General features: G+C 72.5%; 39 protein-coding genes (1 of these 39 running past the window's edge). 24 read left to right on the top strand and 15 right to left on the bottom strand.

Annotation, left to right across the window (positions count from 1 at the left end; translation table 11 throughout):
- From MNY60_RS05710 to MNY60_RS05690, 5 genes are all read left to right on the top strand, one after another.
- Positions 1-1709 carry the 3' portion of a cytochrome c3 family protein gene (locus tag MNY60_RS05710; protein ID WP_242360166.1) on the top strand. The gene continues 241 nt to the left of window position 1, outside the view, so only the last 1709 of its 1950 coding nucleotides appear in the window; the start codon falls outside the window, past its left edge; its stop codon occupies positions 1707-1709.
- Between the two features lie 9 nt (positions 1710-1718).
- Positions 1719-2987 carry a cytochrome c3 family protein gene (locus MNY60_RS05705; RefSeq protein WP_242360165.1) on the top strand — a complete coding sequence of 423 codons (1269 nt, stop codon included), beginning with the start codon at positions 1719-1721 and terminating at the stop codon, positions 2985-2987.
- Positions 2987-3901, top strand: a complete 915-nt coding sequence (locus MNY60_RS05700) for an NHL repeat-containing protein (protein ID WP_242360164.1) — start codon at positions 2987-2989, stop codon at positions 3899-3901. Before MNY60_RS05705 ends, MNY60_RS05700 begins: the two co-directional genes overlap by 1 nt.
- A gap of 285 nt (positions 3902-4186) precedes the next feature.
- Positions 4187-5956: a fibronectin type III domain-containing protein gene (locus MNY60_RS05695; RefSeq protein ID WP_242360163.1), complete on the top strand. Its 1770-nt coding sequence runs from the start codon at positions 4187-4189 to the stop codon at positions 5954-5956.
- 412 nt (positions 5957-6368) lie between these two features.
- Positions 6369-8327 (top strand): CxxxxCH/CxxCH domain-containing protein, encoded by a 1959-nt coding sequence (locus tag MNY60_RS05690; RefSeq protein WP_242360162.1) that lies wholly within the window; start codon positions 6369-6371, stop codon positions 8325-8327.
- An 893-nt stretch (positions 8328-9220) separates the two neighbouring features.
- On the opposite strand, the gene MNY60_RS05685 is transcribed toward MNY60_RS05690, so the two are convergent.
- On the bottom strand, positions 9221-12028 hold the full coding sequence (locus MNY60_RS05685) for a CxxxxCH/CxxCH domain-containing protein (protein WP_242360161.1): 2808 nt from the start codon (positions 12026-12028) through the stop codon (positions 9221-9223).
- 170 nt (positions 12029-12198) lie between these two features.
- Positions 12199-14121 carry a tetratricopeptide repeat protein gene (locus tag MNY60_RS05680; RefSeq protein ID WP_242360160.1) on the bottom strand — a complete coding sequence of 641 codons (1923 nt, stop codon included), beginning with the start codon at positions 14119-14121 and terminating at the stop codon, positions 12199-12201.
- A gap of 468 nt (positions 14122-14589) precedes the next feature.
- Between MNY60_RS05680 and MNY60_RS05675 the strand changes: the two genes are divergently transcribed.
- Positions 14590-15408: an FkbM family methyltransferase gene (locus tag MNY60_RS05675; RefSeq protein WP_242360159.1), complete on the top strand. Its 819-nt coding sequence runs from the start codon at positions 14590-14592 to the stop codon at positions 15406-15408.
- Between the two features lie 6 nt (positions 15409-15414).
- Here MNY60_RS05675 and MNY60_RS05670 read toward each other — a convergent pair whose 3' ends face one another.
- From MNY60_RS05670 to MNY60_RS05660, 3 genes are read right to left on the bottom strand one after another with little or no spacing between them, the layout of a single operon-like run.
- Complete coding sequence (locus tag MNY60_RS05670) at positions 15415-16668, bottom strand: glycosyltransferase family 1 protein (RefSeq protein WP_242360158.1); 1254 nt, start codon at positions 16666-16668, stop codon at positions 15415-15417.
- On the bottom strand, positions 16668-17606 hold the full coding sequence (locus MNY60_RS05665; RefSeq protein WP_242360157.1) for a hypothetical protein: 939 nt from the start codon (positions 17604-17606) through the stop codon (positions 16668-16670). Before MNY60_RS05665 ends, MNY60_RS05670 begins: the two co-directional genes overlap by 1 nt.
- Positions 17603-19003, bottom strand: a complete 1401-nt coding sequence (locus MNY60_RS05660) for a lipopolysaccharide biosynthesis protein (RefSeq protein ID WP_242360156.1) — start codon at positions 19001-19003, stop codon at positions 17603-17605. Before MNY60_RS05660 ends, MNY60_RS05665 begins: the two co-directional genes overlap by 4 nt.
- A gap of 166 nt (positions 19004-19169) precedes the next feature.
- Here MNY60_RS05660 and MNY60_RS05655 point away from each other — a divergent pair, with 166 nt between their 5' ends.
- From MNY60_RS05655 to MNY60_RS05640, 4 genes are all read left to right on the top strand, one after another.
- Positions 19170-19955 (top strand): glycosyltransferase family 2 protein, encoded by a 786-nt coding sequence (locus tag MNY60_RS05655; protein WP_242360155.1) that lies wholly within the window; start codon positions 19170-19172, stop codon positions 19953-19955.
- Complete coding sequence (locus MNY60_RS05650; RefSeq protein WP_242360154.1) at positions 19956-21239, top strand: glycosyltransferase family 4 protein; 1284 nt, start codon at positions 19956-19958, stop codon at positions 21237-21239.
- Complete coding sequence (locus tag MNY60_RS05645) at positions 21236-22114, top strand: glycosyltransferase (protein WP_242360153.1); 879 nt, start codon at positions 21236-21238, stop codon at positions 22112-22114. Before MNY60_RS05650 ends, MNY60_RS05645 begins: the two co-directional genes overlap by 4 nt.
- A gap of 81 nt (positions 22115-22195) precedes the next feature.
- On the top strand, positions 22196-23314 hold the full coding sequence (locus tag MNY60_RS05640; protein WP_242360152.1) for a glycosyltransferase family 1 protein: 1119 nt from the start codon (positions 22196-22198) through the stop codon (positions 23312-23314).
- A gap of 35 nt (positions 23315-23349) precedes the next feature.
- Here MNY60_RS05640 and MNY60_RS05635 read toward each other — a convergent pair whose 3' ends face one another.
- Together MNY60_RS05635 and MNY60_RS05630 are read right to left on the bottom strand one after the other, a co-directional pair.
- Positions 23350-23751 carry a DUF2304 domain-containing protein gene (locus tag MNY60_RS05635; RefSeq protein WP_242360151.1) on the bottom strand — a complete coding sequence of 134 codons (402 nt, stop codon included), beginning with the start codon at positions 23749-23751 and terminating at the stop codon, positions 23350-23352.
- The gene (locus tag MNY60_RS05630; RefSeq protein WP_242360150.1) at positions 23748-24461 is read right to left on the bottom strand and encodes a glycosyltransferase family 2 protein; all 714 of its coding nucleotides are present in this window, start codon (positions 24459-24461) and stop codon (positions 23748-23750) included. The genes MNY60_RS05635 and MNY60_RS05630 overlap by 4 nt, the downstream gene beginning before the upstream one ends.
- A 160-nt stretch (positions 24462-24621) precedes the next feature.
- Between MNY60_RS05630 and MNY60_RS05625 the strand changes: the two genes are divergently transcribed.
- Positions 24622-25473 carry a glycosyltransferase family 2 protein gene (locus tag MNY60_RS05625; protein ID WP_242360149.1) on the top strand — a complete coding sequence of 284 codons (852 nt, stop codon included), beginning with the start codon at positions 24622-24624 and terminating at the stop codon, positions 25471-25473.
- A 61-nt stretch (positions 25474-25534) separates the two neighbouring features.
- On the opposite strand, the gene MNY60_RS05620 is transcribed toward MNY60_RS05625, so the two are convergent.
- The 4 genes from MNY60_RS05620 to MNY60_RS05605 form a co-directional block, all read right to left on the bottom strand.
- Entirely contained in the window at positions 25535-25954 is a 420-nt protein-coding gene (locus MNY60_RS05620) for a hypothetical protein (protein ID WP_242360148.1), read from the bottom strand.
- 38 nt (positions 25955-25992) lie between these two features.
- Entirely contained in the window at positions 25993-26418 is a 426-nt protein-coding gene (locus MNY60_RS05615; RefSeq protein ID WP_242335389.1) for a hypothetical protein, read from the bottom strand.
- A gap of 318 nt (positions 26419-26736) precedes the next feature.
- The gene (locus MNY60_RS05610; protein WP_242360147.1) at positions 26737-28440 is read right to left on the bottom strand and encodes a tetratricopeptide repeat protein; all 1704 of its coding nucleotides are present in this window, start codon (positions 28438-28440) and stop codon (positions 26737-26739) included.
- 120 nt (positions 28441-28560) lie between these two features.
- Positions 28561-28983, bottom strand: a complete 423-nt coding sequence (locus MNY60_RS05605; protein WP_242352439.1) for a helix-turn-helix domain-containing protein — start codon at positions 28981-28983, stop codon at positions 28561-28563.
- 351 nt (positions 28984-29334) lie between these two features.
- On the opposite strand from MNY60_RS05605, the gene hemA reads away from it, so the two are divergent.
- The 3 genes from hemA (at position 29335) to MNY60_RS05590 (ending at position 33568) form a co-directional block, all read left to right on the top strand.
- Positions 29335-30606, top strand: coding sequence for a glutamyl-tRNA reductase (gene hemA / locus MNY60_RS05600; RefSeq protein WP_242360146.1), 1272 nt, complete (start codon positions 29335-29337; stop codon positions 30604-30606).
- Between the two features lie 80 nt (positions 30607-30686).
- The gene (locus MNY60_RS05595; protein WP_242335378.1) at positions 30687-32192 is read left to right on the top strand and encodes a sensor histidine kinase; all 1506 of its coding nucleotides are present in this window, start codon (positions 30687-30689) and stop codon (positions 32190-32192) included.
- Positions 32189-33568, top strand: coding sequence for a sigma-54 dependent transcriptional regulator (locus tag MNY60_RS05590; RefSeq protein ID WP_242360145.1), 1380 nt, complete (start codon positions 32189-32191; stop codon positions 33566-33568). The genes MNY60_RS05595 and MNY60_RS05590 overlap by 4 nt, the downstream gene beginning before the upstream one ends.
- Positions 33569-33594: 26 nt before the next feature.
- Here the strand turns inward: MNY60_RS05590 and MNY60_RS24175 are convergent, their stop codons facing one another.
- Complete coding sequence (locus MNY60_RS24175) at positions 33595-35304, bottom strand: tetratricopeptide repeat protein (protein WP_242360144.1); 1710 nt, start codon at positions 35302-35304, stop codon at positions 33595-33597.
- 137 nt (positions 35305-35441) lie between these two features.
- The gene (gene rpoH / locus MNY60_RS05580) at positions 35442-36365 is read right to left on the bottom strand and encodes an RNA polymerase sigma factor RpoH (RefSeq protein ID WP_242335372.1); all 924 of its coding nucleotides are present in this window, start codon (positions 36363-36365) and stop codon (positions 35442-35444) included.
- Between the two features lie 300 nt (positions 36366-36665).
- Here rpoH and MNY60_RS05575 point away from each other — a divergent pair, with 300 nt between their 5' ends.
- From MNY60_RS05575 to rplC, 3 genes are all read left to right on the top strand, one after another.
- Entirely contained in the window at positions 36666-37388 is a 723-nt protein-coding gene (locus MNY60_RS05575) for a sensor histidine kinase KdpD (protein ID WP_242335369.1), read from the top strand.
- Positions 37385-37762: a response regulator gene (locus tag MNY60_RS05570; protein WP_242335366.1), complete on the top strand. Its 378-nt coding sequence runs from the start codon at positions 37385-37387 to the stop codon at positions 37760-37762. The genes MNY60_RS05575 and MNY60_RS05570 overlap by 4 nt, the downstream gene beginning before the upstream one ends.
- 152 nt (positions 37763-37914) lie before the next feature.
- Complete coding sequence (gene rplC / locus MNY60_RS05565; protein WP_242335363.1) at positions 37915-38625, top strand: 50S ribosomal protein L3; 711 nt, start codon at positions 37915-37917, stop codon at positions 38623-38625.
- A 194-nt stretch (positions 38626-38819) separates the two neighbouring features.
- Here rplC and typA read toward each other — a convergent pair whose 3' ends face one another.
- Complete coding sequence (typA, locus tag MNY60_RS05560; RefSeq protein WP_242360143.1) at positions 38820-40673, bottom strand: translational GTPase TypA; 1854 nt, start codon at positions 40671-40673, stop codon at positions 38820-38822.
- A 168-nt stretch (positions 40674-40841) separates the two neighbouring features.
- Between typA and MNY60_RS05555 the strand changes: the two genes are divergently transcribed.
- From MNY60_RS05555 to MNY60_RS05525, 7 genes are all read left to right on the top strand, one after another.
- Positions 40842-44162: a response regulator gene (locus tag MNY60_RS05555; RefSeq protein ID WP_242360142.1), complete on the top strand. Its 3321-nt coding sequence runs from the start codon at positions 40842-40844 to the stop codon at positions 44160-44162.
- Complete coding sequence (locus MNY60_RS05550) at positions 44159-45961, top strand: ATP-binding protein (RefSeq protein WP_242360141.1); 1803 nt, start codon at positions 44159-44161, stop codon at positions 45959-45961. Before MNY60_RS05555 ends, MNY60_RS05550 begins: the two co-directional genes overlap by 4 nt.
- A 4-nt stretch (positions 45962-45965) precedes the next feature.
- Positions 45966-46925 (top strand): hypothetical protein, encoded by a 960-nt coding sequence (locus MNY60_RS05545; protein WP_242360140.1) that lies wholly within the window; start codon positions 45966-45968, stop codon positions 46923-46925.
- 140 nt (positions 46926-47065) lie between these two features.
- Complete coding sequence (locus MNY60_RS05540; protein ID WP_242360139.1) at positions 47066-48658, top strand: hypothetical protein; 1593 nt, start codon at positions 47066-47068, stop codon at positions 48656-48658.
- An 11-nt stretch (positions 48659-48669) separates the two neighbouring features.
- Complete coding sequence (locus MNY60_RS05535) at positions 48670-50448, top strand: hypothetical protein (protein ID WP_242360138.1); 1779 nt, start codon at positions 48670-48672, stop codon at positions 50446-50448.
- Positions 50445-53879: a hypothetical protein gene (locus tag MNY60_RS05530; RefSeq protein ID WP_242360137.1), complete on the top strand. Its 3435-nt coding sequence runs from the start codon at positions 50445-50447 to the stop codon at positions 53877-53879. Before MNY60_RS05535 ends, MNY60_RS05530 begins: the two co-directional genes overlap by 4 nt.
- Complete coding sequence (locus MNY60_RS05525) at positions 53876-56191, top strand: hypothetical protein (protein ID WP_242360136.1); 2316 nt, start codon at positions 53876-53878, stop codon at positions 56189-56191. Before MNY60_RS05530 ends, MNY60_RS05525 begins: the two co-directional genes overlap by 4 nt.
- Here MNY60_RS05525 and MNY60_RS05520 read toward each other — a convergent pair.
- Positions 56184-57485 (bottom strand): DUF4388 domain-containing protein, encoded by a 1302-nt coding sequence (locus tag MNY60_RS05520; RefSeq protein WP_242335339.1) that lies wholly within the window; start codon positions 57483-57485, stop codon positions 56184-56186. The two genes, MNY60_RS05525 and MNY60_RS05520, sit on opposite strands and share 8 nt — an antisense overlap.
- Positions 57486-57671: the final 186 nt, after the last annotated feature.

Below are 57671 nucleotides of genomic sequence, written 5' to 3'. Positions count from 1 at the left end.
AGGCCGGCGCGAACCTCTGCTTCCGCTGCCACAAGCGCGAGTCGATCGGCCTCGACAAGCCGAACGTCCACAAGGTGCTCCGCACCGGCGCGTGCGGCCAGTGCCACGACGTCCACGGCTCGAACGCGCCGCACATGCTGAAGGCGGAGGGCAGCCAGGTCTGCTACGCCTGTCACGAGAAGTCGGCGTTCGAGCGCAAGAACGTGCACAAGGTGCTCGCGAAGGACGGGTGCCAGGCGTGTCACGTGGCGCACGCGTCCGACCAGAAGAACCTGCTCGTCGCCGAGGAGGGGAAGCTCTGCTCGAAGTGCCACTCGGCGAGCGCCGGCGGGTTCGCGAAGGCGCACGGAGGCTACCCGGTGGCCACCTGCACCGGTTGCCACGACCCGCATTCGGCTGATCGCGCGAAGCTCCTCAAGGTCTCGCTCCATCCGCCCGTCGCGGAGTCGTCCTGCTCCGACTGCCACGTGCCCGCGAAGTCCGCGAAGCCGTTCGCCGTCCAGGAGGCCGGCGCGAAGCTCTGCGCGAACTGCCACGACTCGGGCAAGCTGCTCGGCGGCGGAACCGTGGTGCACAAGCCCGTGAAGGACGGGCAGTGCGGCGCGTGCCATGATCCGCACGCGTCCGGCGCGCCCAAGCTCACGCACGCCCCCGGCGCGAAGCTCTGCCTCGGGTGCCACCCGCAGATGGGCCAGAAGGTCTCGGTCGCGCACGCCCCCATGTCGTCCCCGGGCGCCTGCGCCTCGTGCCACAAGCCGCACGCCACGAAGGAGAAGAAGCTCCTCGCGAACAACGTCGCGGCCCTCTGCGGCGCGTGCCACAAGAAGACGTTCGAGGAGAAGCGCAAGATCGCGCACCAGCCGTTCGTGGACCGGGACTGCGCTGCGTGCCACGACCCGCACGGCTCCAACCTGCCGGGCATGGTCAAGGCCCGCCTCGACAAGGTCTGCTTCGGCTGCCACGCCGAGGAGGAGACCCGCTTCATCAAGACGCACACCCACAAGCCCGTGCTCGATGGGCGGTGCGGCGCGTGCCACTCCGGGCACGGCTCCGACGAGCCGAAGCTCCTGAAGGCCAGGGGCGCGAAGCTGTGCGAGCAGTGCCACGCCGGGATGATGAAGGCGGACGCGAGCGGGACGACGCACGCGCCGTTCGCGAAGGGTGACTGCCTCACCTGTCACGACGCGCACGGGTCGAACACCGCCGGCATGCTGGTCTCCGAGGAGAAGACGCTCTGCGCGCGCTGTCACGAGAAGACCGAGAAGGCGGTCCAGGGCGCGACGAGCATCCACGCTGCGTTCAGCGCGGGTGACTGCACGAAGTGCCACAGTCCGCACCAGGCGAAGCTCAAGAAGCTGATGCTCGCGCAGACTCCGGACGTGTGCGTCACCTGCCACACGAAGATGAAGGAGAAGCTCGCGGCGGAGAAGCCTCACCAGCCGGTCGAGGACTGCCTGGCCTGCCACGGCCCGCACTCGGCGAAGCAGCCGAAGCTCGCCGTCCAGCGCGCCTCGGAGCTGTGCGGCCAGTGTCACGACGAGAAGGAGGGCAAGTTCACGAAGGCCCACCTCGGCATCGCGGCGTCCGACATGAGCTGCACGAGCTGCCACGATCCGCACGCCTCCAAGGACCCGAAGATGTTCAAGGACCTGCAGCACGCGCCGTTCGCGTCGCGGGACTGCGGCAACTGCCACGTCGTCGAGAAGTAGAGGACAAAGATGAGCGCGAGACCTTTCATCCTCGTCCTGGCGGTCGCCGCCCTGGCCGGGCCTGCGGCCGCGGCGCCGCCTGCCCCGAAGTTCAAGCTGAAGCCGGGGGCGGCCGGCCAGGTTTGCCTCGAGTGCCACCCGGCCTTCGCCGACCGGCTCAAGAAGCCGTTCGTCCACACGCCGGTGCGCTCGAAGGACTGCGTCGGATGCCACAACCCCCACGCCTCGGACCACGGCAAGCTCCTCGCGGCGGACGCGAACGCGATCTGCGGGACGTGCCACAAGGACGTGGTCGCGAAGAACGCGAAGAGCACCCACCCGCCGGCCGCGCAGCAGAAGTGCGGCGAGTGTCATGATCCGCACGCCTCGAACGTGAAGGCCAACCTCGTCAAGGCCGGCCCGGAGCTCTGCGCGACGTGCCACAAGAGCCTCGTGGATGGGGCGAAGGCCTCCAAGTTCAAGCACCGGGCGGTCGAGAACGGGTGCGGGAGCTGCCACGAGGCCCACGCCTCGTCCACCGGCCTGAAGCTGCTCAAGGCCGACGTCCCCCAGCTCTGCCTGGGTTGCCACAAGGTGGACGGGCCGATCCTGATGAAGAAGCACATGAACTACCCCGTCGCGAAGGCGAGGTGCACGAGCTGCCACGACCCGCACGGCTCGAACGTGCGCGGCATGCTCTACAACACGGTCCACGCGCCGGTCGCGAAGGGCATGTGCGGCCAGTGCCACGAGGCACCGGGGTCTCCCAGGGGCTTCGAGCCGAAGCAGGCGGGGCTGGCGCTCTGCCGCGGCTGCCACGTCCAGAACATCAACAAGATGATGGACAAGAACCGCCTCCACCGGCCGGTCACGGAGGGCGCCGCGTGCCTGTCGTGCCACGGACCCCACGCGTCCAAGGAGAAGGGCCTCCTCAAGGCGGACATGCGGACGGTCTGCGGGAGCTGCCACGCCGACACCATCAAGCGCGGCGACATGTCGGTGACCAAGCACGAGCCCATCAAGAACTCGGAGTGCACGAGCTGCCATGATCCCCACGGCTCGGACGCCGCGCTCATGCTCGTCAAGCCCGAGTCGCCGGAGCTCTGCGGGAAGTGCCACGACTGGCAGAAGCACTCGTCGCATCCGGTCGGCGCGAAGTACGTCGACCCGCGCAACAAGAACCTGACCCTGCAGTGCCTCAGCTGCCATCGCGCGCACGGCACCGAGTTCAAGTCGATGATGCCCTACGCGACGGTCCCCGAGACGTGCACGAAGTGCCACGAGAAGTTCACGAGGTGATGACCGTGCTGAGAGCCATCGACGCGAGGGTGATCGTCTCGCTCGTCGTCGTCCTCGCCGCGAGCGGGGCACGCGCGCAGAGCGTCGCGTTCAAGCACCAGGCCACGGTGTACAGGGACGCGAAGGACGGCAAGCTGTCCGCGCCCGAGGGCGTGGCCTGCAACGACGCCGGGCTGCTCGTGATCGCCGACACCGGGAACGCCCGCCTCCTCACCTACTTCGTGAAGGAGGGCGCCGTCACGCCCGCGGCCGAGGTGAAGGTGCCGCAGCTGAAGCACCCGGTGCGCCTGCAGCTCGACTCGAAGGGGAACATGCTCGTGCTCGACCGCAAGCTGCGGAAGATCGCACGGCTCGACGCCAAGGGCGCGTTCCAGGGGTACGTCGACCTGAAGCCCGCCGGCGTGACCGAGGTCGTCCCGACGAGCTTCAAGGTGGACCGCGCCGACAACCTCTACGTGCTCGACACGGCCGCCGCGAAGGTGTTCGTGGCGGATCCCTCGGGAGCGGTCACGGCGACGCTCCCGCTCCCCGCCGACGCCGGGGCCTTCATGGACGTCGCCGTGGATGCGGGCGGGATCGTCTACGTGCTCGACGCGGTGCGCGCGGCGGTGTGGTCCGCCGCGAAGGGCGCGACGGCGTTCTCGCCGCTCGGGAAGAGCTTCAAGGACTACGCGAGCTTCCCGACCTATCTCACCGCGAACAACCGGGGCGTTCTGCTCGCCATCGACCAGAACGGCGGGGGCCTCGTCCTGCTCGGGCAAGACGGTAGCTACCTGGGGCGCCAGCTCAGCCTCGGCTGGACGGACGGTCTGCTCTACTACCCGTCGCAGATCTGCCTGGACGCTCAGGGGGACGCGTTCGTGGCCGACCGCTCGAACAACCGCGTGCAGATGTTCACGTCCATCGCCCAGTAGACGCGCGGTATCGAATCGACGAGGCGCGCTCCTGCGGGGCGCGCGGTATCGGAATCACGGGGCGCGCCTGCGGGCGCGCCCCGTTCGATGTTGACCGGCATCAACGAGAAGATTGCGCCGAATCAATGTGCGCAACGCGACCTCGTGCCGCGGGCGAACGCCATCAAGCAAGCGCTCGGACCCATGATACCCTCGTGACCTACCTATTTCACGGTACGTCTTGCCGGTCGCCCGGAATGGGGCTGCGGCTCGTCCGTGAAGAGGAGGGGAACGATGCGATTTCACGTGAGGCGCCCGATCGCCCTGGCCGCGCTCTCGACCGTCCTGTTCATCGCCTGCGGTGAGGATGAGCCGCTGACGGGGGCTCCGGCGCCCGTCTCGGTCCGCCGGACACGCGCCGCCGCCACCGCGACCGCGGACGGCCCGGTGTGCAGGGGCACTGGCGCCCACGACAAGCATGGTCTCATCGGATTCCAGTGCGCCACCTGCCACGAGTGCGGCGGGCTCATGCAGTTCTCGAGTACGTACACGCTCCCGACGAGCGGCGCATCGATCTCGGGACCGGAAAACGTGGTGACCGTCGGCGCCAACGGAACGACGACGTGCAGCGTGGCGTGTCACAACGTCGGAGGGCTCGCGACGACGCAGCCCGTCGACTGGAGCGCTCCGGGCCCGCTGGCCTGCAGCTCGTGCCACTCGCAGGGGCAGGCGGGAGCGTTCCCGGTGAGGTCGAGCCACGGCGTGGACAGCTCCAGCGCCACGGCGAACCGCGCCGCCTGCCAGAACTGCCACGACACGAGCAGGCACGTCTCCGGAACCGTGGTCATCCAGGGGGTCGGCGCGCTCGACCCGAACGATCCGGCCCAGGTGGACGGTGCGTGCAAGAAGTGCCACGGCGGACGGGGGACCGCGGTCGCCGGCAAGACGCCGCCGCTCCTCGTCGGCTACGCCTCCGCCGATGGTGACTTCCATGGCGCGCGCGCCGGCGCGGGGTTCGGCGGGTCGCTCATCGGATACGCCCGGGGCGCCGGTCCTCTTCCGTGCGTGACCTGCCATGACGCGCACCAGAGCTCGAACGCGTTCCTGTTCGCGTCGAGCGTGAATACGTCGCCCGTGGCGGATGCGACGATCAACCGCGCAGGAGTGGGAGCGGAGGCGCTCTGCGAGCGGTGTCACTCCGGCGCGCGCCACGCGGGGTGCAATGCCGTCGGATGCCACGCCACGGACCCCGTGCCCGGCGGCGCGAACAAGCCCTGCTTCTTCTGCCACGGTCACGAAGGCATCGTGAACTTCAAGCTTCCCACCTGGGCGGACCACCCCGTCCCCGGCGTGGCGATCAGTGATCCGAACGCCTACTGCTGGCACTGCCACACCACGGGATGGTTCCCCGCGGCGCCGGAGTACGTCGCCCCCATCGTTACGAACGTGCTCGTCACGGAGGTCACGGGGACGAGCGCGAAGGTGTCCTGGACCACGAACGAGAAGGCCACCTCCTACGTCGAATGGGGCGTGGGGACGCCCTCGAACGTCGACGGCAACGGCCTGCTCGTGACCGAGCCCTGCGGGCCAGGTGTGAGCACCCCTTGCCGCGAGGTGACGCTCACCGGCCTCGCTCCGCTCACGCAGTACACCTACCGGGTCCGCTCGTCGGACGCGATGCGGAACGCGACAGTGTCGCAGATCTACACGTTCACCACGCCCGACCCGAACGCGCCTGGGCAGCCTGCGCTCACGCCGGTCGACGACGGCGCAGTTCCGTACCCCGAGACCGCCGTGCCGGTCACGTTCCAGTGGACCGCCGTCGCGGATCCCAACGGGGATCCCGTCGAGTACCGCATCCAGATCTCCTCGAGCCCCGGCTTCACCGCTCCGCTCGTGTTCGACGGACCCTGGACCCCCTCGACGACGTACGCGAAGACCTTCACCGCCACCGAGTGGCCGGGCGCGACCTACTACTGGCGCGTCCAGGCTCGGGACGCCGCACACGATCTCCGCTCGTCGTGGTCGGACGTCGATGCGTTCGGGATCTGGTGGTACGACCCGATGCCCTATTGATCGGAGTCAATGTCGTCGGTCCGGAACGGGGCTGCCGTGCAATTCGCGGTGGCCCCGTCCTTTGCCGAGCGCGGACGTCGCTGAAGCCAGAAGCCTGGCGGCGCCTCGTCTCGAGTATCGGAGCGCGGCGCGAGGACGCAGGGACCGCCAACCCAAGCGCGTCGCCGCTCCACGCCCCCTCATGTACTGAAGGTTGCTGACACACATCAAAGGGATTGTGCGAGATTGAGATCGGGTGGACTAATGGGTTGCGTCCAACACGTGCACCCGAACGCTCTCTCGTCGTGAGCCATCGAAGTTGCTTTCTTTGGCCGAGGCGGTTCAGGCGTTCGCGACCAGGGTCTGGGGGATCCGCATGCACTCGTGGCAGCTCGACCGAAGGCTCGGATCGGCGATCGTCGTAGGCATCGCCATGCTGTCGTCGCTGGCGTGCGGGAGCGGAGCGCAGGAGGCAGGGCAGGGTGGCCTCTCGAGGACGCCGCGCTCCTCCGCCATCACCGCGGACGCTGCGGTGTGCACCGCTACCGGATCGCACGACAAGCACGCCGCTTACGGGATCGGCTGCGCGGTCTGCCACCCCTGCGGCGGCGCGTACCAGTTCGACCCCTTCACCTATACGCGCGGGACCTCGACGTCCGGCGGCACCATCACGCTCACCGGGACGGATCCGGCGACCTGCTCCGTGGCGTGCCACTTCCCGATGGGCACGCAGCCCCACTCGATCACCTGGGGGACGCCCGGCCCGCTCGACTGCACCTCCTGTCACGCGGTGGCTGCGCTCCCGTCGGTCCACCCGACGCTCGTCGTCGCGAACCCTACGCGCGCGGACTGCGAGGCCTGCCACCGGATGGGCGAGCACACGAAGGGCACCGTCGTGCTCGTGAGCCACGGCGTCGATTGGATGAACTCTGCGAGCTCCGGGTTCCACGCGTACTCCGCCAACGCGCGCATCGCGAGCTGCCAGGCCTGCCACGGCGCCGATCTCACCGGCGGCTCCACCAGCACCGGGTGCCGTGACTGCCACGATCGCAACCTCCCGGCCGGCGTGACGAGCTGGCGGACGAACTGCGTGATGTGCCACGGCGACAAGACGACCGGGCAGTCCTCGCCGCCGAGGGCGACGTGGGGGAACAACGTCCCGAGCGACACCGCCAACGCGCGGATCGGCGCGCACGCCGCTCACGTGACCGGCAGCGCCATCGCGCCGCCCTTCGACTGCGCCGTCTGCCACGTGAAGCCCACCGACGCCCTGTCCGACGGCCACATCGACGAGGCGACCGCGAAGGTCGTGTTCAGCGGCCTCGCCGCGAACCGTGGGGCCCCGGCCGCCGCGTGGAGCCGCGATTCGGCGACCTGCAGCAGCACGTATTGCCATGGCGCCACGCTCGGCGGTGGCACGAACAAGACGCCCACCTGGACGCGCGTCGGCCAGGGCGAGGCCGGGTGTGGCACCTGCCACGGCCTGCCTCCTCCCGCGCCGCACCCCTCGGTCTCCGGCGGCCTCTCCGGGTGTGCCGTGTGTCACTCGGACACCGTCGACTCGAGCGGCGCGATCATCCCGCCGAGCGCCGGCGGGCTCCACCTCGACGGGTTCGTCGAGGGCGGTCACGACAAGGATTGGATGGACAAGACGAGCACGAGGTTCCACGCGTACTCGGCGAACCGCGGCCTCGGCCCCTGCCAGGCGTGTCACGGCGCGGATCTGAGCGGCGGCGCGACGCAGGTCGGCTGCGCGAAGTGCCACGGGGCCGGCTGGGAGCGGAACTGCACGATGTGCCACGGCGACCCGGCGGACGGCACGGGCGCGCCGCCGCGGACGACGTGGGGCAACTCGGGCGACCCGCTGCGGATCGGGGCCCACACCGCGCACGTGCGGGGGACCACCGTCGCTGCGGCGCTCGACTGCGACCAGTGCCACGTCGTCCCGACGGACGCCTTCTCGCCGGGTCACATCGACGACGCAGCCGCCAAGCTGACCTGGGGCTCGCTCGCGACCGTCGGGGGGGCCGCTCCGATGTGGAACCGGACGGACGGGACGTGCGCCAGCACGTACTGCCACGGCAACTACGCGGGCACGTTCTCGTACTACTACTGGGACGGCACCTACGATGCGCGGTACGCCGGCAAGCGCGCGACGCCATCGTGGACGGGATCGCCGATGGCGTGCGACTCGTGCCACGGAAATCCCCCCGGGGAGAACCTCTCCTGGCACGGCTATCACAACGGAGGAAACCAGTGCCAGCTCTGCCACCCGGACGCGACCGGTACCGTGGCCGGGTTGGGCACCGGCATCACCGACCGCACGCGGCACGCGAACGGCGTGGTCGATGTGGAGCCGAAGTGGGACGCCCAGTGCTTCAATTGCCACTGATGCGCTGAGAGAGCGTGAGGATTCGGCCGCGCCCCATCGACCTCGGGGGCGCGGCCTTGATCTGCCCCGCGTGCGCGAGCGGAGCGGGCCTCGGGCCCCGGTGGTCGTACGAATTCCTCGGCTGGCATGCGCACGATGCGAAGCGCGGGGGATAGGTAACCGCGCGGCCCCGCGCCTCCACACGCTCGGGAACCACGCCCGTATGATGGGCGCCTTCCTCGACGCGCTCCGGCCGCGGTCCCTCAGACCGGCATGTACAGGTCGGCCATGACGAGGTCGACGCGGGGCGCGAGTTCTCCTGGTGCGCAGGCGCCTGGCGGCGGATCGAGCTCGTGCCCGAAGGCACGTGCACGACCTTGGGGCCGAACTTCACGAGCCCACGAGCAGTTCGTGGAGTGCCGGGCGGTCGAGCGGCGCGGTGCATCGGGCCTGCAGACGAATGATTCGGACGAGCTGCCGCAGGCAGATGCTGGACGACGTCGAGCGGCGGAGGGAGCGGTTGCGGCGCGAGTCGTGAGGCGGACTGCCCGAGCCCGCGCGCGCCGACTGGGAGCGTCGGCGGCAGCATGCTGCGAAGAATTCGGAGCGAACCCGACTCGCCGACGGCGGACTCTGAGCCTCGCGCGGAGTCGAAGGATGTCGCAGCGGGTTGCGTGCTGTTGGCGCGCTCACATTCGAGGTGCTCTGCGCTCACGCCGGTCGGAGCGGCCGGCATCGACCCGCCCGTCGACGTGCCTCCTGCGTTGCGCGCCGCCCGCGGTACCGGTCCCTCAGCCTCGGCAGACGTCGAGCCCCTGATCGCGGAGGTCGCGACCAGGGGCTTCGGGCGAAGCAAGGATAAGCAGCTGAACCGCTCCGCGCCCTGCGATGGCGCGCTTGCCAGAGCCTCGCGACTACCCCGCGCCGTGACACGCCAGCGTGTCGCAGGAGGGCTGCGACGTCCAGCCGGTGTTGATGACCGTCCCGGTGTAGAGCACGACGTCGCGCCTGCCGTTCACGTGCTGCGTGCTCGCCGTCGCGTGGCAGGCGCCGCAGCCGATGCTCAGGACGTTGACGTGGAAGACGTGCCGGTCCAGGCCGCCGTCGTTCGGCGGATCCCCGTGACAGCTGCCGCACGTCGCCTGGCCCTGGCCGACCAGCGTCCAGATCGGGGTGGGGTTCGAGCCGCCGTTCGCGCCGTGGCAGTAGGTCGACGCGCAGGTCGCCGTCGTACGGTTCCAGGTCGTTCCCGTCACGCCCTGCGTGGCGACGCCGGTGAACGTGACCGTGGCGGTCGCGGCGTCGACGTGGCCGGGCGTGAGCGCGTCCGCGGGCTTCGGGTGGCAGACCGCGCAGTCGATGGGCGCCGAGTTCGCGGTCCCCTTCACGTGCGTCGCGTGCGCGCCGATGCGGACGTTCGTCGTGCCGCTCTGGACGTTGTTCCCCCACGTCGCGCGCGGTGGCGCGGCGACGCCCGTCGCCTTGTCGCCGTGGCACATGACGCAGCTGTTCCACGCGGGCCGGTTCACGCCGTCGTGGCAGGAGGCGCAGCTCACGCCGGTCGAGCCGCCGGAGAGGTCCGCGCCGTGGCACCACTGGCAGGACGCGAGCCCCTGGTTCGCCGAGTACGCGTGGAACTTCGGGCTCGAGGTGTTCATCCAGTCCGCGTCGTGGCCGCTCGCCGCCTGGATGGTGCCGTCGATGTGCTTGCCGCCGGCGCTCCTGGGCACGATCGCGCCGCTCGCGGAGACGGTGTCGGGGTGGCACGGGTTGCAGCCAGCGAGGTTGCTCGACACCGGCGGATGGACGTTCGCCGGCGGCGGGACGCCGTGGCAGGTTCCGCAGGCGGCCTGGCCCGTGCCGGTGCTCGTCCAGACGGGAGACGTCTTCGACCCGCCCGACAGCGTGGCGCCGTGACAGTAGGTCGAGGCGCAGCCCGCCGTCGCGCGGTCGAAGGTGGGGGTCACGCCGGTCGGAACCGCCACGCCGGCGAACCTCAACGTCGCGGTGTCGCCGTCGATGTGGCCGGGCGTGAGCGCGTCGGCGGGCGTCACGTGGCACACGTTGCAGTCGAAGACGGCGCCGTTCGCTCCCTGCGTGACGTGCGCGGTGTGAGCGCCGGTGCGGACCGGATCGGCCTGGCGTCCCCAGGTCGCCTTGGGCGGCGCGCCCGTCGCGTTGTCCGTCCCGCCGTGGCACATCGTGCAGTTCGTGGCCCACGGCTGCCCGGGGCGATCGTGGCAGCGGCCGCACGAGCCGCCGAACCCGGTGCTGCCGTCGAGGTTCTGCCCGTGGCAGACCTTGCACGACGAGAGGCTGCGGACCGCCGTGTTGGCGTGGAAGTTCGACGAGGTCGTGTCCATCCACGAGGCCTCGTGGCCACCGGAGAACTCGATCGCGCCGTCGAGGTGCTTGCCCCCCGACGACGGCGAGATGAGCGCCCCCGTGGCGGAGATCGTCTGAGGGTGGCAGGCGTTGCAGCCGGCGAGATCGGCGGGAACCACCGGGTGCGGCGCGGGCGGCGGCACGCCGTGGCAGGTCCCGCAGTCCGCCTGGCCCTCGCCGACGCGCGTCCACACCGGCGCGTTCGTCGCGTTGCCGTTCTGGAACGCGCCGTGGCAGTAGGCGGTGGCGCAGCTCGCCGAGGCGGGCGCGAAGCCGGGGTCCTTCGCGGAGGTCTTCCAGACGCCGTCGGCGCCCGTGTAGCCCGTGAGCTCGACCTGGCCGTCGAGGTGCGTGGCGTCGAGCACGGTGTCGGGCTTCGGGTGGCAGAAGCTGCAGTCGAACGCGGGCGCGAGCGCGCTGCCCCGCACGTGCTGCCGGTGCGCGCCGACGCCGAGCGCGGTCGTCGCGGTGTTGCCGGCGAGGTCCTGCGGCGGAGCGCCGGAGGGATCGGTGGCGTCGCCGTGGCAGGTGTTGCAGGTCACCGTCCAGTCCTTGCCTCCCGCGAACGAATCGTGGCAGCTCGCGCAGACCACGCCCGTCACGTGCGGCTCCCCCTTCACCGAATGGCAGGCGAGGCACGCCCGAACGTCCTGAGCGGCGGCGGCGCCATGGAGCGACGGCGAGGCCCAGCCCTGCGGGTGCTTCGCCTCGGGGCGCACGTCGACCTGGCCGTTCACGTGCTTCCCCGTCTCGACCCGGATCTTCCCGTCGGAGCCGACCGTCTCTCCATGGCACGCGGCGCAGGACGTGATGTCCGTCGCCGCTCCGGGGGCGAGGCTCGGGTGCGTCGCCGGCACGGGGTTCCCGGGAGTCCCGTGGCAGGCGCCGCACGTCGCCGCGGCGCCGTCCAGCGCGGTCCAGACCGGGGACGTGGTGGCGGTTCCGCCGTGGCAATAGACGTTGGAGCAGGTCCCGCTCGAGCGGTCGTAGGCCGGCGAGGCGCCTCCCGCGCGCGCGAGCGCGCCGAACGAGACGTCCACCTGTCCGTTGCCGTGCTGCGAATGGTCCGTGCGCGGATCGAGGTGGCACTCGGAGCAGGCGAGGGCGCCGGCGAGCGCGCCGGCCTCGACGTGCGCGGAGTGCGCGCCCGCACGCGAGGGGTCGGACCCGATCATGCGGGGCGGCGCGCCGGTCTGGTTCTGCTCGCCGCCGTGACAGCGGGTGCACTGGGCGGTCTCGGCGCTCTTGCTCTCCTCGATCGTGCGGGCCTGACAACCGAGGAGGGTGATGAGAGACGCCCCCAGCAAAGGGACGATGAACGGGCGCAGCATGGCCATCTCGAAGCCCTCGGAATTACGCAGGCCGTTTGCACGCGCCGGCAGCGCTGCCTGTGCGTGTGACCCGGTGGAGGTCGCCCCAGTGTACCCGCCCCTGAGCGCGGTACAACTGGGGCAAATCGCTTGATCTGTGTCACGCGCAGTGCCGACGCCGACCGTCGGCGCGCGGCTCAGCGGTTCGAGAGCTGAGCGACGTAGGCGGAGAGCTGCCGCGCTCGCTCGGGCGCGAGTCGGGTCAGCGCAGCGGTCTCGCGCTGCGCCGCCGCGTAGTTCCCCACCATCGCGTAGGAAACGCCGAGGTTGAAGCGCGCTTCGCCATTCTCGCTCAGCGTGGCCGCGACGGGCTCCAGCCGCGCGATCGCCTCCGCGGGGCGACCGAGCCGGTTCAGCGCCGCCGCGTAGTTCGCGTACGCCGCGGCGTAGTCTGGCCGCAGCGCGATGGCTCGCTCGAAGAGGGCCGCGGCCTCCGCGTAATTCCCTGACCTGTCCATCACCAGCGAACCCAGGTTGAAGTAGGCGTCCGGGTACTCCGGCCCCTGCCGGATCGCGGCGCGGAACCAGTTCGCGGCCTCCTCGTCCCGGCCCAGCTTCCGCAGCGCGGCCCCGATGTCGCTGTAGACGTCGACGCGGGTCGGGTCGGCGCGGTTCGCGTTCGCGAAGGCCTGGAGCGCCTCCTCGTGCCGACCCGCAGCCGCGAGGGCGAGGCCGAGGTTGTGCGCCGGCCGGACCTTTGCCGGCGACTTGAGCGCCGCGTCGCTCCAGAGGGTGCTCTCGTCCTTCCAGACGCGGTTTCGCGCGAGCGTGACCCCTGCGAGCACGATTGCGACGAGCGCGCCCGCCGTCACGAAGGCCCACGGCTTCCAGCCGAGCCGGCGCGAGAAGAGCGCGCCCGCGGTCGCGACGGCCGCGAAGGCGCCCGCGGATGGCAGGTAGACCCGGTGCTCGACCATCACGTCCACGATCGGGATGAGGCTCGACTCCACCGAGAGCGCGAGGAAGAACCAGACGATCCCGAACGCGACAAGGCGGCACGCGGGGTCGAGTGGTCGAGGCGTCGTCGGCGAGGTGCGCCAGAGCAGGAAGGCTGCGAGCGCGACCATGCCGAGCAGCAGCAACCCTCCTCCGATGACGACTGGCGCGACGAAGGAGTGCTGGAGCGAGACGTCGTGATCGACGTTCTGTCCGAACGGGAGCACGAGCAGGCGGAGGTAGCTGGCGATGACTGGGAGCTGGGTCGCGAGGTAGTCGGAGCGGGAGAGCGCCGTCTGGACGCGGGTAGCGTCCGCGGCCGTCGAGAGGACGTCCGAGAGCGGAGTCCCGACCCCGAGCCGTCCGATCGGAATGATAGGGAGCGTGGCCAGCAAGGGCGCGAGAAGCTTCACTCGCAGGCGTGCTGACCCGTCGAAGAAGACGAGCTCGTACGCGGCCACCGCGAACGGCAGCGTGAAGGCGATCTCCTTCGTCTTCATCGCGAGGACGGCCGCCGCGAGGATCCCGGCCCACGCCAGCGCCGTCCGGGCCGGACGCATGGGGCCGCGCTCGAGCCGCAGGCGCCAGCGCGCGTACTGCAACGTCGAGAGCAGGTAGAACAGCGTCGCGAGCGAGGTGAAGCGCTGCACGATGTACGTGACCGCCTGCGTCTGCAGCGGGTGCGCGACGAACCCGGCCGCCGCGAGGAAGGCGATCGCGCGCGACCACGGGGAGACGAGCGAGCCTTCGAGGCGCGGGGTCGCGAACGTCGCGAGGACGAGCGCGTAGACGAGCAGCGCGTTGCCGACGTGCACCGCGAAGTTGACGAGGTGATAGCCGGTGACGTCGATCCCGTTGATCCGGTGGTTCAGCGCGAAGGTGAGATAGCCGACCCAGCGGTTTTCCCGGAGGATCCAGCCCGGGTCCGCGAAGAAGGCGCCGAGGTCGTGGAGGAGACGCCGGTCCCGGACGATGACGACGTCGTCGAAGACGAAGTCCCCGCCGAAGGAGTTCGAGTAGGCGGCGAGGGCGAGGACGAGGAGCGCGACCAGCGGGGCGAACGCGACGGCACGCCGTTGCAGGGGAGGTAGGCTTTGCGCAGCCGAAGGGGTGACCGCCTTCATCCCTGGGCCGTTCGCCGCAGCGCGAACTCTTTTCGTCATGATGGAACGTTTGCTCGGAGAGCAGCAGCGGAGGATAGCACGGGCACGTGCCAGCGGGGCGGGCGGCGCTCGGTGCGCTCGCCTGAATGCACGAGCGCGCTTCCCGGCGGAGAGCGCAATCCGTCGCCTCGGCGACGAGCGGTGCCTCGTCGCGCGCCCGAGGAGCCGCGCGCGAGCGAGCGAATCGTGGTGCGCGAGGCGGACGTTGACGTGGAGGGCGGAGCGGGGGAACCTCCGAAATCTCTGCACTCGCATGACCTCGATGGCTGAAGAGGCGGGAGTCCGATGTCTGGCCGGCGCATCTTGAACGTGATGTCCGAGGCAGTCACGAGCGCGGCGCTCTGGGCAGACCGCCCCGGGCCTGTCCGGAGCCGCCTCCGTGGGACCGTCCGAGGCGCGCGGCGTGCGCTTTCGCGACTCGACCCGACCGTGCGGTACAAGCTCGACTCCTTCGAGATCGAGCTGCCCCTCTCGCACGAGCTGCCGTTCTACCGCGCGGCGTTTCCGGAGTACGACGCGAACCTGGGGAGGCTCGCGGCGGCGGTCGGCCAGAAGTATCCCGGAGACGCGATCGTCGACATCGGAGCGAACGTCGGCGACACCGCGGCGATCATCCGGAGCAACTGCTCGGCTCCGCTGCTCTGCATCGAGGGAAGCGAGCCGTTCTCGCGGCTGCTGGAGCGAAATGCTGCGCGGCTCGGCCCGAACGTCTTCACGGCACGCGCGTTCGTCGGGAATCCCGCCAGCTCGCAAGGGACCATCGTGAGCAGCGGGAAGGGGACGGCGCGACTCGTGCCGTCGACTTCGGGTCGAAGCATCGAGCTCACGCGCCTGTCCGACATCCTCGCGCGGTTTCCTGCGCTCCCGCCGGTGCGGCTCGTCAAGATCGACACCGACGGGTTCGACTGGCCGATCCTGGAGGACAGCCTGGACGTCTGGGAGCGAGCGCACCCTGTCCTGTTCGTGGAGTTCGATCCCGCGCTGTACCCCGCATCCTGGGATCCGCTGCCGGCGCTGGAGCGTCTCGCGCGCCTGGGGTACGGGTCGGCCATGGTGTACGACAACACGGGGGAGTACGTGATCTCCGTGTCTCTGGAAGACCGGGCCGCCCTCGAGGACGTGCACCAGTACTACTCGGGCCGGAACAGTGCCCGGTACGCGGACCTGTGCTTGTTCCACTCCGCGGACCGCGACCTTTGGCAGGGACTCCGCCGAGCGGAGATCGCTCGCTCGCTGTCCCGAAGGTGACCACCCTCAGTCGGCGGCTCGGAGCAGCGCCGCGTCCTCGTCCTGGAGCGGGCGTGCGGCGACGGCGCGGTACAGGGCGCGATACGATCGCGCCACCTCGAGCCAGGAGCTCCGTTCGACCCGCTGAGCTCCACGCCTTGCGAGCTCGCCGCGAAGCGGCGCGTCCGTCCAGAGTCGTCGGATCGCCTCCGCCATCGCGTCCCGGTCGTCAGGAGCGAACTGGAGCGCCGCGTCGCCCGCGAGATCGCCGAGCGACGCTGCGCTCGAGCACGCGACGGCCACCTTCGCTCGGAACGCCTCCTGGACGGGCATCCCGAATCCTTCGAATTCGCTCGGGAAGACGAGTATCCGGGCGAGGGCGTAGAGAGCGTGGAGCTCGGCGGGGCTGACGAACCCCACGAACCGCAAGAGGTGCCCGACGCGCAGCTCGCGGGCTCGCCGCTCGATACGCGTGCGCAGCTCGGTCGTGCGTCCGGTGCACACGACCGGAACCTCGACGCCGCGATCCCGCGCGAGCGCCAGTGCCTCGACGAGCCCCAGGTGGTTCTTGTGACGGAATGTCTGGGCGGGATAGAGGGCGAACGCGTCCGGAAGGTGGAAGGTGTCTCGGACGCGCCGCAAGGCCGCTTCCGTCGGCGCGGGGTAGGCGTCGAGGACCGGGGCCCAGCCGATGACCACGATCTTGGACGGCTCCAGCCCGAACTGCTCGACGAGGTCGCGCTTCCCCCAGCGCGTGAGGGCCACGACGCGCGAGGCCTGCCCGCAGAGCGCGCGGTACGTATCCTCTCGCCAGCGGAGATCGAAGCGAGAGAAGTTGCCGGGAAGGTGACGGTGCTGCAGATCGTGCGGGACGTAGATGCTCGGGATCGTGGTCCGGAACCCATGCTGCTGCGCGAAGTGCATGACGTCGGGCCGCGCTGCCTGCACGACGGCGTTCGCCGGCGGAAGCGGGATCGGACGGCGCGCAGCGATCTCCTGGGTCACGCGATCGAGCAGAGGCTTCGGGACGAGCGACCGGACCGCGGCGCGCCACCCTCCGCGGGGCCGCGGCCTCTCGCAGGCGAGCAGCTCGCAAGAGCCTTTCAGATACGGCTCGAGCCAGTCGCAGTCCTCGTACGCCAGGAACAGGTACTCCTCCTCCCCGCCCTCGAGCCGAGACAGCCCGTTCGCCAGCCCGATGAGCGTCTGCTGGACGCCCCCCGGCACCCCATCCCCGAGCCGGGCGTCGATGCAGACGCGCAGGATCCCTCGGGCGGCCATCAGAGAGCGAAGACGTCCGCGATCGCACGTTCGCGACCGCTGGCGAGGTCGAGGACCGGCAGCTCCGAGATCAGGCGCAGCCGGTCGCGGTGAGCCGTGACGAGGGTGAGCCGACCACGCGCGTCGCGGGACTCCCGGAAGCGGCTCTCGACCCAGCCCTCGCGCGCCGTCAGCGCGGGCAGGGCTTCGGCGAGGTCCGCGCGAACGAAGAACGCATCGTTTCCAGCGCTGTTCGCTCCCACGAACCGGTAGCCTTTCCGGTCAGCGAGCGCGCAGAGGGCGGGCAGCGAGGCGCCGAAGTACAGATTCGAGGAGTGGGCGCGCCCGCGCTCGAAGCGCTCGGCATAGGGGACGGTCACGGCGTGCTCGGCGCCGAACACGCTGTTGAACTCGACGACGAGGATTCGCGGCGAGATGACCTCGATGGCGTCGAGGATCCAGTAGTCGTTGCCGTCGACGTCCACCGACAGCAGACCGATGTCTCCCACGAACCCCGCATCCGCCAGCAGAGAGTTGATGTTCTCCCGCGTGATGAATGCGGTCACCGCGTCGATGCTGTGGCGCCACGCGAGCTCGGTGCGAGCGAGGAACCGGCGATGTGCGTCGCCCGCGTCCAGGATGAGCCCCCTCCAGTTGTCGTGGCAGAGGAGGAAGCGCGTGTTCGACTCCGAGTAGTCCTCGACGCCGAACTCCACGAACGCGCGGTTCTCGATGGGAACCTTGCCCAGGAGGTACTGGATGATCCCGTCCTCCCCCCATTGCGAGAACACCCGAAACTCCGCCTCCTGGATGTTCCGGAACGTGCGCTCGCAAACCGCGCGGCTCTCGATGCCGCCCAGCGCCAGGCGCAGCTGCTCGACCTGACGTTCGAGCGCGTCGACGCGCGGCCCGATGCGAGCGAGGCCGCGCAACGCCGCCAGGATCGAGGACGTGTTCATCGCTCGATCACCTCGCATGCGATGCGGCGAAGGGCACGGGCCGCCTCGAGCGCCGCGGGGACGGCAGCGCAGGTGAGGTATGAGACGACCGTCGCGGCGATGACGCCGGCGATGCCGAAGTGTCGCGCGAGCACGATCGAGAGGACGACGTTCGCGACGGCAGCGGCGATCCCGTAATAGATCTGGCCCGTCAGCTGCCCGATGCCGTTCAGCATGCACGCCACGGCGTTGGCGGGAGCGGAGACGAGGCTCCATGCGGCCATCCAGCCGAGCAGCGCCGTCGAAGGGACGGCTGCAGCCCCGGCCCAGGCCGCGATGATGGGCCTCCCGAAGAGGGCGAGGGGCACGGCGAACGCGGCCGCCGCGGCCGCGCTGACCACCACGCTCGTGCGAAGGGTCCTCGCGATCCACTCGCCATCCCTCTTGGCGAGCGCCTCGGCGTAAGCGGGCCAGAGGTACGGCAGGTACAGCCCGACGATCATCGTCCCCACCGCGAAGAGACGCCACGTGACGCTGTACGGAGTGACCTGGTCGGCTCCCAGCACGTGGGCGATGATGATGTTGTCCGTTCCGAAGAGCACGATCCCGATGATCTGGATCGCGAAGAAGCGGCCCCCGTCTCGCCACAGGCGCGCGAAGCTCGTCCGGCGCACCGTGTGGATGCGGGGGCGTAGCGCAGGTCGCGTCCAGAAAAGCCACCCTGCGCTGATGAGGGCCGCCGCCGTCTGCACTCCAGACACCGCCAGGACCAGCGACACGAGCCCCCCGTCCGTGCGCGTCACGAAGACGATCGCGATGAGGGACGCGACGTTCGCCGCGGCGGACCAGCCGTTCGCGAGCGCACCCTCCTGTCGCGCGGCGTACACGCGCTCGGCGATGGAGAAGGGAAACGCGACGATGTAGAGCACGGCTGCGATCGCGACCGCGGCGCCGATCTCCGCCTTCGCGACGGGGGAGGTGACGTTGAACACCGCCGACCAGGACACCCAGGGCCACGCGACGGTGGCAACCGCCAGGATCGCCGCGGCCAGCCCCGCGAGCGTGAAGAACGCCGTCGAGACGTGCGACCGGGCCTCCTCGTCTCGCCCCCGTCCGTACGCCTCCGCCACGGCGTTCGTCAGCCCATTCCCCACGCCCAGATCCGCGATCTGCATCCAGGCCAGACACGCGCTGAGCGTCATCCAGGCACCGTACCGTTCGGCGCCGAGGTACCGCACGGTGAGGGGTACGGTCACCAGCCCGGCGATGATCGAGATCCCGCGCACGGCGAGCGCCGAGACGGCCGCCTGTACGATGCGCACGTGCCGGCGCTGCCGATCGCCCGAGGGCTCGGCGCGCCCGAGCGTCAGGTCCACCCACCTGCGCCCGATGGGAAGGTCTCTCGTCTCACGTGACATGGGTCGATCGGTCGAGGCAACCTACGGCGACGGGGTGTTCGACTCTATCCTTCGTCGGCCGACGGGGCCGTCCGGTCAAGCATCTCGTGACCGCCGTTTGTACCTCATCGCCCCGCGTGTGCCCACGCCCCTGCGACGAGGGCTGGGGGCTATACTGCCGGCCTCGATGAAAGTGTCTTTCGTCATCCCCACGCGCAACCAGGCGGGGTTCATACGCCGCTGCATCGACGGCTGCCTCGCGCAGAGGGTGCGCGGCGCAGAGGTCCTCGTCGTGGATGGCCAATCGACCGACGGAACGCTCGACGTCCTCCGCGAATATGGAGGTCGCGTGCGCTGGGTGTCGGAGGCCGACTCGGGCCAGTCGGAGGCTGTGAACAAGGGGATCGCGTGCGCGTCGGGCGACGTAGTCGCCTGGATCAACTCGGATGACTTCTACCCGGACGCGACGGTGTTACCGGAGGTCCTGGCGGCCTTCGAGGCGGACCCGGTCACGGACGTCGTCTACGGCAGCGCGCTCGTCGTGGACGCGGACGGGAACGTGCTCCGGGAGCAGCGGGCGCGACCCATGAGCTCCGCCGTGGAGCTGCTGGTGAGTCCGAATGCGCCTTTCATGCAGCCGGCCGTGTTCTTCCGGCGGAGACTGTTCGTGGAAGCGGGCGGCTTGCGACACGACCTTCACTACGCCATGGACTACGACCTGTGGCTTCGGATGTTTCCGCGTGCGCGGGGCTTTCGGTTCCTCGCCCGTCCGCTCGCGTGCGTCACCTTTCACCCCGGGGCAAAGTCGATCGCGGGCATGCTCCCGCAGATCCGCGAGCTCGGGCAGCTCAAGCGCGACCACCGCGCGGCGTTCGAGCTCGGCTGGCGTGACCGCGCGCGGCTCCGTGCCGGGATGGCCTCCCTGTATTCCTACTGGGCGGCGGTCCGCCTGGGACTGAGGCGAGCTTCGTAGATGACGGCCACCGCGTCGGGCGCCGCACGCACCGTTCTGTACGTCGAGCACGCGGGTGCGCCGGGCGGCTCGTGCGTGAGTCTGGCGACGCTCCTCCGCCGTCTCGACGCACGGCGTTATCGACCGATCGTCCTGCTGGTCCGGCCGAGCGAGGAGATGCGCCGCTTCTACTCGGACGCCGGCATCGAGGCCGTGTCGTGGCCCGGAATCAGGACGCTCGAGCACAGCACGGCAGAGTGGTCCGGCGTGCACTCGCCGCTCACCTGGCCGTCGGCGCTCGCTTCGCTGTCCAGCTGGAGGACGACGCAACGGCGTACGCTGGAGGCTGTCTCTGCATTTCGCCCGGCGCTCGTCCACCTGAACTCCGTCGTGCTCTACCCGTCGGCGCGCGCTCTGCACCTCAGCGGCGTCCCGTTCGTGTGGCACGTGCGGGAGATGCCGGTTTCGGGGCACTTCGGCTGGCGTCGGCACCAGCAGCGAAACGCGCTCACGAGGTGGCCGAAGTTCGCGCTGTACTTGTCCGAGTCCGCGCGCCACGCCTGGGTGGGGAACGCGCGCGGATGGATCGCGCCCGAGCCGGTGGAGACGCACCGCTTCGATCCTCGCCTCGACCGCGCCGAGGCGCGACGATCGTTGGGGATCCCCGAGGCTGCGCGCGTCATCCTGTACGTCGGCGGGATCGCTCGGATCAAGGGGATCTTGCCGCTCCTCGAGGCGCTCGCGCGGGTGCGAGCGAGCGAGCCCCGCGCGGTGTGCCTCATGCCGGGCGGAGACGTCACCCCTCCGCGCACGCTTCTCTACAGCGCGGCCGCGGCCGTCCTTCCGGCCCTCGGATCGGGCACGCTCACGCAGCAGGTCGCGTCGAGCATCGAGAGATGGCACCTCGAGTCCATGCTCCTCCGGCACCGCTTCGCTGGAGAGATCGAGCGTCACCTCGCCGCGAGCGACCTCCTGGTCTTCCCGGCGGTGGCGGACCACTTCGCGCGGCCGATCGTGGAGGCGGGCCTCATGGAGAGACCCGTGGTCGCCTCGGACCTTCCACTCGTCAGCGAGCTGGTGGAGGACTGGAAGACCGGGCTGCTCGCGCCGCCGGTGGATTCCGCCACGCTGGCCGCGCGCATCCTGGAGCTCCTCTCCGATCCGGAGCTGTCGGCGCGCATGGGCCGGGCAGCGCGGGCGCGCATGATCGAGCGCTTCGACGCTGGCAGGAACGCGGATGCCCTCATGGATCTCTACGATCGTGTCGTCGACGGGCGCGGCGGCACAGGAGCGGAAAGTCAGTGAGAGTGACCGTCCTTACGCCCACCCTGGACGCCGAACGCTTCCTCCCGGACTGCATCGCTTCGGTGCGAGCGCAGGAAGGCGAGGGCGTCGAGATCGAGCATCTCGTCATCGACGGGCAGTCGAGCGATCGGACCGTGGAGCTCGCGCGCGCGGGCGGTGCGGACGTGCACGTCGCCCGGGACGGCTCCCTCTACGAGGCCTTGAACCGGGGGGTTCGACTCGCTCGCGGTGACGTGATCGCATGGCTGAACGCCGACGACACGTTCGAGCCGGGGGCGCTCGCGAAGGCCGTCTCCCGGCTCGAGCGCACGCCGTCGGCGGAGCTCGTGATCGGGCACTATGCGATTGCGCGCGGCGGGCGACGCCGCATCATGAGGACCCGCGCGGACGCGCTGGTGCGGATCCGTTCGGGAGTACGCCAGGATAGCTGGGTCACGCCGCTCGCGGTGCTGTATCGCTCGGATACGCTGCGCCGGCTGGGTGAGTACGCTAGCTCGTACCGGATCGCCGCGGACCTCGATCTCTGGCTGCGAGCTGCGGCCCGCGAGCCGCCGCTCGTCGTGGCGCACTGCGGCGCGGTGATCGGCACGTTTCGGGTGCACGAAGACTCCCTCAGCACGGGAACGAGCCCGGAGCGGAGCCTCAAGGAGACGATCGAGATTGCGCGCGGCTGGTACGATCGGGCGGACACGCCCGAGGGCGTGCGAGCCTTCGCGCGGTATCTCTATCGCCGGCACGAGTTCCTGCTCCGCATCTGGCAGCTTCGCACGGAGCCCCGCTGGCGCAAGGCGATGGCCGCGTACCAGTGCTACCGGGAGCTGAGCACCCTCGGCCCGGGGACGCTCCGCGACTTTCTGGTGCCGCTCAGCCCGTGACGGAATGACCCACTTCATGGATCCAGGCGAGCGGGGGTCGAGGTCCGCGGCGCGTATGCGAGGTCGAGAGAGGGTGACCTGGTGAGGATCGGCGTCTCGCTGCTCTCGTTCCGGCCGGGCAAGATAGGAGGAGCCGAGACCTACGTCCGCCGACTGCTGGCGTCGCTGCCCGCCGCGGCCGGCGGAGACCAGCTCGTCGCCGTGCTCGACGGCGATCTCGCGCCAACGCTCGACACTCCTGGGTTCGAGCGCCTCGTCGTCCCGCGCGGTTCGAGGGCGGTGGTCATCGAGCGGATCGCCGAGGCGTTCACGCCGTGGCGAGCGCGGTACCTCGAGCGTGCGCTCCGGGGAGCGGCCCTGGACGTGACGCTCTTCCCGCAGCAGTCCGTCTTCCCGCGGCGAGCGCCGGGCGCCGCCGTCGTGACCGTGCACGACGTCCAGCACCTGTATCACGCCGAACGATTCCCGCTCTTCGACCGGGCGTTCCGTGCGGCGCTCTACGGCTTCAGCTTGGCGCGCGCGTCGCGCGTCATCGCGATCTCCGAGTTCACGCGGAGGACGCTGACCGAGCGCGCAGGGCTCCCCGCCTCCCGGGTCGCCGTGATCCCGCACGGCTTCTCGCCCGACCCAGGGCCGGTCTCCCCGCGCGAGGACCTCCCGAGGCCGTACCTCTATTACCCGGCCGCCACGTACCCGCACAAAGGCCACGCCACGCTGTTCCGCGCGCTCGCGGCGTTGCGCGAGCGCGGCGCGCTTGCCCACCATCTCGTCCTCACCGGAGAGAGGACGAGCCGCTGGCCCGAGCTGCAGCGGCTCGCGCGGTCCCTGGGGATCTCCGAACGCGTGCGGCACCTCGGGTTCTTGCCGACCTCCGAGGTGCGCCGCGTCTACGCGGGCGCAGACGCGGTCGTGTTCCCGAGCGAGTACGAGGGCTTCGGGCTCCCGGTGCTCGAGGCAGCGGCGCTGCGCAGGAGGCTCATCACCGCGCGCCTCGAGGTGTTCGACGAGATCGGCGTGCCGCGGGCTCAGCAGATCGACTTCGGGGATCCGGACCAGCTGCTGACGGCAATTCGAGACGCCGCGCCGGTGTCACTCCAGCGGCGGCCACTCACCTGGGAAGAGGTGGCGTTCCGGACGCTCGAGGCGCTGCGGGAGGCTGCCCGCGAGGCCTCCGCGGACGGGGCTCAACGGGATCGCTGATCGTCGCTTGCCGGCCGGACTCGCCCCGCACCGCTTCAGCTCGCCCGGCGCTCGGCGCCGGGCTCCGCCCCGGCGGCGCGATCGGCTCGCGCCCGCGCCTCGTCTCGCTCCGCGGAGAGGATGGCCAGCTCCTGCGTGAGCCGGCGCACCTGCTCGGTGAGCCGCGAGAGCACGGTCGAGAAGTGGACGCTGATGAGGAGCAGGAAGACGAGCCCGAAGATGAAGAGCGTCGTGGTCGGGTTGACCGCGCCGCTGAGCCGCGTGAGCCACTCGACGAGCCCGTACCAGATCGAGAGCACCAGCATGCCGAGCGTGGTGATCACCCACAGGAACGAATACTCCTCGCGGAGCCTGCGTCTGCGGATGAGCTCGAGGATCACACCCAGGGTCACGACGCTGACGGCCATCGCGAAGACGTGCTGGTTCGTGGTCATCATCGCTGCTCCCTCCGGAGCGGCACGAGGAACAGCGCGAGCGACATCCGGAACACGTAGTAGAGCGGCTTGACGAAGCCGCCATGCATGCTCTTGCCGGGTGGCGACGGCAGCATCCGGACCGGTACCTCTGCGAGGCGCAGGCCGGACCGCGCCACCATCGCGAGAACGTCCGCGTCCGGGTAGTCCACCGGGTAGCGCTCGTGCGAGTAGAAGTGCAGCGCCTCCCGCGAGATCGCCTGGAAACCGCTCGTCGGGTCGGTGATCCGCTGCCCCGAGAGGGCGCTCGCGACCGAGCCGAAGAGCCACATCCCGAGCCGCCGCAGGAGAGGGGGGCGGTACGAGCCACCATCGAGGAAGCGCGAGCCGACGACCACGTCGGCTTGCGCCAGCGCGCCGAGGAGGGGGCGGATCGAGGCCGGATCGTGCTGCCCGTCCGCGTCGAGCTGCAGCACGGCGTCGTAACCGTGACGAAGCGCGTAGCGATACCCGGTCTGGAGGGCGGCGCCGTACCCGAGGTTCACGGGATGCGTCGCGACGATCGCCCCGCCGGCTCGCGCTTCGACGACGGTGTCGTCCCGCGACCCGTCGTCGACGACCAGCACGTCGCCCGCGACCTGCCCACGAACCGCCTCCACGACGCGCCGGATCTGACGCGCCTCGTTGAAGGCGGGCATCACCACGAGAATTCGAGGGTTCTCGGAGAGAGTCATCGGTCCGCCGCCCGGTGCACGAGTCGCGCCTGAGGCCCTGGGACGTAACACAACGGTAACGCGGGGGAAACCGGAGGCATGCCCGCGCCGAGCCTCTGGGGCCCACGAAAGATTTGCGCTCACGGGCAGCCGTTTTGCCGGCGGCGAGCATGGGCAGATAATGCCCCGCTCCGGAGGCGCCTTGAAGGTCAGCGTGGTTACGCCCTCGTTCAACCAGGGTGCCTACATCGAGAGGACCATCGAGAGCGTCCTGGCGCAGCGCGGCGCGTTCGAGCTCGAGTACCTCGTCGTGGACGGCGGCTCGACGGACGAGACGCTGGCCATCCTCCGCCGGTACGAGGGGCGCCTGCGCTTCGTGTCCGAGCGCGATCGCGGGCAGTCGGACGCGATCAACAAGGGTATCCGGATGACCACGGGCGACGTCGTCGCGTGGCTCAACTCCGACGACACCTACGCGCCGGGCGCCCTCGATGCGGTCGTGCGCACGCTCGGCGGGACCGGCGCGCGCTGGTGCTTCGGCGAGTGCCCGATCATCGACGAGCAGGACGTCGAGGTCCGGAGCGCCATCGCCAGGTACAAGGCGTGGGTCTCGCGGCGCTACAGCCTGCGGCGCCTCCTGGGCCGCAACTTCATCCCCCAGCCGGCGACGTTCTTCCGGCGCGACATCCTCGACGAGGTCGGTCCGCTCGACGAGTCGCTCCATTTCGCGATGGACTACGACCTGTGGCTGCGGTTCGCGCGCGTGGCGGAGCCGGTCTTCGTGCCGCGGCCGCTCGCGCGCTTCCGGTGGCACGGGGCCTCGAAGACGGGGGCCGGGTACAGGGCGGGTGCCTGGGAGTGCTTCCGCATCGCGAGCGCGCGCGCCCGCGGGGTGGAGCGGCTCGCGCTTCCGGAGCACCTGCTCCATCTGGCGGCGCAACTCGCCGTCTATCGCCTGCTCGACCTCGCCCGACCACGCCGAGCGGCGGTCGCGTCGCGCGACGCGCCGGCGAGGGATACCCGCCGTCGCTGAAAGAGACACGGGCCGGCGGGATCGCTCCCGTCGGCCCGTCCTGCTTCGGTCCCACCCCCGACTACTTCTTCTCTTCCTTCCGGGCGGCGATCTCCTTCTCGAGCCTCGAGAGCTCGGGCGTCGCCTCGCCCGCGGCCTTCTTCTCCTCGCCGGCCTTGCCGGTCAGGTGCGCCTCACCCGGCGTCCACCCCGGCGAGACGGTCGAGGCGAGCTCGGTCGCGCCGCGCTTCACGCCGCCGGTGAGCTTCTTCACGAGGGCGTTCGCGAAGAGATAGAACCCGATGAACGGCAGGAACATCAGGAACACGAGCCCGGCGAGCGGCACCACGGCGAGCACGAGCAGGAAGGGCAGCCTCAGGTACCTCGCCGTCGCGTCGCCCGGAAGCCGTCCGCCCTCCGGCGGCACCACCTCGACTCCCCACCGCCTCGGGCTCCAGTAGTAGCCGCTCTCGACCTTCGAACCACCGGTGTGCCGCGTCATGATCGCCTCCTCGCCGTGCTCGGGAAACCGTGTCCGCGCTAGCTCTTCCGCTTGTCGCCGATCTCCTTCTCGAGGGCGTCGAGCCGCGCCTCGGCGCCCGTCGGCCCCTTCTCCTCGGTCCCGGCGCCCTCCGCGGGCTTGCCGGTGAAGTGCGCCTCGCCGGGCTGCCAGCCGGGGCTCACGGTGGACGCCAGCTCGGTCGCGCCGCGGTGGAACATGTTCACGATCGGGCTCACGAGGGCGCGGGCGAAGATGACGAACCCGATCATCGGGAGGAACATGAGGAAGGTGAGGCCGAGGATGGGGATGAGCGCGAGGGCGACGACCGTCGGCACCTTCATCCACTCGCCCTTGCCCTCCGGCAGCCGGTCGCCGTCCTTCGCGATGGGCTCGACGTGCCACTTGATCGCGTTGAAGTAGTAGCCGCCCTTCACTGCGCTTCCGCTCTTGAACTTGTTGGCCATGGTGTTTGGCTCCTTTCGATGCTCAATCTCGCTCAATCACGGTCGAACCGAAATGCGGACGAATGCCCAATCGTGAGGGAAATAGTCCGGTCTGCGGCCGGCGCGTCGCCCGAGAAGAGCAGCGCGCGGCGCCGGAAGGGGCCGGTCGCGGAGGCCGGAGCGAGGTGGGGTGGCGAACCGGCGTCTTCCGTCGCCCGATGCCGGAGCGGACACGCTCCGACTCCGGAGGAGACGTGGGGCGAATTCCCGATGCGCGGGAAAGCCGCAGCGGCCGCGGCAACCTGCCGCAACGCGAAGCGTGCGGCTCCCTCGGTGGGGTTACTTCCCCTCGGAGCGCAGCTGCATCCCGAGCTGCATGTGCTGCCGGGCGAGGTCGATGCGACCCTTGCGCCCGTAAGCGAGGCCGAGGTTGTACTGGGCGTTCGCGTCGCTCGGCAGCAGCGCCACCGCAAGCTCGAGGTGCGCGATCGCCTCGTCGACCTGCCCCTTCTCCACGAGGGCTACCCCGAGATTGTTGTGCGCCTCCACGTACTCGGGATCGGCGCGCAGCGCGAGCCGGTACTGCGCGATCGCGGCGTCGACTTCGTGCTTCGCCATCAGCGCCTGGCCGAGGTTGAGGTGCGGCCTGGGTTTGTTCGGAGCCTTCGCCGCCGCGTCGCTCCAGAGGGAGAGCTCGCTCCTCCACACCTCGTTCCGCACGAACGTGGTCACGGCGAGGACGAGGACGATGGCGCCCCCGACGGCGAGCGCGATCGCTTGCGCTCGCGCGTTCCCGGCGCGGGCCACGACGAGCGCGCCACCGGTCGCGAGCGCGGCGAAGAGCCCCACCGACGGCAGGTAGACCCGGTGCTCGAAGAACACGTCGCCGATCGGGATGAAGCTGGACTCGACGGAGAGCGTGAGGAAGAACCACGCGATGCCGAGCGCGACGATCCGGGCGGCGGGATCGAGCGGCTCCGGTGCGCTCGCTCGGGAGCGCCGGAGGAGCCACACGGCGAAGCCCGCCACCAGCGCCAGCAGCGAGGCCGCTGCCATGACGGGCGCTGCGAATGGGCTGGTGTAGAGGGGGAAGTCGTGATCGACGTTCTGCCCCACGGGGACGAGGACGAGCCGCAGGTACGTCGCGACCGCGGGGAGCTGCGTGATGAGATAGTCCCAGCGCGAGAGATCCGTCTGGTTCGTCAGCGCCGCCGCCTGGGCGCCGAGGCTCGCGGATCGACCGAGATCGAGCATCGTGAGCGGTATGATCGGGAGCGTGGCGAGGATCGGTCCGACGTACAGCGCGCGCCTCCTCGCGTCGCCCTGGAACAGGACGGCCTCCAGGAGCGCGACGCTCAGGGGTAGCGTGAACGCGATCTCCTTCGTCTTCATCGCCAGGATCGCGGCGACGAGGACCGGGACGTACTCCGCGACCGCTCGGAGCGCGCCCGTCGGGCGCGCCTCCCGCACGATGCGCCAGCGCAGGTAGAGGACGACCGCCAGGAGGTAGAAGGTCGTCGCGAGCGACGCCATTCGCTGCGCGACGTACGCGACCGCCTGCGTTTGCAGGGGATGCGCCATGAAGAGCGCCGCCGCGACGAGCGCTATCCAGTGGCCCCGGTCCGCGAGCGCGGACCGCTTCAGTGCGGTCGAGCGAAAGAGAAGGCACACGAGCGCGTAGGAGAGCGATCCGTTGAGGAGATGGATCGCGATGTTCACGAGGCGGTAGCCGGCGGGATCGAGGCCGCCGACCGCGTGGTTCAGCGCGAACGTGGCGAAGGCCACCACGCGATGCGGGCTGGCGCGGTACCCCGCCGAACCCGCGAAGTAGTTCGAGAGATCGCGGATGACCGGGTTCTCGACGATGACTTGGAAGTCGTCGAAGACGAAGTCACCCCGGAAGGCATTCGAGTACGCCAGGAGCCCGAGGGTGACGAGCGCCGCGACGGCGACGAGATGGCGACGAGCCGCAGCGGGGATCTTCGGCCGCGACGGCATCGAGCCTGGCGTCACGGCCTTGGAGATGGGTCGCGGAAGTGTCATCGATACGCTTGGATTCGGACGCAGGGTGGGCAGCATACACCCGCGGTCGGGGCTCTGGACCGGCCCGGCGCCCGCCTGGCGCCGCACGCCGCGAGCGAGTGACCCGCCTGCCGCGGCCGCTCACCTGAGCCGCTGTCCGCGTTCGCGCCGCGTCAGCCCGAACTGCGTGAGCGTGCGCTCCACGCTGCGCACCGAGACCTCGTGCCCGAGCCCGGCGAGCTCCTCGGCGATCGCGGCCGCGCTTCGCTCCGGCTCTCGCAGGCGAGCGCGGACGATGTGGCGGACGACCTCGAGCGGGCGCCGCCACGCGCTGCGCGGGCCCGGCGGCCGCGCGATGAGCCCCTCGAGCCCGTTCTCCCGGAAGCGGCGAAGCTTCTCGTAGTAGGCGCTGCGGGATCTGCCGAAGCGGGCCAGCACCTCGTCCAGCGGCGCGCCGCTCGTCTCTCCCTCGATCAGCATGAGCAGATCGAGGGAGGCCCCGTCGCTCGCGGGTAAGGAAAGGATCCCGCCGGGGCCGCGGATGACGTTGCTCTCGGGCTTCATGTAACTGGGGCTCCTCCGGTCCGTCCGGCCGATGCTGGCGGCAAACTGCCGCGGGAAAGCAAGGCGGGTGCCGCACCCAGGGTCACGAGATGTCAAGGGAAATCCCGTAACCGATGGGTGACGATTGGGGATCTCACCCACCGTGTTGGGGCAGGTACCCCAGCCGTGCCCCACGCACGCCCCGCGCGCCGGCTGCCCAGCGCGCATGCAGGGGTTTCGCCTCCCTCGGCCGTGTGGGAGGTAGCGCGCAAGGCTTGCGCAGACCGGCTCGGGACTCCTGGGAAATCTGGCGGGGATACGGGGGGCACGGCGCTTGCTCGCGTGGCCCGGAAGATCGCGAAAGGAGCCGCCGTGCTCGTCGCAGTCGGGCTCAACCAGAAGGGCGCAACCGTGGCGGACCGAGAGGTGCTCGCGCTGTCACCGGACGACCTGCAGCCGGCGCTCGCCAGCTACGCGGCGCTCGACGGCATCGAAGAGGTCGCGGTGATGTCCACGTGCTACCGCGTGGAGATCTTCGCCGCGACGCGCTGTCCCGCGGCCGCGACGCTCGCGCTTCGCCAGGCGCTGAACGCCCGCGCCGGCAGGGAGCTGCCGCTGTTCGAGGTCCAGGGCGAGGAGGCGTTCCGGCACCTCGTGCGCGTGGCCTCGAGCCTCGAGTCCGCCATCCTCGGCGAGCCGCAGATCCTCGGGCAGTTCAAGGACGCGTTCCAGCGCGCCATCGAGCTCGGCGTCGCGGGCAAGGAGCTCACCGCGGTCCTGAACCGGGTGCTGGCCGGGGCGAAGCGCGTCCGCACGGAGACCGCGGTCGGGCGCGCGGGCATCTCCTGGGGGAACGCGGCAGCGACCCTCGCCGAGAAGGTGATCGGCCCGATGCAGGGCCGGCGCGTGGTCGTGGTCGGCGCCGGCGAGATGGCGCGGCTCTCCGCGCAGCACCTCCGGGACCAGGGCGCCCGGATCGTCGTGCTGAACCGCACGCTCGCGAACGGCGAGGCGCTCGCGCAGGAGGTCGGCGGTATCGCTCGGCCCCTCGACGCGCTCGAGGAGGAGCTCGCGGAGGCGGACGTCGTCGTGTCGGCGGCCCCGGTCGCGCCCGCCGCGTTCCAGCCCGAGGCCATGGCCCGGCTCTCGCGCGCGCGGCGGCGGCCCATCGTCCTCGTGGACCTCGCCGTCCCGCGCGCGATCCCCGCGGCGACCGGCAACGTGCGCGACGTGTACCTCTGCGACGTCGACGACCTGGATCGGGTGATGAAGGCCGCGATGACCGAGCGCGTGGCCGCGGTCGCCGAGGCCGAGCGGATCATCGCGGACGAGGTCGCGAAGTACGTTCGGGCCGAGGCGGAGCGCCGGGCCGCGCCGCTCATCCAGGAGATGCGCAGCCGCGCGAGCGCGATCGCCCGCGAGGAGGTGGAGCGCACCCTCCGCAGGCTCGGGGAAGATCCGGAGCTCGAAAGGAGGCTCGACGCGATGGCCGGCTCCATCGTCTCGAAGATCCTCCACGCGCCGAGCACCAAGCTGCGCCAGGCGGTGTGCGAGGGATGCGCAGGAGAGGCGCTGGTCGCCGCCGCTGTCGAGATCTTCGAGCTTTCTGCCGACATCCGCGTACATCGCGGAAACGCTGCGTGAAGTGCCGCCGGGGACGGCGCCTTCCCGTCCGTCGCTGTCCTTGCAATGATGGCGGTGGGCCGAACGTTGTCCCCTAGCGGATGAATCCACTCGAACGCCTCTTCAAGCGGCTCGACTCGAGCATCCGGGCGCGCATCCTGCTCCCGACGGCGCTCCTGTTCGCCTTGACGATGGCGGCGATGGTCGCGGGGGCCGTCCACCTCTACGGCTCGGACATCGAGCGCGGACGCCGCGAGCGCGCCCAGATCTTCACGGAGATGGTGGCGTCGGGCGTCTCGAACACCATGCTCTCGGGCCAGCCGAACGCCGTCCCGGCGCTGCTCGGGACCCTGATGGCGCACAACAGCGAGCTGCTCGCGGCGAGCCTCGTCGCGCCGACCGGCTACATCTCCGTGTCGACCGCGCCGGCCCTGATCGGCGCGGTGCCGTGGCCGGATCTCCGCAAGTTCGAGACCACGACCGTGGTGCAGTCGCCGAACGGGAACGAGCTGGAGTACGCGGTAATCCACCCGATCCCGAACGCCACCGCGTGCGCGCGCTGCCATGGGACCCACTCGCCCGTGAACGGCTGGCTCGACCTCCGCTTCAGCCGCGATCCCATCGAGCTGTCGGAGTCCCGCCTCGCGAAGACCCTCCTGTTCGCGGCGTCCGGAGCGCTCGTCTGCCTGCTCGCCATCCTGCTGTGGCTGCTCGGGCGCGAGGCCGTGAGCCCGCTGCAGCGCCTCGTCGCCGCGATGAAGCGGGCCGAGGCCGGAGAGCTCACGGTGCGCGCCGACGAGGGGCGCTCCGACGAGCTCGGCACCGCCGCCCGGGGGTTCGACGCGATGCTCGCCGCCCTCCGCCGGAGCCAGGCGGAGCTCGAGGCGTTCTACCGCGAGCGGATGGTGCGGGCGGACCGGTTCGCGGCGGTCGGCGAGGTCGCGACGGGCCTCGCCCACGAGATCAAGAACCCGCTCGCCGGGCTCTCCGGCGCGCTCGAGCTCCTCGCGGAGGACCTCGCAGAGGACCCGCAGCACGCCGAGGTGGTCGGCGAGATGCGCCACCAGGTGCAGCGCCTCACGCACACCATGGAGAGCCTGCTCAGCTTCGCCCGGCCTCCGAAGGCGAGGCTCCGCTCCACCGACGTGAACGGCACGCTCGAGAAGGTGCTCTTCCTCATCCGCCAGCAGTCGCGCAACGGCGTGGTCGTGGTCGCCCCGGAGCTCGCGCCGGAGCTGCCCCCCGTGCTGGCCGATCCGTCCCAGCTCGAGCAGGTGTTCCTCAACATCTGCCTCAACGCCTGCCAGGCGATGTCCGCCCAGGGGAAGGGGACGCTCACGGTCCACTCGCGGATGGGCGACGGGAACGTCGTCGTCGAGATCGCCGACACCGGTCCCGGCATCCCCACCGACCTCCGCGCCCAGGTGTTCAAGCCGTTCTTCACGACCAAGCGCGAGGGGAACGGCCTCGGCCTCGCGATCTCCGCCCGCATCGTGGCGGAGCACGGGGGGCACATCGGTTACCGCTGTCCGCCGGATGGAGGGACGGTGTTCACGGTGACCCTGCAGCTGGCGCGCCCCGCGCGCGCGACGGAGCACGCCGCATGACGATCCCCTCGGCCCGCGTCCTCGTCGTGGACGACGAGAAGCTGATCCGCTGGTCCGTGTCGGAGCGCCTGCAGCGCAGCGGCTACGAGGTGCTGTCGGCCGAGTCGGGCGAGCAGGCGCTCGAGATGCTCGCCGCGAACCCGCCCGACGTCATGCTCCTCGACGTGCGGCTGCCGGGGATCGACGGGGTCCAGACGCTGCAGCGCGCGCTGGCGGAAAACGCGGACCTCATCGTCCTCATGATGTCCGCCCACTCGACGGTCGACATCGCGGTCGACGCCATGAAGCACGGCGCGATGGACTTCCTCGTGAAGCCGTTCCCGTTCCAGGCGCTCGACGCCGCGGTGGAGCGGGCCATCGCGACCGCGCGCACGCGCCGGCAGATCGCGGCGCTGGCGAGCGAGCGCCGCGGCGGGACCGCGCTCGAGGCGATCGTCGGCGCGTCGAGCGCGATGGAGCAGGTGCGCTCGATGATCTCGCGGCTCGGCGCGTCGGACACGACGACGGTCCTCATCGAGGGGGAGAGCGGCTGCGGCAAGGAGGTCGTCGGCCGCGCCATCCACTTCCAGAGCGCGCGCGCCGAGCGGCCGTTCCTCCAGGTGAACTGCGCCGCCCTCCCGGAGCACCTCCTCGAGTCGGAGCTGTTCGGGCACGAGCGCGGCGCCTTCACCGACGCCCACGCCCAGAAGCGCGGCCTGTTCGAGAGCGCCGAGGGCGGCTCGGTGATGCTGGACGAGATCGGCGACCTCCCCCCCGGCGGCCAGGCGAAGCTCCTGCGCCTGCTCGAGAACAAGACGTTCCGGCGCGTCGGCGGCGTCCAGGAGCTGCGCAGCGACGTCCGCGTCATCGCCGCGACGAACGTCGACCTCGAGCAGCGCGTCGCGGAGGGCCGGTTCCGCGCGGACCTCTTCTTCCGGCTGAACGTCGTCCGGATCGTGGTCCCGCCGCTGCGCGATCACGTGGAGGACGTCGGCGCGCTCGCCGCGCACTTCATCGCCCGCTTCAACTCGGAGATGAAGCGCCAGGTGCGAGGCGTCACGCCCGCCGCGATGGAGCTCCTCAAAGCCTACCGCTGGCCGGGCAACGTCCGCGAGCTGCGCAACGTCGTCGAGCGCGCCTTCATCCTGCACGCAGGGGTCGAGGAGATCCGCCCCGAGCACCTCAGCCCCGAGCTGCGCCGCGCCACGCCGGGGAAGCGCGCCGACAAGCTCGTCCCGAGCGTCACGCCGGACGGCCTCGTGCTCGACGACGTCGAGCGCAAGCTCATCGTCGAGGCGATGGAGCGCGCGAGCGGCAACCAGTCGAAGGCCGCCCGTCTCCTCGGCGTGTCGCGCGACACCCTCCGCTACCGGCTGAAGAAGCACGGGATCGGGTAGGCACGCCCGGGTCCCTCCGCCACCGGTCACTGGCCCAGCGCGAGGGCCAGGTTGCGGGCGTACTGGGGATTGCCAGGGTCCAGCCTGACTGCTTCCCCGAAGTGCAGGACGGCGCGGTCCATCCGCCCGAGGTTCGCGACGCAGATGGCGAGCCCGTTGTGCGCCACCGCCGCGCTGGGATCGAGCTCGAGCGCGCGTTCGTACGCGGCCGCTGCCTCCGAGAATCGACCGTTCACCGAGAGCGCGTAGCCGAGGATCGTGTGTGCAGAGGCGTTCGTCGGCCGCTCGGTGACCGCCAGCTCCGCAGCGCGAGTCGCCTCCGCTGCGTTCCCCGTGGAGGCGAGCGCCGAGGCGAGGTCGACCCGCGCTTCGTGGTGCGCGGGGTCGAGCGCGAGGGCGCGCGTCAGGGCCGGGATGGCCCCCGATGCGTCGCCCGCCGCGAGCAGCGCGTGTCCCAGGTATTCTTGCGCGGCGGCGCTTCGAGGTTCCTCCCGGGCTGCGTCGCTCCACAGGGAGAGATCGCTCCGCCAGACCTCGTTTCGCGAGATGGTCCCCGCGGCGAGGAGGCCGATGACCAGCGCCGCCGTGGCGGACCTGAGTGCCAGCGGCGCTCGAAGAGCGAGCGGATGCTCGAGCGCGATCGCGAGGAGCAGCGCCGCGCCTGCGAGCGGCAGGTACAGGTACCTCTCCGCGACCAGTCCCTCCCCGAGGACCGGAACGTACAGCGCGGGCAGGAGCGGGAGGACGAGCAGGGCGACTCCCACGACCACGCCGGCGCTGCGGCGGCCGAACCAGGCGATCGCCGCGAGCGCGGTAAGGGTGAGAACGCCCCCCACCACTCCGGGCGTCAGTGTCGTCACGACCCCGCGCGCGTGGACCGCGCTGAGGCGCTGCGGCCACACGAGCAAGGCCGAATAGTCGGCGAGCAGCGTCAACGCCGTCAGGAAGCCATCGACGACCCCGACCTTCACCCGGTGTGCTCCTCCCGTCCCCATCAGGCCGCCGAGCGCGTTCACGCGGAGCAGCAAGTACAGGAACGTAGCCGCGGAAAGCGAAGCGAGGATTCTCCAGGCTCGGACGCGCTGCGTCGGGCACCACAGGTCGCCGCGGTTCCCGAATGCCACCACGACGGTGGGGAGAAGCATCACCGCGGGCTCCTTCGCCAGCAGTGACGCCAGGAACAGGACCCCGGCGATGGCAGGGCCCGTCCACGACGACGACCGCCTGCTCGTCGCGACGAGGAACGCGGCCAGGAAGAAGAAGCCGAACGACAGGTCCACGATCCCCGAGATCCACGCCACCGCCTCGGCGTGGACCGGGTGGACCGCGAAGATGAGCGCTCCGATGGCGGGTCCCGAGATGTACAGGCGACTCGCCGAGGTGGCTGCGTCGGGAGCGCACGTCTGCTGCGGGGCGTCCTGACGCGCCCAGCGGACCAGCAGGACGTACACCGCGGCGGATGTCCCGGCGTGCAGGAGGACGTTCGCGGCGTGAAAGCCCCACGCTTCTGGACCGAACACTGCTCGAGACGCCCACAGCAGGACGTGCATCACGGGCCGGTAGTAGCTCGTGTCGAGGCCGGCCGCGAAGGCAGCCATGTGGTGCGTGAACGCGTCGGCGAGAGCGGGGAACCCAAGGATCCACGGATTGTGGAGGACGTTGTAAGCGTCGTCGAACACGAACCCGTTCGCGATGCTGTTGGCGCTCGCGACGAAGGCGACGACGGCGATGCCCACGGCTCGGCTGAGCGTCTGACGCGGCGCGCCCTCGAACATCTCCCGAGTTGTACACGATCCCGAGGCTACGCGGCGCGGCGCCCCTCAGGCGAGGGACGCCGTCTCACGCACGGCCATGAAAGGGAGGAAGCCCGGCGTCAGGCGAGCGCGGCGTCGTCGACGTCCACCGGCGTCCCATCCGTCGGCCACTCGATCTCGCTCGCGAGCGCGTGGAGCTCCTGCTTCAGCTTCTCCTTCGCCCGGATCTCCAGCTGGCGGGCGCGCTCGCGCGAGAAGCCGAAGTGCTCCCCCAGCTCCTTCAGCGTGAGCGGACGATCGGCCATGACGCGCTGCTCGATGATGTAGCGCTCGCGCTGATCGAGGCGCGCGAGGGCCGCGGTCACCTTCGAGGCGACGATCTGCTGCTCCTCGGCGACGGAGAGCTCGTCGTCCTGGGCTGCCGCCTTGCCGGCGACGAAGTCGATGTGCGAGTAGCCGCCGTCGTCGCCCATCGGCGCGTCGAGGGAGAGGTCGCGGCCGTCCATCCGCTGCTCCATCTCCTCGACCTCGGCGGGCTTCACCCGGAGCTTCTTCGCGATCTTGCCCTTGTCCTGCGCGTCGGAGTCCAGGCCGTGCTCGACGGACATCTTGTCGAGCTCGCGCTTCGTCCGCGCGAGGGAGAAGAACAGCTTCCGCTGGGCCTGCGTCGTCCCCAGCTTCACGAGCGACCACGACTTGAGGATGTAGTTCTGGATGTAGGCCCGGATCCACCAGACGGCGTACGAGATGAGCCGGATGCCCTTGTCCGGATCGAACTTCTGCACCGCCTTCATGAGGCCGATGTTCCCCTCCTGAATGAGGTCGGCCATCTTGAAGCCGTAGGAGCGATACTCGTACGAGACCTTCACCACGAACCGCAGGTTGGCCGTGACGAGGCGGTGCGCCGCGCGCGTGTCCCCCTGGTCGCGGTAGAGCCGAGCGAGCCGCTGCTCCTCATCCACGGTCAAGAGAGGAAAGCGATTGATCTCCGATAGATACAGCTCGAGGGAGCTGGTGGTCGTCGGGATCGCGATGCGCTTCATTCGGCCTCCGGAAGGTTGCCTAGTGACGGGAGCTGGAGAAAGCAACGGACGTGCCGCAAAGGGGTAGGGAAAAATTGTGCGCGATTCCAACGGCTTGGCTGTTAGGACAGGAGCCGCTCGGAAACCGGGTGGCTGTAGAAATGACAGGAAACGCGCGAGCCCCCGGCCCCGTTGGGTTTTTTCCCTGTAATTCATTCTGCAAGACCTACGGGGTGGTTGCAGACCTCACTTGCGCGTGACAGACGGGGTACCCAGGTTGTGGCTGCACGCTCGTCGGGATGGCGGCCAGGCAGGTGGATCGTGGAGCGCGAGCAATCGGAACAGCCCAAGAACGCATCGGACTCGGAGGAGAGGGCGGACGCGAACGAGCGGCGCAGCGGGTATCTCGGCTTCGTCGCCCATGAGGTCCGCAACCCGCTCTCGACCGCGCTCTGGACGGCCGAGCTCCTGGCTCGAATGTCGCCCGAGGAGCGTGGCGGGGCTCGGGGCGACAAGCTCTCCGCGATGTGCCTGCGCTCGCTCTCCCGCGTTCGCCAGCTCGTCGAGGATCACTTCCTCTGCGAGCGGCTCGACGTGGCGGGCATCCCCGTGCGCGCGGAGCCGCTCTCCCTGGGCGAGATCCTCGAGGGCCTGCTGGAGCGGCGTCCCGCCGACGCCCCGCCCGTCACCGTCGAGCTCGACGGGCCGATCACGGTGGCCGCCGATCGCTCGCTGCTCGAGCGGGCGATCGAGGCACTGCTCGCCGTCGCGGGCAGCGAGGGAACGCCCGTCCGCGTGGTCGCACGCACGGGGGAGGACGTCTCGATCTCGGTGTCGGGTCATGCGGTGCCACCCGAGGCGCTCGAGGATCCGCGCAAGGGCTCCCCCAGTGATCCGAAGGGGCGGGCCCTCGCGCTTCCGGTCGCCCGCCGCGCGGCGGGGGCGCTACACGGCAGCCTCGCGCTGTCCGAGGATGGTTACCTCCTCACGCTCCCGCGAGTGAGGGCATATACTGCCCCGCCCGATTCACCCCGGGAGCCATGACCGATCCCCTCGTGCTGGTCGTCGACGACGACCCCGACATCCTCGACGCCATCTGCGACATCCTCGAAGGCGAGGGTTATCGCGTGGCGCGCGCGCGTCACGGGGTGGAGGCGCTCGAGCGGGTCGAGGCCGAGAAGCCGGCCATCATCCTGCTGGATCTGATGATGCCCGTGATGGACGGGCTCGCCTTCGCCCAGGCGCTCCGGGAGCGGCCGGGCAGGGCGGAGATCCCCATCGTCGTCATCTCGGCGGACGGCAACCCGCAACGCGCCGCGTCGGTCGGGGCCGCAGGCTACCTGGCGAAGCCATTCGACATCGACGCGCTGCTCGCGCAGGTCGCGCAGATGACCTCGTCGGAGTGCGCCTCGCTCTGACGGCGACATCACCCGACCGCGCCCGGAAAACCGGCGGCGGTACGCGGGCTTCCCTTGACACCCGACCGCCGGACGGGTAGAAACCGCCCCTTTCCAACGGCACGTCCTCCGCGGCCAGTCGTGACGCGCGGCGGACCAATGCGAGGTGACACATGGCGACAGGGCTTCTGGCGAAGAAGCTTGGGATGACGCAGATCTTCACCGCCGAGGGCGACTGCATCCCGGTGACGGTGATCGAGGCGGGTCCCTGCACGGTGGTGCGGCGCAAGACGGCCGAGAAGGACGGCTACGACGCGGTCGTGCTCGGCTGGGGCGAGGTGGACGAGAAGCACGCCCACCGCCTCACCAAGTCCGAGGTCGGCGTCTTCAAGAAGGCCGGCACGCCCATCTTCCGGCACGTGAAGGAGATCCGCGTCAAGGACGCGAAGCTCCTCGGCGAGCTCAAGGCCGGCGACGTCCTCACGGTCGACAAGGTCTTCAAGGAGAACCAGCGCATCGACGTGGCCGGCATCACGAAGGGCCGCGGGTTCACCGGCGTCATGAAGCGCTGGAACATGAAGGGCGCCGCGCGCGACTCGTCCACGGCGCACGAGCACCACCGGCACGTCGGCGCGATCGGTCAGCGCAAGACGCCGGGCAAGGTCTGGAAGGGCAAGCACCTCCCCGGCCACTACGGCGTCGACAACGTCACGGTCCAGAACCTCACGGTCATGGGCGTCGAGGCCGACAAGAACCTCCTCCTCGTGAAGGGGGCAGTGCCGGGCCACAACGACGGCCTCCTCTTCGTCAACACGGCCGTGAAGGGCCAGCCGCGCGCCAAGCAGGTGCAGGAAGTCCGCGCCCGCGCGAAGCCGAAGGTCTAGCGACCTCCGCCGCACGCCGGTCGAAGGACACGAGACGCCGCTCCGGGAGACCGGGGCGGCGTCTTCGTTCGTGGCGCTCGCTCGTGGCGCTCGCGCTCGCTGCCCGCGCAGGGGCCGGAGACGTCGACGCCGCCCGCGGGCGGGGCCCGGGGCGGCGTCGGTGACGGCTGGCTGCTCGAGGACGGCCGAGCGCCTCAGGCCTGCGCCGAGGCGGAGCCGCCCTTCTTGCGGTCGCGCTCCAGCTTGTAGCGCAGGGTCGGGTCGAGGAACTTCTTCCGGAGCCGGATCGAGAGCGGCGTCACCTCGACGAGCTCGTCCTCGGCGATCCACTCGAGCGCCCGCTCGAGGCTCATCTCGCGGGGCGGGGTGAGGAGCACGTTCTCGTCCCGGCCCGCGGCGCGGATGTTCGTGAGCTTCTTCTCCTTCGAGATGTTGAAGTCGAGGTCGTTGTCGTGGCTGTGCTCGCCGACGATCATGCCGGCGTAGACCTTGTCGCCGGGCTTCACGAACAGCGCGCCGCGCTCCTGCGCGTAGAAGCAGGCGTAGGCGACGACGTCGCCGATGCGGTCGGCCACGATGGCGCCGCTCTTCCGCTTCTCGATGCGCCCCTGCCACGGCTCGTAGCCGTCGAACTGCGAGGACATGATGCCCTCGCCGCGGGTGAGCGTGAGGAACTCGCCGCGGAAGCCGATGAGGCCGCGCGCCGGCACGCGGAACTGGAGGCGGGTGCGGCCCGAGCCGAGCGGCTGCATGTCCACCATCCGCCCCTTGCGCGACCCCATGCTCTGCGTGACGCCGCCGACGCCGTCGTCGGGCAGGTCGCAGACGAGCAGCTCCATCGGCTCGTGGACCTCTCCCTCGATGGTCTTGAGGATGGGCTCCGGGTTCGAGACGGTGAGCTCGTACCCCTCGCGGCGCATGTTCTCGACGATCACCGCGAGCTGGAGCTCGCCGCGGCCGACCACCTTGAAGGCGTCCGGCGTCTCGGTGTCCTCGACGCGGATGGAGACGTTCTTGTACGCCTCGCGGTAGAGCCGCTCGCGGATGTTGCGGCTCGTGACGTACTTGCCTTCCTTCCCGGCGAAGGGGCCCTCGTTCACCTTGAAGACCATCGACATGGTCGGCTCCTCCACGCTGATGCGGGGGAGGGCCACCGGATTCGCCGGGTCGGCGATGGTGTCGCCGATGCCGATCTCCTCGGCGCCGGCGATGCAGACGATCTCGCCCGGGCCCGCGTCCTTCACCTCGACGCGCTTCAGCCCGTCGTAGGCGTAGAGCCGGACCACCTTGGCCGGGACGATCTTGCCCTCCTCGCGCATCACCGCGATCGCGTCGCCCTCGTGCAGCACGCCCGAGGAGATGCGCCCGATGGCGAGGCGGCCCACGTAGTCGTCGTAGTCGAGGTTGTCGACCAGCATCTGGACGTGGGTCCCGTCGCCGCCCGGCGGCGGGGGGACGTGGGTGAGGATGGCGTCGAAGAGCGGCTTCAGCGACTCGGCCTCGAAGGCGCCCTGGACCGTGTGGGCCGCCTTGCCCTCGCGGGCGATGGCATAGATGACCGGGAAGTCGATCTGGTGCTCGTTCGCGCCGAGGTCGATGTAGAGCGAGTAGACGAGGTCGAGGACCTCCTTCGCCCGCGCGTCCTGGCGGTCCACCTTGTTGACGACGAGCACGGAGGGGAGCCCGAGCGCGAGCGCCTTGGAGAGGACGAAGCGCGTCTGGGGGAGGGGACCCTCGGCGGCGTCCACCAGCAGGAGCACGCCGTCCACGAGGCGGAGCGCGCGCTCCACCTCGCCGCCGAAGTCGGCGTGGCCGGGCGTGTCGACGATGTTGATCTTCACGCCCTTGTAGGTGACGGCCGTGTTCTTCGCGAGGATGGTGATGCCCTTCTCGCGCTCGAGGTCGTTCGAGTCCATCACCCGCTCGACGAGCTGCTCGTTCGCGCGGAACACGCCGGCCTGGCGCAGCATGAAGTCGACGAGGGTGGTCTTGCCGTGGTCGACGTGTGCGACGATGGCGACGTTGCGGATCTGCTCGCGGGGGGTCATGTAGGACTCTTTGCGTAAAAGGCCGGGACTTATAGTCGTTTCCAGCCGCGCAGGGCAAGCTAAACCGCGATGTCGGGCGATAGCGGGAAAATCGGCCAAGCGCCCGCCACGTGGTAGGATGGGCGCGTTCAGCAATTTTTCTCGCTCGCCGGGGGGCGCGCTTCAGGAATGCCTCACGTCATCCTCTTCGTGGACGACGAGCCGGAAGTGCTCGGCCTCTTGCGGCGCACGTTCCCGCCGCAGGATGGCTACGAGGCGCTCACGGCGGGCGGCGCCGAAGAAGCGCTGAAGATCCTCTCCGAGCGGGAGGTCGAGCTCCTCGTCACCGACCAGCGCATGCCGGGCATGAGCGGGGTCGAGCTCGTCTCCGAGGCGCGGCGAAAGCGCCCCGACCTCTGCGCCATCCTGCTCACGGCCTACACCGAGCCGCGCGAGCTCGTCGAGGCGATCAACCGTGGCGAGGTCTACCGGTACCTCGTGAAGCCGTGGGAGAGCGCGGATCTCCGCCAGACGGTGGTCCGCGCCCTCGAGCAGGTCCACCTGAAGCGGGAGCACGCGCGCCTGCTCGCCGAGGCGGAGCGCCGGCTCCAGGCCCTCCAGGTCGCCGCGGAGGTGGCCCGGGAGGCGAGCGTCGCGGAGAGCCACACGAGCCTCCTCGAGAGCGTCGTCGAGCGGCTCCCGCGCATCGTCCCGTGCGACGTCGCCGCCGCGCTCTTCGCTCCCCCCGGCAGCGCCCCCCTCCTGCTCCTCAAGCCCGTGGCGCGGCTCTCGGACTCGGCGCTCCTGCAGGTGAAGGAGGACGCGCTCGCCGCCTACGCGGAGCACTCGGGATCACGCCTCGCCGAGTCGTCGCTGCAGATCCGCGTGCTGGGCGGCGCCGGCCGGGCGAGCGCGTTCGGCTCGCGCCTCGCCGTCCCGCTCCAGGTCGACGGCGCCACGGCGGGCGTCGTCCTGCTCGAGAGCGCCGCCCCCGGCGCGTTCGGCGACGGCGACTCGCGCATCCTCGACGTCTTCGTGAACGAGCTCGGCGCGGCGCTGCGGGCCTTCGGCGCCAAGCACGCCGGCGAGCGGCAGCGGCTCGAGCGCGTGGTCGAGTGCATGGCGGACGGCCTGCTCTTCGCCGCGACCGGGTCCGACGAGGTGATCGCGAACCCCGCCGCGCGCCGCATGCTGGGGGCCGCGCTCGAGGGGCCGCTGCCGGTCAAGTGGCTCAAGGACGCGCTCGGCTTCTACCCGTTCGACCTCGTGCGCGGTCTCGAGCCCGATCCGTCGGGCCGCGCGTTCGTCCAGGAGGAGGTGCACCTCCTCGACCGGACGCTCTCGTCGATCGTCTCGCCGGTCGCCGAGCCGGACGGCCGGCTCGCCGGCGTCGCCATCGCCCTGCGCGACGTCACCGAGCAGAAGCGGCTCGAGGAGCGCAAGGAGGAGTTCGTCCAGGTCGTGAGCCACGAGCTGCGCACGCCGCTCACCTCGATCACCGGCGCGCTCGATCTGGTGCTCTCCGGTCTCGCCGGGGACCTGGAGCCGAAGCAGGGGCGCTACCTCCGCATGGCGCGGGAGTCGACCGAGAAGCTGAACGGGCTCGTCGACGACCTCCTCGACCTCGCGCGCCTCGCGAAGGGCAGGCTCGAGATGTCGCCGGAGGTCACGCGCCTCGACGAGCTCGTGCGCGCGACCGTGGAGCGGTACCAGCCAGCCGCCGCGGAGCGCGGGCAGGAGGTCGCCGTGGAGACCCCGCCCGCCCCGGTGCGGCTCCTCGCGGATCCGGGCCGCGTGGGCCAGGTGCTGTCGAACCTCCTCACGAACGCCATCAAGTTCGCGCCCGAGAACAGCGTCATCCGCGTGCGGCTCTTCCGCTCGCCGGCGCTCCCGGGGATGCTGGGGCTGTCGGTCTGGAACGCCGGCGAGGCGATCTCCGAGCCCGACCTGGAGCGGATCTTCGAAAAGTTCGAGCAGGCGCGCACCGATCGCAACCGGCGCGTGCGCGGCACGGGGCTCGGGCTCTCCATCTGCCGCGGCATCGTCGAGGCGCACGGCGGCGCGATCTGGGCGGAGAGCCCGGGCGACGGCGTGCGCTTCGTGGTCGTGCTGCCGGAGGAGCCGCCCGCGACGCCGGTCGACCGCGGGCCGATCGCGGCCGAGGCGCCGCTCGTCCTCGTGGTCGACGAGCCCGACGCGGCGACGCTCACCCGCGGCGTGCTGGAGGCGCGGGGGATGCGGTGCCACGCGACGAGCGATCCCCACGAGGCGCTCGCGGAGGCCCGCCGCCGCCGCCCGCGCCTCGTCGTGTACGACCCGCGGGTCGTCACGCTCGCGGGCGTGCCCCTCGCGGACATCCTGCGCCACGACGCGGACACGCGGCAGGCGGCCGTGCTCGCCTTCGCCGACCCGAGCCAGCGCGAGGCGGCGTTCCGGGCCGGCGCGGAGGCGTTCGTGACGAAGCCGGCCTTGCCCCCGGTGCTCGCCGCCGCCGCGGAGCCCTTGCTCCGGCGGGGGCGGCCGGCCGGCGGGCGGGTGCTCGTCGTCGACGACGACCCCGCCATCCGCGCCATCTCGGCGGAGGTGCTCGCGAGCCAGGGCTACGAGGTCCTCGAGGCGGACACCGCCGCCGAGGCCCGCCGCATCGTGCAGGAGAAGCGGCCGCAGCTCCTGCTCGTCGACGTGCAGCTGCCGGACGGGAACGCCTTCGCGCTGCTCGAGGGGCTCGCCGAGGAGCGCGCCTCCGAGCCCTTCGCGGTCGTGTTCCTCTCCGCGCGCGGCGAGACCGCCGACAAGGTGCGCGCGCTCCGGCTCGGGGCCGACGACTACCTCACGAAGCCCTTCGACGCGCAGGAGCTCGTCGCCCGGGTCGACGCCGTGCTGCGCCGGCGAGAGGCGACGCTCCACGCCTCTCCGATGACGCGGCTGCCGGGCGGACGCGCCATCGATCAGGAGGTGGAGCGGCGGCTCGGCGGGCGCGTCCCGTTCGCGCTCACCTACGTCGATCTCGACAACCTGAAGGCGTTCAACGACCACTACGGCTACGCCAAGGCCGACGGCGTCATCATCCAGACGGCGGGCATCCTCCGGCACGCGGTGACGGAGCACGGCGGCGAGGCCGCGTTCCTCGGGCACATCGGCGGGGACGACTTCGTCGTGCTCACCGCGCCCGAGCGCGCCGGGGCGGTGTGCCGGGAGATCATCTCCACCTTCGACCGCGTGATCCCGCTGTACTACGACCGCGAGGACCGCGAACGCGGCTTCATCGAGGCGGCCGATCGCTTCGGCGTCCCGCGCCAGTTCCCGATCCTGTCGCTCTCCATCGCGACCGTCGTCGCGCCGCCCGGTCGGTACGCCGCCCACGCGGACGTCGCCCGCGCCGCCTCCGAGCTGAAGGAGCGAGCGAAGCAGGTGCCCGGCAGCGTCCACCTCTGCGACGACCCGGCCGCCACGGCGGGCCCGGTCGTCGTCGCCGGGGGCGCCACGGGCGGCGGCGGGGCGGCGGCATGACGCTGCAGCGCAAGCTCGCGCTCGTCCTCCTCGCAGCCTCGCTCGCACCCGTCGTCGGAGTCGGCTTCCCGATCGCGGCGTGGGCCCAGCGCGAGCTCGTCCGCCGCACGTCCGCGGAGCACCTCGCCCGCGCTCGCTCCGGCGCGGCGAGCGTGGCCGCGGAGCTCGCCCAGATCGACGCGACCCTCGGCGCGGCGGCGGAGAGCTGGCGGCCCGACCGCCTCGACGAGGCCGAGCGGCGCTGGCTCCTCGTCGTCCTCTCGCGCCAGCTCCCGGCCGCGGAGGCGAGCGCCATCGTGGACGCGAGCGGCAGGACGCGCGCGCTGGTCACGGGGTCGGGAGCCGCCGCGGACGCGTTCCTCGCGGCGGTGCGCGCCGCCGGGGAGCGCGCGCTGCCCGGGCTCGTGCTGCTCGCGTACGACGAGCCCGGGGCCGGTGTGCACCTCGCGGCCGTCCGCGCCCTGCCCGTCCGCGAAGGGCGCACCTGGCTCGTGGGCGTGCGGCTCGGGACGGAGCTCGTGCAGCCGCGGCTCGACGCCGCGGTGCCCGAGGGCGGGGCGGTCTACCTCGTCGACGGGGCGCGAGTGGTCGTCGCGTCCGCGGGCGCGCCCCCGCTCGAGGAGGCGGCGCGCGCGGAGCTCGCGGGACGGCTCGATCCCGCGCGCGCAGGGACGCTCCAGGGCCGGAGCGCCCTCGCTGCCTGGGCGCCCCTCCGCAATTCCTCGGGGTGGAGCGTCCTCGTCGTGGTCCCCGCGAAGGTCGCCTACGGCTCGATCGTCGGCCTGCGCCACGCGGCGCTCACCGCCTGCGCGCTCGTGGCGCTGGGCGTGCTCGCGATCTCGTTCCTCGTCGTCCGGCGCACGGCGGTCGGGCTCTCGCGCATCGACGCGGCCGCCCGCGCGCTCGGCGCGGGAGAGGTGGCGGTCCGGCTCCCCGCGGACGGGCGCGACGAGGTCGCGGCGGTGTCGCGCACCTTCAACGCGATGGCGGACGAGCTCGGCACCGCCCGCCAGCGGCTCGAGCGCTGGAACGAGGATCTGCAGCGCGAGGTGGAGCTGCGCACGCGCGAGCTGCGCGAGGCCCAGGCGCAGCTCCTCGAGGCCCAGAAGCTCGCCGGGATCGGCCAGCTCGGCGCGGGCGTCGCGCACGAGATCAACAACCCGCTCACGGGGATCCTCGGGAACGCGCAGCTCCTGCTCGAGGCGATGCCCCCCGGGCACCCCGACCGCGAGTCGCTCGAGAAGATCGAGACGCTCGCCCGGCGCTGCCGCGACATCACCCAGAAGCTGCTCCGCTTCAGCCAGCAGCGCCCCGAGCCCGACTTCCGCGACCTCGACGCGAACCGGGTCGTCTCGGAGTCGCTCGCGCTCGTCGAGGGGCACCTCCGCGAGGCGGGCATCCCGATCGACGTGTCGCTCGCCTCGCCCGCGCCGCGGGTGCGAGGGGATCCCGGCCACCTCGCGCAGGTCGTGCTGAACCTGCTCTCGAACGCGCGGACCGCGTGCCTGGGGAGGCCTGGCGGCGCGATCCGGATCGCGACGCGGAGCTCCGGGGGCGAGGTCGAGATCGTGGTGCAGGACGAGGGGAAGGGGATCGCCCCGGAGCACCTGCCGCGCATCTTCGAGCCGTTCTTCACGACGAAGGATCAGTGGAGCAACGTCGGGCTGGGGCTGTCGGTCTCCTACCGGATCGTCGCGGAGCACGGCGGCCGGATCGACGTGGAGAGCCGGACGGGCGACGGGAGCACGTTCACGGTGCGGCTGCCGGCGGCAGGCTCCTCCGCGGCGACGGCGGCGTAGGGTCATGGACGACCGGCGCGAGCGCACGATCTTCTGGATCCTCGTCGCGGCCCTGCTGGCGGCCACCGGCGGCGCCTACGCGCTCATCCTCGGTCCGCCGCCGGGGGAGCGCGACCCCGTCGTCGTCCTCGCCGACGAGCCGCCTCCTCCGCGGGCAGGTCCTGAGGGTCCCGCCCAGGCTCACCCGTCGCCGGGCCGGCTTCGCCTGGCGGTCGCGGAGGTCGTCGGTGACGTCGCGCTCGTCCGCGGCGGCGTCGCGGCCCCCGCCCGGCCTGGCGACGCGCTGCAGCTGGAGGACGCGCTCGTCGCGAGCGCGGGCGCGCGCGTCAGGATCTCGGGGGGATCGTACGGGGTCGTCCTCGAGGAGGCCGGCCAGCTCGAGGTCGGGACGGCGTCGGCCGAGCTCGCGCTGCTGCGCCTGGGCGCCGGATATCTCAGCGCGACCGTCGCGGGAGGCGCGCTGGAGATCGCGGCCGCTCCGGGCGCGTCGGTGCGGAGCGAGCGCGGCACCCTCTCGGTCGCGCGGCAGGGCGGCTCCCTCGCGGTCGCCGTGCGCGAGGGCGGCGCCGTGCTCGGCGCCGCCGGCGGCGCGGTCGCGCTCACGGCGGGTCAGCAGTCGCTCGCGCTCGAGGGGCGACCGCCGCAGGCCGCGACCGCGATCGCGTCGTCGCTGCCCCTCGAGGTGAGCTGGCCCGCCCTGCGCAGGACGAACCGGGGCAGCGTGGTCGTGACCGGCCGCACGGCGCCCGGGGCGATCGTGGTGATCGGCGGCGCCTCCGTGAAGCTCGAGCCGGACGGTCGCTTCACGCACGTGATCGTGCTGCACGAGGGTGAGCAGCGCCTCGTCGCGCATGCGCGCGCGGTGGGCGGGCTGGAGGCGGCGGCGCACGGGCCGATGCTGGTGCTCGACACGCACGCGCCGGACGCCCGCTTCGACACGCAGGATCTCTGGGAAAAGCCGTAGCGCCGGCCTCGCCCCGCCGTTCGGCGGTATCTCACCTTTCCCCACGAGTCCGGCAAAACCCATCGCCCGGTCGGCGACCTGGGGTGGGTTGGGGCGGACAGGGGGTCGCGATATCCTCCGATATCCACCTCGGGGGAAGCTTGCTCACTCGCAGCCACATCGCCGGCCTCGCGCTGGCGCTCGCGGTGCCGTCCGCCGCGGTCGCGGCGCCCGGCGGAACCTTCACCTGGATCGCGACGGGCCCTGGCGATCAGCGCGACCCGGCCATCGACGGTCGGTTCGTGGTCTACACCGACGCCGGCGGTACGAGCCGCGACGTGCTCGCGTTCGACCTCCTCACCGGCACGACGCGCGCCGTCGCCGCGGGGCCGGGCGACGCGGATTCGCCGGACGTCGCCCGCTCCGTCGTCGCTTACCGCGTGCCCGCCGGCGTGTCGGTCGCGTACCTCGCCACCGGCGCCCTCCTCCGCGCCGGGTCAGAGCCGGGCGCGGCGGCGCCGTCCGTGTCCACCTCCGTGGTGGCCTGGGAGGAGGGCGCGCCGGGCGAGCGGGACATCGGCTTCTTCGCCTTCGGAGGCGGGACGGCTCGCGAAGGCACCCTCGCCGCCGCGGGAGACCAGCGCCAGCCGGCCGTGAGCGGCACCTCCGTCGCCTTCGTCGACGACGCCTCGGGCGGCGCGGTCCGGCTGGAGGACGTCGCGCGGGGCGAGTCGAGCGTCGTCTGCGAGGGGCGAGCGACGGGCGTCGCGATCGACGGCGGCCCCGGAGCGCTCCGGATCGCCGTCGCGCGGGCGACCACGGGCGTGGACGCGGACGTCGAGGTCTACGACGCGGGCGGGGCGCTGCTGGCGGCGCTGCGCCTGCCCGGCGAGCAGCGCCATCCGCGCCTGTCGGGCGACTGGGTCGCGCTCGAGGATCTCTCCACCGGACGCTCCCGGGTGCTGCTCTGGAACTTTCGCACGGCGTTCCTCGACGTGCCGCGTCCATCCACGGCGGAGCAGCTCCTGGGCGACGTCTCGGGCGACGCCGACGCGGTCCGGGTGACCTTCGCGGAGCGCAGCGCGGACGGGCTCGACGTGGGGCTCTACACGCTGCCGCTCGCGCTCGCGGGCGGCGGGGGAGCGACGATCCCGCGTGGCGCGCGCTGCGACGACCCCGCCGCGGAGGTGCTCGCGGAGCTGGCGCTGTCACGCGCCCCCGGCGCGCGCGTCGAGGGCGAGCTCGCCTTCTCGGACGCGGCCGGCGCCGATCTGCCGGTCCTCGTCTGCATCGATGCGTCGCGCATCACCGCCGCGTGGGTCGCGCTGGACGGCGATCGCCTCGCCGGGACGGCGGACCTCCTCGGCGACCGGGCGCACCTCGAGCGCAGGACCGTCGCGCGCGGGGGCGCCGGCCTGCTCTCGGGCGGCCTCTCGGGGAGCCGCGGGGCGTCGCTGCGGGTGCGGGTGCTCGCCGATCGCGCGCGCGATCCAAATGACGGCGACGCGGGCCCTCCGGAGCCGCCGCCGCCGCCGGCGCCCGCGGAGCCACCCGTCGCGGGTGAGCCTCCGCCCGACTCCGACCCCGGCCCCGGCCCGGTCGACACGGGCACCCCGGGAACGGACGGCGGCGGGGCTGGCCCGAAGGCGCCGCCTCCAGGCTCGGGTTGCGCGAGCGGGGGCGGCACCGGTGGGCTCGCGCTCGCGGGCGCCCTGGCGCTCGTGCGGCTGCGGCGCCGCGCGGCGCGAGACTGACGGGAGCCGACGTGGCTGCGCTGCTCGCGCTCGCGCTCGCTGCGGGAGGCATCCTCCTCCCGCCCTGGCCGCTCTCGCCGGACGGAGAGCTCGTGGCGGTCCAGGGCGGGGTCGAGCTCTCCGCGGAAGGCGCCGCCGTGGCGCCTGCCGGAGAGGGCCTCTGGCGCGTCACTCCGGCCGCGGACGCACGGCGCGTCGTGCTCGGGGCGGGTGGCGCACGAGCCACCGCGGAGGTGGAGCCGCCGCCCGCCGAGATCGCCATCAGCGCCGAGCCCGAGCTGCCGGTGAAGGGCAGGGACGCCACCGTCGCGATCGCGCTCGAGGTCCGCGGGCCCGACGGCGCGCCCGACGTCGAGGCGCCCGCGCCCGTGCTCGTCGCCTCGCCAGGGCACGTCTCCGCGCCGGTTCCCGCGGGGCCCGGGCGCTGGCGCGCGACCTACGAGCCGACCGCCGGCGCCGTCCCCGAGGTCGCGGCGATCCTCGCCCTCGCGCCGCGCTGCCCGCTCTGCCCGACGCCCCGGGCGATCGGCGGCGTCGCCATCCCGATCGCCGCGGCGGTGGAGCTCCCCGGGGAGGCCGAGCCGGGCACCCGGACCACGGTCGTCGTCGGCGGCCGCGCGTTCGGCCCGGCGCGGGCGGACCGTCGTGGCCGCTTCAGGATCCCGCTCGTCGTCCCCCCGGGCGTGCGGAAGGCGCGCGCGATCGCCCTCGATCCGGCGGGGAACCGCAGCCGGACGGAGCTCGACCTGCGGCTGCGCGGAGAGGCGCGGCTCGTCTGCCTCGCGTTCCCGCCCGCGCTGCCCGCCGACGGCGCGAGCGAGGCCTCCCTGCACTGTCTCGCCGCGAACCCGCGCGCCGAGCTGGACCCGGAGGCGCCCCTCGCCGCTTCAGCGCGCGCGGGCACGGTGGGTGCCGTCGTGCCATGGCGCGGGGCGCTGCAGCGCGCTCGCTACCGTGCGCCCGCGGGCGGCGCGGGGAAGGACGACGCGGTGGTGGTGCGGCTCGCGCGCGTGGCGGAGACCGCGGTCCCGGTGGCGCTCGTCGCGGGTGCGCCGGAGCGGATCGACCTCGCCCTCGCGCGAGAGCCGGTGCCACTCGGCGCCACCGTGCCCGCCCAGGCGACCGTGCGGGACGCCCGCGGCGATCTGCTGGGCCACGCCGTCGGGCCGCCCCGCGCCGAGGCCGGGCTGCTCGTGTGGGATCGCTTCGTCGCGCCGCGCGCGTCCGCGGACTGGAAGTTCCGGGCGCCGCTGCGCTTCGAGCTCCCGCCCGGACGAGAGGCCGCGACGCTCACGCTCCGGCGCGACGGGAACCGCTGGATAGCCAACGCACGGACCGTGGACGCGCGCCCCGCCGCCGGCGTCGCGCTGCGGTTCGGCTCCGGCGAGGGCGCCGTGACGGACGCGCGCGGCGAGGCCAGCGCGCGGGCGCGGGGCCCCACCGAGACCGTCACCGCGCCGGGTGGGGCGCGTGCGGCGGGCTGGGCCGGGGCCGTGCCGGTGGTCCCCGCCTTCGCCGTGGCCCGCGAGGTCGAGGTGGCGCTCCGTCCGGCCTCGCCGGTGAACGTGGTGGCGCAGCTCGAGGGACGTACCATCGCCTGGCGGATCGAGGACGCCGACGGTCGTCCGCTCCCCGGACGGCGGGTCGTGCTGCGCGCGCGCGGGGTGACCGTGGGACCGGCGGAGCCCGCGGGCGACGGCGGCCGCGCGGCCATCGCCGAGGGCTCGGGGACCGTGGCCGTCGTGGACACGGAGACCGGCGTCGCGGCCGTGCTGGAGGTCGGTCCTTGATCCGCGCGCTGCCCTGGCTCGCGGCGCTCGTGCCGGCGGTTGCCCTCGCCCAGGCGGTGAGCTTCGGCGCGGCGCGCGAGCCGGGTGGGGCGGTGCTCGGGCGCGTGTGCGTGGATCTCGATGGCGACGGCCGCTGCGGCGCGGACGAGCCCGGGGTGGCGGGCGCGCGCGTGCTCTCCGAGGACGGTGCCATCGCGATCGCCGACGGTCGCGGGGGCTATCACCTGCTGGAGGTGCCCGGCCGGATCGTGCTCCGCGACCGGACCGCGTACGGGGGGCACCTCGTGACCGCCGAGGGGCTCGGCGCGAGCCGCGCCTTCGAGCTCGGGTTCGCGGGCGCCGCCGCGGTCGATCTCGCCGTGCCCTCTCCTCGGCTCGCCGCGCCGACGCTCGAGCCCGCGCCGCCGGACGACCCGCGCGCGTCTCGCGCGCCGCCCCCGCGCCAGGACGGGCGCCTCGGGTGGACGCTCGATGGCCGCGCCGCGCCCGGCGCGACGGTGACGGTCGCGGGCGTGCGCGCCGAGGTCCAGGAGGACGGCACGTTCCACGCCGAGGTCGAGCTCGCTCCCGGCGACAACGCCTTCCCGGTCGTGGTGCGCTCGGCCGACGGCGGGCTCTCGGTGTACTCGTGGACCGTCCAGCGAGTCGCGCGGGCGCGCGGCGGGGACCTCGTCCTGCCCGTCGCGCCGGTGCGCGTGGCGGCGCTGGCGGTCGGCGCCGCCGCGGGCGGCGGCGTGCTCGTGCTCGGGTCCGTCCCGCGGGGAGCGCGGGTGGTCGTCGCGGGGATCGTGCCGGCGCCGCTCCGCTCCGGCGCGTTCGCCGCCTTCGCCCCGCCCGGCGCGGCGGACGCGACGCTCGAGCTGCGAACCGGCCATGCGCCGCCGCTCGTCGTCCCGCTGCCGCTCCCCGGCGGGAGCGGGCTCCGCGCAGGGGTGGCGCTCGCGGAGCTGGAGCTGTCGCTCGGCGGCGACGCGGGGTTCCTCGTCACGGCGCGGGGGGCCGGGACGGCGGCGGGGAGGGCCGGCCCGGTGGAGTACGCGGCGGGTCTCGACCTGGACGATCGAGAGGGATCGCTCGCGGACCTGGCGCGGCCTCGCGACGCGCTCGCGGCCGAGCACGCGCTCGATCCGGAGCGGACCTTCCTCACGGCGGGCGACGACTCCGCCGCCGACGACCGGAACCCCGGCCGCGGCCGCATCTGGGCGCGCGTGGAGGCGCCCGGCGCGAGGCTCGACCTCGGCAAGAGCCGCGCCGGGCTCACCGGCGCGGAGCTCGGGCGCTACGATCGCGCGCTCTTCGGCGCGAAGGCTCGCGGCGAGCGGGAGCTCGGGCCGCTGCGCGTCGAGGCGAGCGCCTTCGGCGCGACCCTGCGGACCGACGCCGGCGGGAACGCGCCGCCGCAGGTGGCGCACGACGTGCTCGCCGCCACCGGCGGTGCGTTCTTCTGGCTCTCCCACGGAGAGATCGTCCCGGGGAGCGAGGCCGTGCGCGTCGAGTGGCGCGATCCCCTCACCGGCCTCGCGAGCGGCGGGCGCGTGCTCGTCCGCGGCGAGGACTACGAGGTGGACTGGGCGAGCGGCAGGATCGTGCTCGCGCATCCGCTCTCGTCCGCCGCGGCGCCGCCCGTGCTCGCGACCGGGGAGCCGTTCTCGGCCCAGCGCGCGATCGTCGTCGTCGACTATCAACACGCCGCGACCGGTCCCGGCGGGGAGGACCTCGCCGGCGGCCGGGTCGGCGCGGCGGCCGGACCGCTCACGCTGGCCGTGCATGGCGCGAACGAGGAGCGCGCCGGCGGCTACCGCCTCGCCGCCGGGGCGGCGTCGCTCGACCTCGGTGCGCCGCTCCTCCTCCGCGCCGAGGCGGCCCGGAGCCGGGGCACGCCCTTCGGCGAGGCGGCGGGGAGCGCGTTCGGGAGGAGCGCGGACGGCGGGATCATCTTCGCGCCCGTGGCGGCGGGCGAAGGCGAGGCCGGCGCGGTGCACGTCGAGGCGCAGGGCGCCATCGGGCCGGGGCGGTACGCGGCGTGGTGGCGCGAGCGCGAGGCGGGCTACGTCGACTTCGAGTTCGCCGAGCCGGTCGCCGCGCGCGAGCGCGGGGTCGAGGCCGGGGGGCACGCCGGGATCTTCACCGCCACCGCCATCTACGCGGAGCGCGAGGGCGCGGGCCCGGCGGAGGAGGGCGACGCCACGCCGAACGAGGCGCGGCGGCTCGTCGGCCGCGGGACGGCGCGGGTGGGCGGCGTCGCGCTCACCGCCGAGGCGGCGCACGCGCGGCTCGTCGCGCCCGAGCCCGGCGAGGAGACGTCCGCGGGCGTTCGCGCGAGCTGGCGCGCCGCGCCGGGCCTCTCGCTCGACCTCTCCCACCACCAGGGGCTCGCGGTCTCGGGCGCCGGCCGCGATCCCACCTTCACCGCCGCGGGCGCGACGGTGCACCGGGGCGACGGGCGGCTCTCGGTGCGGGGCGGGTGGGGCCCCGAGCTCGGCCCGCGGGTGCTCGTGGGCGGAGAGCGCGGCCGCGACGGCGAGGCGGTGTACGGCACCTACACCGTGGATCCCGACGCGCCCTCGGCGTTTCGCGAGGCGGGGAGCGCCCTCGGTGCCCGCCGCCGCGCCGGCGCGACGGAGGTGTTCACGGAGGAGCAGCTCGTGCGCGACGCGCTCGGGCTCCGCGCCGCCCGCGTGGTGGGCGCGAGCGTCTCGCCGCTCCGTGGTTTCACGCTCACGGTGACCGGCGAGCGCGGGGCGCGGCTCCGACCGGACGGGAGCGACCTCGAGCGGTCGGGGGCCGGCGGCGCCGCGGCGCTCGTCCGCGGGCCGGTGCGGCTCGCGCTCCGCGGCGAGGCCCGGCGCGACGGGGGCGACGCTCGGGTGGCGACGGGTGGGGCCGCGGAGTGGAGCGCGCTCTCCCGGCTCACGCTCTCGACCCGCGCCGCCTGGGCGCACGCCGCGGGCGCGCGCGAGGCGCTCGCGTTCGAGGCCGCCGCCGGCGCGGCGCTCCGGCTCGAGCGCGCCGGGATCCTCGTCAGCCTCGCGCGGCTCGCCGATCAGCGCCCGGGCGCGATCCGGCGCGACGCGCTCGTGGGACGCCTCGCCGGGACGGCCGACGTGGCCGAGCGCCTCTCGCTCGGCGCGGGGGCGGCGATCGGGTGGCAGCGCGCGGAGGGCGTACGGGACGAGCGCGCGTCGGGGAGCGTCCGCGCGGTCGTGCGCGTCGGGGGGCCTTTGGACGTCGGCGCGGAGTACGCGCGCCGCGCCTCGCTCGAGGGCCTGCCGATCGGTGATCTCGACGCGGTCCGCGCCGAGGCCGGGGTCCGGGCCGGCCAGAGCCGCATCGCGCTCGGCTACACGTTCCTCGGCTTCTCCGGCGACGGGATCGCGCCCCGGGACGACGGCCGGATCTTCCTGCGCGCCCAGCTCGCCTACGGCCCATGACGCGCCTCCTCTGCACCGCGGTCCTCGCCGCCGTCCTCGCTCCCCCCGCGCGCGCACAGCTCCGGGCCGATCCCATGCGGATCGCCGTCCCCGACGGCCGCGCCGAGCTGGCGGTCGCCCCCATCGCGAGCGACGCGCCCGCGAACGACGTGCTCCTCCTCTCGTCCACCGGCGCCGGGGCGGAGGCGAGGCTTCATCGCCAGCTCGCCGTGGCGGCGGCGCCGGGTCGCCCCGTGGACGCGAGCGCCCGCGACGTGGCCGCCGCGTTCCTCCGCGGCCCCGCCGCTCGCGCGGATCTCGTGTTCGCGCGCGGCGACGGGGTGTCGGTGTCCTGGGGCGCGTCGGCGAGCCCGCTGTGCGTCGTCCCGGGGCTGTTCACCGGGGGCGCGCCCAGCGTGACGGCGGCGCGGCTCCGGGCCGGAGCTGACGTGGCGGTGGCGCCCGTGGGCACCGGCGGCTGGCTCCCCGGCGTGGTCCAGGCGGTGGACGTGAGCGGCTGCAGGCGCGCGGACGCGGCGGCCTGGACGATCGGGGTGGTGCTCTCGCGCGTCGGGCTCGCGGATCAGGTGTACCCGCTGCGGCTCGGGCCCACGGCCCGGGCGCTCGGGCTCGACGATCTCGCGCTGCCCGGGCTCGGAGAGGTGCAGCTCCTCGTGCACGGGCGGGCGCCCGACGCGGGCGTCGGCCTCGCGGGGGTCCACCTGACCGCCGTGAAGGTCGGCGATCACGTCCCCGAGTGGCAGGCGACGTGGCTCCCCTCCGGCGTGCGGCAGGGGGACGTCCAGGGCGTCGCGGCCGTCGACGTCGATCTCGACGGCGTGCCGGAGCTGGTGATGTCGCTCGCCGTCTGGGCGACCGCGCCGGGCGCGACCGGCGCGCTCGTCTCCGTCCGGAACCCCGGCAACCCCGCCGCCCTGGCCACGGCGCCCTGGACGAACCTGACCCGGCATCCGGAGCTGCAGCCGCTCGTCGATCCCGTCACGCTGCGCGCCGTGGCGATCGACGGCGTCGCCGGCGCGGCCGCGTGGGACCGGACCCTCGGCGAGATCGTCGTGTTCTGGCCGGAGGGCGGGCGCCTCGCGAGCTGGCGCGGCGACGCGCTCGGCCTCGCGGTGAGGGAGATCGTCGCGGCCGACGTGGTCGGCTCGGGCGCGCCCGACCTCATCGCGCTCGCCGAGGATCCGCGCACCGGCGCGGGCGCGCTCCTCGTCTACCCCGACCTCGCCGACGGCTCGCCCACCGTCGCCTGGGCAGCGGGGAGCCCGGGTGAGGCGGAGCGCGGCGTGGACCATGCGCTGGCGGTCGAGGCCCAGGATCCGGAGGGTCCCGTCTCGATCGAGTGGTTCGTCGGCGCGGGCTTGAGCCCCGCCGGTCTCGGCCCGGCGGTGACGATCCCGGGCGCGCTCCTCTGCGGTCCGGAGGGCGACGTGCCGGTGGTCGCGCGCGCGACGGACGCGGAGGGCGTCTTTCGAGAGGTGGCGGGGACGGTGAAGGTGCGGCTCGCCGCGCCGCGCCTCGCCGTGGCGGGCGGGCCGGGGCACGAGGCGATCGCGCTCGCGCCCGGCGGGGCGGGGGCGGTGCTCGAGGGCGAGGCGTGGAGCGGCTGCGGGCGTCCGGTGCGCTTCACCTGGACGACGAGCGGGTTGCCGGCGGGCGCCCTGCGAACGCTCGACGCCGGTCCGACCGAGTCCCGGCGGGCGCTGGAGCTCCCCGAGGCAAGCTACCCCTCCGTCCTCGCGGGCGCGCCTGCCGTCACGCTCGTCGCTTCCGACGACACGGGCGTCACGAGCCCGCCGGCGACGCTCCCGCTCGTCCTCGACGCGACCGGGCTCGTCGAGGTCACCCACGACGCGGACGCGGCGGCGCTCGCCCGGGGAGAGGTGGCGATCCTCCGCACGCGGCTCCGCAGCCGGATCTCCGCGGCGTTGCCGCGCGTGCGGATCGTGGACGTGCTGCGCGGGGTCGCGCCGGTCGGGGCGCCGCGCGTGAAGGGGGCCCACGCGGCGGAGGTGGCCGCCGGGGGCGCCGAGCTCGTGCTCGACGCGCTGCCCCCCGCAGGCGGAGAGGTGACCATCGAGCTGGCCGTGAGCGGCACCGGGGCTCCGGGTGGCTCGGCGGTGGAGGTCCGCTCCGAGGGCGGGCACCTCCTCGCGCCGGCCGCGGCGGCGAGCGACGGCGGCGCGCGGCTCCCGGGCCGCGGCTGCGCCTCTGGCGGTGGCGGCGGCGCCGCCTCGCTGCTCGCCGTCGCGGGGCTCGCGCTCGGGCGGGCGCGGGGCGGTCGGGACAGGCGGGCGCGCCGGTGCGTCACATGAAGCCGATGCGGCGGGTCCCTGCGAGGACGCGCGCGACCTCCTCGAGGACGCGCATCACCCGGCACGCCTGGAGGAACGCGAGCGCATCGCGCTCCGGCACCTCCGAGAGGCGGACGAGGTCCGCGACCGACTTCGTGCCGTCCGCGAGGGCGAGGAGCTTCGCCTCCTCGCGCCGGAGCTTCAGGGCGTAGAGCTCGAACGCCGGATCCGGCGACGGCGCGAGGTGGACGTGCGAGGGGAGCTCCTCTCGCAGGCGCGAGAGCGTCGCCGCGCGGCGCATGCCCTCGAGGACCAGGTCCGCCATGGGGAGCCGCAGGTCGAGCCGGTCCGGCGGGGGCCGCCCGGGCTGGAACGCGTAGCGTCCCTCGCGCCACTCGAACGTGGACCACACGATCGCGCGGACCTGCGCCTGGACGATCTCCAGGCGCCTCCCGGCGGAGACGAGGCCGCGCGAGACGAGCGCCGCGCCGAGCCGCTCCTCCGGCGCGGCGCGCGCCATCGTCTCGATCGCCTCGGCCGTGGCGTCGCCCAGCCGGACGCAGATCGCGCCGAAGCGCTCCGCCGCCACGTTGGAGGCCGCGTACACGGGCACGCCGCGCTCGACGAGAAGGAGCTTCCGCACCGGGCCGCGCTCCAGGGTGAGCGCGCCGGTGGCCTGGCCCACGTGGAGCGCGACGCACAGGCGCGGCACGCTCGCCTCGGAGAGCTCTCCGCTCGGCCGGGGCGGCGCGTCGAGCGACGGGACGCGCGCGGAGGAGCCGGCGGGGAGGGGCAGCGCGAGCCCCGCGAGCAAAGCCGGTGTCGCGCCGGCCGCGTCCTCGCCGGCGAAGGAGGCGGCGATCGCGTCGGGCACCTCGTGGCGCTCGAGCGGGCGCGCCCCGGTGACCTCGTCGGGCGCAGGGGCGTCGAGCGCCGGCGCCTCGGCGCCCACCGCCCGCGCGACCGCGGCGACGAGCGACTCCACCTCGAAGGGCTTCTCGAAGAAGTCCCGCGCGCCCAGCCGCCGGACCTCCTCGGCGGCGCGGGTGCCACGGTGCACGCCCGAGACCACGATCGCGGCGACGCCCGCGCGCGCGAGCGCGTCGATGAGCTCGTTGCCGCGGACGTCGGGGAGCGGGAGATCCAGGACGGCGGCGTCCGGGGCACGTTCGGCGACGGCGGCGAGCGCTGCCCGCCCGGACTTCACGCCCGCGACCTCGCCGCCGAGCCGCGCGGCCGCGCCGGCGACGATCGCGGCGAGCTCGCGATCCTCGGCGACGAGCAGGAGACGCTTGCCGGAGAGGGGGCCTCGCACGTTGCGCGGCAATCTATCACGCACCGGGCGTGGCGCCTCGTCCGAGGCGGCGCTAACCTCAATGCCGATCGGTTAGCGGCCAAGCGATGGGACTGAATGGGGATTTCCGGCCGGGCTTGTAGCGGCCGGCCAGGGGATCATCATGCGGGATCGCCAGGAGGCGATCCCGCGTGTCCCGACCCAAGC

It is taken from the genome of Anaeromyxobacter sp. SG17, from assembly GCF_022690695.1.
Lineage (GTDB): Bacteria > Myxococcota > Myxococcia > Myxococcales > Anaeromyxobacteraceae > Anaeromyxobacter > Anaeromyxobacter soli.
This window is presented reverse-complemented; position numbering and strand designations above follow the sequence as displayed.

What these genes read in the sequence shown, in the direction of transcription:
- MNY60_RS05605 (WP_242352439.1), bottom strand. Translation starts at nt 28,983, where the DNA reads ATGAAGCCCGAGAGCAACGTCATCCGCGGCCCCGGCGGGATCCTTTCC.
- MNY60_RS05635 (WP_242360151.1), bottom strand. Translation starts at nt 23,751, where the DNA reads ATGATGACCACGAACCAGCACGTCTTCGCGATGGCCGTCAGCGTCGTG.
- MNY60_RS05650 (WP_242360154.1), top strand. Translation starts at nt 19,956, where the DNA reads ATGACGGCCACCGCGTCGGGCGCCGCACGCACCGTTCTGTACGTCGAG.
- rplC (WP_242335363.1), top strand. Translation starts at nt 37,915, where the DNA reads ATGGCGACAGGGCTTCTGGCGAAGAAGCTTGGGATGACGCAGATCTTC.
- MNY60_RS05550 (WP_242360141.1), top strand. Translation starts at nt 44,159, where the DNA reads ATGACGCTGCAGCGCAAGCTCGCGCTCGTCCTCCTCGCAGCCTCGCTC.
- MNY60_RS05545 (WP_242360140.1), top strand. Translation starts at nt 45,966, where the DNA reads ATGGACGACCGGCGCGAGCGCACGATCTTCTGGATCCTCGTCGCGGCC.
- MNY60_RS05610 (WP_242360147.1), bottom strand. Translation starts at nt 28,440, where the DNA reads ATGACACTTCCGCGACCCATCTCCAAGGCCGTGACGCCAGGCTCGATG.
- MNY60_RS05700 (WP_242360164.1), top strand. Translation starts at nt 2,987, where the DNA reads ATGACCGTGCTGAGAGCCATCGACGCGAGGGTGATCGTCTCGCTCGTC.
- MNY60_RS05620 (WP_242360148.1), bottom strand. Translation starts at nt 25,954, where the DNA reads ATGACGCGGCACACCGGTGGTTCGAAGGTCGAGAGCGGCTACTACTGG.
- MNY60_RS05555 (WP_242360142.1), top strand. Translation starts at nt 40,842, where the DNA reads ATGCCTCACGTCATCCTCTTCGTGGACGACGAGCCGGAAGTGCTCGGC.
- MNY60_RS05655 (WP_242360155.1), top strand. Translation starts at nt 19,170, where the DNA reads ATGAAAGTGTCTTTCGTCATCCCCACGCGCAACCAGGCGGGGTTCATA.
- MNY60_RS05590 (WP_242360145.1), top strand. Translation starts at nt 32,189, where the DNA reads ATGACGATCCCCTCGGCCCGCGTCCTCGTCGTGGACGACGAGAAGCTG.
- MNY60_RS05525 (WP_242360136.1), top strand. Translation starts at nt 53,876, where the DNA reads ATGACGCGCCTCCTCTGCACCGCGGTCCTCGCCGCCGTCCTCGCTCCC.
- MNY60_RS05625 (WP_242360149.1), top strand. Translation starts at nt 24,622, where the DNA reads ATGCCCCGCTCCGGAGGCGCCTTGAAGGTCAGCGTGGTTACGCCCTCG.
- MNY60_RS05670 (WP_242360158.1), bottom strand. Translation starts at nt 16,668, where the DNA reads ATGGCCGCCCGAGGGATCCTGCGCGTCTGCATCGACGCCCGGCTCGGG.
- MNY60_RS05680 (WP_242360160.1), bottom strand. Translation starts at nt 14,121, where the DNA reads ATGAAGGCGGTCACCCCTTCGGCTGCGCAAAGCCTACCTCCCCTGCAA.
- MNY60_RS05665 (WP_242360157.1), bottom strand. Translation starts at nt 17,606, where the DNA reads ATGAACACGTCCTCGATCCTGGCGGCGTTGCGCGGCCTCGCTCGCATC.
- MNY60_RS05630 (WP_242360150.1), bottom strand. Translation starts at nt 24,461, where the DNA reads ATGACTCTCTCCGAGAACCCTCGAATTCTCGTGGTGATGCCCGCCTTC.
- MNY60_RS05705 (WP_242360165.1), top strand. Translation starts at nt 1,719, where the DNA reads ATGAGCGCGAGACCTTTCATCCTCGTCCTGGCGGTCGCCGCCCTGGCC.
- MNY60_RS05595 (WP_242335378.1), top strand. Translation starts at nt 30,687, where the DNA reads ATGAATCCACTCGAACGCCTCTTCAAGCGGCTCGACTCGAGCATCCGG.
- MNY60_RS05660 (WP_242360156.1), bottom strand. Translation starts at nt 19,003, where the DNA reads ATGTCACGTGAGACGAGAGACCTTCCCATCGGGCGCAGGTGGGTGGAC.
- MNY60_RS05690 (WP_242360162.1), top strand. Translation starts at nt 6,369, where the DNA reads ATGCTGTCGTCGCTGGCGTGCGGGAGCGGAGCGCAGGAGGCAGGGCAG.
- MNY60_RS05685 (WP_242360161.1), bottom strand. Translation starts at nt 12,028, where the DNA reads ATGGCCATGCTGCGCCCGTTCATCGTCCCTTTGCTGGGGGCGTCTCTC.
- typA (WP_242360143.1), bottom strand. Translation starts at nt 40,673, where the DNA reads ATGACCCCCCGCGAGCAGATCCGCAACGTCGCCATCGTCGCACACGTC.
- MNY60_RS05615 (WP_242335389.1), bottom strand. Translation starts at nt 26,418, where the DNA reads ATGGCCAACAAGTTCAAGAGCGGAAGCGCAGTGAAGGGCGGCTACTAC.
- MNY60_RS05570 (WP_242335366.1), top strand. Translation starts at nt 37,385, where the DNA reads ATGACCGATCCCCTCGTGCTGGTCGTCGACGACGACCCCGACATCCTC.
- rpoH (WP_242335372.1), bottom strand. Translation starts at nt 36,365, where the DNA reads ATGAAGCGCATCGCGATCCCGACGACCACCAGCTCCCTCGAGCTGTAT.